Genomic DNA, 57,369 nt, shown 5'->3' with positions numbered 1-57,369 from the left:
CGCAACAACGCGATGGCATGGAAATCGCCGCCGTTTACCTGCAGCCCATCGAAATGGAGCCGGAAGGCATGATGCGCCCGGCCAAGGATTCCGACGTGCACATGGAAGCGGACATTCACGCGCTGGCCAATAACCCCAATGGCTTCGACGAGGGCGCCTGGATGCCCTACCTGACCGTCAAATACGAAATCACCCGGCAAGGGAGCACCCAGCGGCTCGACGGTGACTTCATGGCCATGGTTGCCAGCGACGGCCCGCATTACGGGGACAACGTGAAGCTCATGGGGCCGGGAAAATACCATGTGAAATTCACCATCTATCCGCCTTCGACGGCCACCCATTTCGGCCGTCATACCGACCGCCTGACAGGTGTGCGGCCCTGGTTCAAACCGTTCGTGGTGGAGAACGACTTCACCTACGTCGGCATCGGCAAGAAGGGTGGCTACTGAGCCATGGCGGCCATTCACAGGAAACCTGCGGCGATGGCCGCCGCGATGGCCGTCGCGTTGTTTGCGGCAGTGCCGGCCCACGCCGCCTCCGAGGTTGAGATGGTGAAGCTGATTCACAACCTCAACGCGCGCCTGGATCAGCTGGAAAAGCGCAACGTCGAACTGGAGCGCGAGATTCGTGCCGAACGCATTGCCGCCAAGGCGCCGGCCGGCCTCGAATCGCGCGTACAGTCTCTGGAGAAATCGCAGGCTGCGGTAACGAAGGGGCTGGAGAGCGAGGACATCAGCCAGTACGAGCCCGAGCTTACCTCTCGCCTCAAAGCCGTGGAGGTCGACGTTCTGGACATGAGGAAACCCGCAAAGACCGTCGAGGCGCTGGAAGGACTGAAGGTCGCGGCGAACCTGACCAGCGTGATCCAGACGCCCTCCGGCTTGCCTGTGGGAACAGCCGACGGCAACAGCCAGCTCAACTACCGGGCCGACGTCACCGCCGAGTTGCCGCTGGAGCCCATCGGCAATACCGATCAGAAACTTTTTGCGCATTTCCGCATGGGCCAGGGCCTGGGGTTGAACAGTCCGTTCAGCCATCTCGGCGCCTTCGCCAACACCCCCAACGCGGTGGCTTTCCGCGCCAGCGGCGCCAATCCCGACGACTCGGTGGCGATTCTGGGCGAGGCCTGGTACCAGGCGACAATTCCCCTGCCTTTCGGCGGTTTCAAGCCGCGCTCGCGCCAGTCGCTGGAGTTCACCTTCGGCAAGATGGATCTGTTCGGTTTCTTTGACCAGAACGCCGTCGCCAATGACGAAACGCACCAGTTCCTCAACTCTTCCTTCGTTCACAATCCCTTGCTGGATGCTGGCGGCCAGGTTGGAGTGGATGCCAACGGCTTCCAGCCTGGATTCGTGCTTTCCTACCTGAACGAATGGCGCAAACCGGAGTCGTGGCGGCTCTCACTGGGCGTGTTCGGCACCCATGCCGGCGCCAACTATCAGCGCTTCTTCTCCGCCCCGCTCATCATGGTCCAGGCGGAAACCTCTCTCCGACTGCTCCGCGGCCTCCCCGGCAATCTCCGCTTTTACGCCTGGCGCCAGGGCCAGGGCTCGGAACTGGACGGCAGTGCCGCCGAGCAAAACGGATGGGGCATCTCCGCCGACCAGCGCGTGGGCGACGGCATGACGCTGTTCGGACGCTACGGCCGGATGGTCAATGGCAAGGTGCGTTTCGATCGCGCGCTTACCCTCGGTGCTGAAATCAACGGGTCGTATTGGAACCGTGGCGCCGATGCCATCGGCATCGCAGGCGCGTGGCTCGGCGCAAGCGGGAATTACCGCGCGTTTGGCGGCTCGGGCGACCTGGATGGCGATGGGCTCGCCGATTTCCGGTTCACTCCCGGCGATGCGGAAAGACTGGCCGAAATCCATTACCGCTATCGCATCAGTCGGCAATTCGAGCTTTCACCCAACTTCCAGTACGTCTGGAAGATGGGCGCCAATCCCAAGGCCGGCGGCGTCTCCGTGCTGGGCCTGCGGGCGCAGCTCTCCTACTGAGGATTCCGCATGGATACCATCGCCTGGCGGCCGCGCCAGTCCAGCCTTCAGGCTGCCGGTAGCCTGCCCTCTCCCAGTCAGGCTGCGAACGGCCACCCGCATGGCATGCGCGAGGCAGTTGGCGCGTGGGCCGTGACCATCGCACTCGGGGTGGCGGCCTGCTTGTTCGCATCCACATCGGCGGCGGCGGAACTGCCCGCCTATACCTTGGTGGCCAAGGATGGCCGGCTGACACCCGCCGTCCTGGACGTGCCCGCGCAGACGCGCTTCAAGATCATCGTGCGCAACGATGGGAGCGAGCCGATCGAGTTCGAGAGCCTGCAACTGCGCAAGGAGAAGGTGCTCGCGCCGGGTGCGCAATCTTTCGTCGTGATTGCGCCGCTGCGACCCGGCGAATACGAGTTCTTCGACGACTTTCACCCCGACAGCGGTCGTGGCCGCATCGTCGCCAAATAATCGCCTGGCCACAGGAGCGAGAGCCATGGGCAATGCTGTTTTCATCGTATGGCGCGAAAGCATCGAGGCGATGCTGGTCATCGGCATCCTGCACGGATGGCTGCGCGGTCGGCCCGAAGCCCGCGCCGGGCTACCCTGGTTGTGGGGCGGCGTCGCGGCAGGATTGGGGCTGGCGGTGTTGCTGGCGCTGGTCATCACGGGCATCGGCGCATGGGCGGCGCCGGCAACGCTGGAATGGTTCCAGGCTGCCATGCCGCTGGTCGCCTGTGGCCTCGTTTTCCAGATGGTGTGGTGGATGCGCCGGCGCGGCGCGGGGTTGAAGAAGGAACTGGAAGCCGGCATGCAGCGCTCGGCCATCGGAGCCCATTGGCTGGGTATTGCCACACTGGCCGCCGTGGCGGTCGGCCGCGAGGGCGCGGAAACGGTGGTGTTCCTCTACGGCGCGCTACAAGGCGCTGCGGATGCCGACTTCGTCCTGGGTGGCGGGCTGGGCTTTCTACTGGCGCTGGCGGTCTACTGGTTGCTCTCCCGCGGCACCCGCTTCGTTTCATGGCGGGCCTTTTTCCGCGTTACGGAAATCCTGCTGTTGTTGCTTGGAGGGGCGCTGCTGGTCGACGGAGCGGAAAAACTCGTGGGCATGGAAGTGCTGCCGCCCTTGGCCGACCCGCTCTGGAACACCTCCACCCTGTTGGATGACAGCATGCGGGTCGGCGGCTTCGTCGCTGCCTTCACCGGCTACCGGGCCATGCCGTCCGGCATGGCGTATGCGTTGCTCGCCGCCTATTGGGCGCTAGCGTTGGGGTTATTGCCGAAGACCCAGCCAAGGCGCCAGCAGGCATGAACAGAGCCCCGATATCCGACGCCGCGTCCGGAGCAGGCACCGCCCGGCTCGCCCGCCTTGGCCTGGCGATGCGGCGGCACCGAAAGCTCATCCTCGGCATCCAGTGGGTCGTCGTGCTTGGCTACACCGTTCTGGTGTGCGTACCGGCGTTCCTGCCGCTGCCGCCCGAGCAAGCGCACGTCTGGAACAACCTCACCCGTTTCGCCCAGTTCGTCTTTTGGGGCATCTGGTGGCCGTTCGTCATTCTTTCCATCATGTTGCTCGGCCGCATGTGGTGCGGCGTACTGTGCCCGGAGGGCGCCCTGACGGAGTGGGCCTCCGGTTTCGGTCTGGGCCGGGGGATTCCGCGCTGGATGAAATGGAGCGGCTGGCCGTTCGTGGCCTTCGTCATGACCACGGTATTCGGCCAGATGACCAGCGTTTACGACTATCCGAAACCCGCGCTGCTGATACTTGGCGGCTCGACCGTGGCGGCGATTGCCACCGGGCTGGTCTGGGGGCGGGAAAAGCGCATATGGTGCCGCCACCTGTGCCCCGTCTCTGGCGTATTCGGCCTGCTGGCAAAAATCGCCCCGCTGCACTTCAGCGTGGATCAGGCGGCCTGGGACACCGCTCCTGCCGGCCATCGCACCAGCCGGAAACATCCGGTGAACTGCGCGCCCATGATTGACATCCGCCGCATGCAAAGTGCGTCTGCCTGCCACATGTGCGGACGCTGTGCCGGCGAGCGCGGAGCGGTCACCCTGGCAGCGCGTTCACCCAGCACCGAAATCCTCGCCGCGCGATCCGGCATGACCGATGCCGACAAGTGGCCCGTTCGCCTGCTGATCTTCGGCATGCTCGGCGTGGCGCTGGGCGCTTTCCAGTGGAGCGCGTCGCCCTGGCTGGTCGCCGCGAAACAGGCTGTGGCGGGATGGCTGATCGACCGCCAGGCTTGGTGGCCGCTCAATGACGTCGGCCATTGGTGGCTATTCACCGACTACCCCGAGGCCAACGACGCATTCACCTGGCTCGACGGCGGCTTGCTGTTGGCCTACATCGCCGCCGAGACGATCCTCGTCGGCGGCTGGATCAGGCTCTGGCTCCACCTGGCGGAACGACTGTCGGGTCTGTACTGGCGACGGTTGGCCTATACGCTCATACCGTTTGCAGGAGCCAGCCTGTTCGTTGGCCTGAGTCTGCTTACCAGCGCCCAACTGCACGGGGAGGGTATTGCCCTGCCATGGGCCAATGGCGTCCGGATGGCTTTGCTGACGATGGCTGGCGCCTGGAGCACGCGCCTGGCGTGGCGTCTGGCTCCGCGCCGCCGGCTGCCATCGATGGCAGCCATCCTGGCGGCAGTGGCTTTGCCGTACGCTGCGTGGGGCACGCAGTTCTTCCTCTGGTAGAGGGCTGTCATCGGTGTGCTTTCGCACGATGGCGTCTACGGCACCCGCAGTGGCCAGACGCGCCTTCGTGCGGGAAGCCTCAGTGACGCCTGGCGAAGGCTTCGACATCATCACGGGCCCGGTACGCCAGCGTATTTGACCCAGGTCGCGGCGCTTTGCCGCGCAGCCGCTACCATGCGTGTTTTCACCGTGCGGGGAGCACCATGACGGACAACCAGCGCGAACTCGAGGCAGGCATCGAGCGCGACCTTTCCGGGCGCATGACCTATGCGAGCTATCTGCAGCTGGAGACGCTGCTGTCCGCGCAGCGGACGGTATCCGACCCGCCTTACCACGACGAGATGCTGTTCATCGTGCAGCACCACGTGGCCGAGCTGTGGCTGAAGCTGTTGATCCACGAATTGCGCGCCGCGCTGGCGCTGCTGCGCGAGGACCATGCCGACCAGGCGCTGAAGGTGCTGGCGCGGGTGAAGCAGATCCAGCGCCAGCTGTTCGAGCAGTGGGCGGTGCTGGAGACGATGACGCCGCATGAGTACCTCGCCTTCCGCGATGCGCTGGGGCCGTCGTCGGGTTTCCAGAGCGCGCAGTACCGCACGGTGGAGTTCCTGCTGGGCAACAAGAACGCCGACATGCTGGCGGTGTTCGAGCACGACCCGGCGATCCAGCAAGGCCTGCGCGACACGCTGAACGCGCCGGGCGTCTACGACGAGACGCTGCGCTGGCTGGCGCGGCGCGGCCATGCGGTACCACAGGAGCTGCTTGCGCGCGACGTCAGCCAGCCGTGGCAGCGCAGCGAGGCGCTGCTGCCGGTGCTGCGCGCGATCTACGAGGCGCCGGAGCAGCACTGGGCCGAGTTCCACCTGTGCGAGACGCTGGTGGACATCGAGGAGAGCTTCCAGTTGTGGCGCTTCCGCCACATGAAGGCGGTGGAGCGCATCATCGGCTTCCGCCGCGGCACCGGCGGTTCCTCGGGCGTGGCCTTCCTGAAGAAGGCGCTGGATCTCACCTTCTTTCCCGAATTGATCGAGGTGCGCACGGTGCTGGGCAGCTAGCGGCACGGCGCGGCCCGTGCTGCAGCGCATTTGACGGACGCGCGATCGGCGGTTACATCTGGGCATTCGCAAGATTTTTCGATCGACCGACAGACCAGAGGCCAGGCATGGGCAACACCACACTCTCCGGCGACGCCAGGCCGGTACCCGACTACCCGCAGCTGCTGGGCCACCCGCGCCCGCTGTGGATGCTGTTCATGTCGGAGTTCTGGGAGCGCTTTGCGTTCTACGGCATGCGCTGGGCGCTCACGCTGTACATCGTGGCGCAGTTCTACGGCGGCAACGACACCGGCCAGGCGGATGCCAGCCGCACCTACGGCGCGTACCTGGCGCTGGTCTACGCCACCGCGGTGTTCGGCGGCTACGTGGCCGACAAGATCCTCGGCTACCAGCGCTCGATCCTGCTCGGCGCGGTGGTGATGGCGGCCGGCCTGTTCATGGTGATGGTGCCGAACCACGCGGTGTTCATGCTCGGCCTGGCCACCATCATCGTCGGCAACGGCCTGTTCAAGCCGAACATCTCCTCGATGGTCGGCCAGCTCTACGCGCAGGGCGACTCGCGCCGCGACCGCGGCTTCACCCTGTTCTACATGGGCATCAACGCCGGTGCGCTGATCGCACCGGTACTGACCAGCATCCTCGCCAACAAGGTATTCGGCACGCCCGGCCACCATAACTACCAGGTGGTGTTCGCCGCTTCCGGCGTGGGCATGCTGATCAGCCTGGTGTGGTTCTGGTTCGGTCGCCGCCAGCTCGGCCCGGTCGGTCGCCCGGCGCCGGAGCAGGCCAGCCGCATGCGCGTGGTGTATGTGGTGCTCGGCGTGCTGGCGGCGATCCCGCTGGTCTATCTGCTGATGGACAAGGCCGGCGCGGTGGCGATCCAGTGGCTGCTGAGCGTGCTGTTCCTGGGCGTGGGCGTGATGCTGGTGGTCGAGGCGATCCGCACCGGCCGCGTGCAGATCCAGCGGGTGATCGCGATGCTGATCATCTTCACCTTCAACGTGCTGTTCTGGATGTTCTTCGAGCAGGCCGGCAGCTCGTTCAACTTCCTCGCGCAGCATATCGTCGACCGCAACCTCGGCGGCTGGGAGTTTCCGATCGGCTGGTTCCAGTCGGTCAACCCGGTGGCGATCGTGCTGCTGGCGCCGCTGATCTCGCTGGTCTGGGGCTGGCTGGACAAGCGTGGCGCCGAGCCGTCGATCCCGCGCAAGTTCGGCCTGGGCCTGATCGGCAACGCGCTGGGCTTCGCGGTGCTGATGTATGCGCTGTCGGCGTTGGTCGGCGGCGACGGCATGATCCCGCTGTGGACGCTGGCGCTGTGCTACGTGCTGCAGACCGCCGGCGAGCTGTGCCTGTCGCCGATCGGCCTGTCGATGGTGACCAAGTTGGCGCCGGTGCGCCTGGTCGGGCTGGGCATGGGCGGCTGGTTCCTGTCCACCGCGATCGGCAACAACCTCGCCGGCCTGTTCGCCGGCCATGTCAGCGGCGAGACCGGCATGACCGTGGATTCGGCGTTGTCCGGCTACACCATGGGCTTCTGGATCCTGCTCGGCGGCGGCATCGTGCTGTTTTTGGTCGCGCCGCTGATCAACCGGCTGATGCATGGGGTTCGATAGCCGGGATTCGGGATTGGGGATTCGGGATTCGTAAAGAGCAAGGGCTGCCTCGCCCCGCTTTTGCGAATCACGAATCCCGCCCCAGCCATTGACGCGGTGCCAAGCGCCCGGTTACAGCTGGGCGCTTGCGGCTGCCTGACGCATGCCGATGGAGGACTGCATGAGCCAGACCAGCGCCGCCGGCGACGCCGTGCCGAGGCCCGACTACCCGCAGCTGCTCGGCCATCCGCGCCCGCTGTGGATGCTGTTCATGACGGAGTTCTGGGAGCGCTTTGCCTACTACAGCGTGAGCTGGGCGCTGGTGCTGTACATCGTGGCGCAGTTCTTCCACGGCGATTCGGCCGGGCAGGGCTGGGCCGCCGGCGTCTATGGTGCCTACACCGCGCTGATCTACGCCGCCTCGATCTTCGGCGGCTACGTGGCCGACCGGGTGATCGGCTACCAGCGCTCGATCCTGCTCGGCGCCGCGGTGATGGCGGCGGGCCTGTTCACCCTGCTGCTGCCGAGCAAGCCGCTGATGATGCTGGGGCTGGCGCTGGTGATCGCCGGCGACGGCCTGTTCAAGCCGAACATCTCCACCATGGTGGGCCAGCTCTACGGTCGCGACGATCCGCGCCGCGACCGCGGCTTCACCCTGTTCTACATGGGCATCAACGCCGGCGCCTTCGTGGCGCCGCTGCTCACCGGCTGGATGGCCGCCACCTTCACCGACACGCCGATGCAGCAGAACTACCGCGTGGTGTTCGCCGCCGCCGGCGTGGGCATGCTGCTGAGCTTCCTGTGGTTCTGGTTCGGTCGGCGCAACCTGAAGGATGTGGGTCGCCCGCTGCCGGGCATGGAGAATCGCGCGCGCGTGCTGTGGGTGCTGCTCGGCGCGGCGGTTGCGGTGCCGCTGATCTACGCACTGCTGGCCTATGTCGGTGCCGACGGCCTGCAGTGGCTGCTCGGTGCGTTGTTCATCGGCGTGGCGGCGGCGCTGATCGTCGAGGCGCGGCGCCACGACCGCGTGCAGCTGCACCGCGTGATCGCCATGCTGATCGTGTTCGGCTTCAGCGTGGTGTTCTGGACGTTCTACTTCCAGTTCGGCACCTCGCTGAACTTCCTGGCCGAGAACTGGGTGGATCGCGAGATGTTCGGCGGCTGGATCTTCCCGGTCGGCTGGTTCCAGTCGGTGACGCCGCTGGCGATCCTGGTGTTCGCGCCGCTGTTGACGCTGGTGTGGGGCATGTTCGCGCGCCGCCATGCCGAGCCATCGATCCCGCGCAAGTTCGGCTTCGGCCTGATCTTCAACGGGCTGGGTTTCGTGGTGCTGGTGTATGCGCTGAAGGAGCTGCTCGGTCCGACCGGACTGATCCCGTTCTGGCCGCTGGTGCTGTGCTACGTGATGCAGACGCTGGGCGAGCTGTGCCTGTCGCCGATCGGGCTGTCGATGGTGACCAAGCTGGCGCCGCCGCGCTTCGTGGGCCTGGCGATGGGCGGCTGGTTCCTCTCGCTGGCCGGCGGCGGCGACTTCTCCGGCCTGGTGGCGCGTTCGATCAGCGGCACGCACGGCATGACGGTGGCCTCGGCGCTGGCCGGCTTCAACTTCTGCCTCTGGGTGCTGCTCGGCTCAGGCGCACTGCTGCTGGCGATCTCGCCGCTGATCAACCGGCTGATGCACGGGGTGCGCTGAGCCGAGCGGTAACGGAGCCCGTTCGCCGCCGTTGCGGCTGGGTTGCATGAAACTTCGGGCGAGGGAATCTGCTCGTGCCCTGCTGCAGCCGGTGCGGGACGGTTCGAATCGTGATCACGGCGCGGGCCGCGACCGTATCGCATCCGTGCCGGGAGGCGGGTGCGCTGCAGCGTACCTTTACCAGCGTTTCACACTTTCCCTACCAGTATCCTCGCGAAGGCATCGTCGCCCAGGCTGGTTTGTGCCAGCGGCGAGTCGTCATCGATCAGGTCGATTCCCGCGCGGGAGACGCTTCTGGCACAACCCGCCGGGCCACTTCGTCGCAGTGGGGGTGCCGGTGTTGATCAAGAGCTCGAAGCAGGTCTCACGCTGGCGTAGCCCCAAACGGTTTCCGGTGTCACGCAACTCGGGTGCATCCCCCGCCTCGCGCATCGAAGCGGGCGCGACCTGGCCCGAACCGGAGGGCGCCACCCGGGTGCAGCACCTGCAGGTGTACCGCTACGAGCCCGAGTCGGGGCGCAATCCACGCATCGACACCTATGCCATCGACCGCGACAAGTGCGGGCCGATGCTGCTGGACGCGCTGATCAAGATCAAGAACGAGATCGACCCCACGCTGACGTTCCGCCGTTCGTGCCGCGAGGGCGTGTGCGGCTCGTGTGCGATGAACATCGATGGCAGCAACTGGCTGGCGTGCATCCGCTCGCTCGACGAAATCAACGAGCCGGCCACCGTGTACCCGCTCAACAACATGGACGTGGTCAAGGACCTGGTCGGCGACCAGACCCACGCCCTGGCCCAGTATCAATCGATCAAGCCGTGGTTGCGCAGCAAGACACCCGCCCCGACGCGCGAGCGCCTGCAGTCGCCGGAGGAACGCAAGCGGCTGGACGGGGATTACGAGTGCATCCTGTGTTTCTGCTGCACCTCCGGATGCCCCAGCCACTGGTGGAATGGCGACCGCTTCCTCGGACCGGCGGTGCTGCTGCAGGCCCATCGCTGGCTGGTGGACAGCCGCGACGAGGCGACCGGCGAACGGCTGGACGAGCTGGAGGATCCGTTCAAGCTGTACCGCTGCCACACCATCCTCAATTGCACGCGCACCTGCCCCAAGGGGCTCAACCCCGGCAAGAAAATTGCCGAGATCAAGCTGATGATCCAGCAGCGGCGCAGTTGAGCGATGGCCACGACCAGACCTCGTCCGCGCGCCCCGGACATCCAGATCTACAAGCCGCAGTTGACCTCGGTGCTGTCGATCCTGCACCGCATCACCGGCGTGCTGCTCAGCGTGGGCAGCGTGTTGCTGGTGGCGTGGCTGGTCGCGGTGGCGGCCGGCGGCGACAGCTATGCCATGGCCGAGCGCTGGCTGCGTTCGTGGATCGGCATGCTGTTGCTGCTGGGCTGGATCTTCGCGTTGTTCTACCACCTGTGCAACGGCATCCGGCACCTGGCCTGGGACCTGGATTTCGGCTTCGAGCTGGGCAGCATCTATCGCTCCGGCTGGACGGTGGTGGCGGTCAGCGTGATCCTGACCCTGGCTACCTGGACACTCGGCCTGGCGGGCGGGGAGTAGGCACATGTCCGAATGGCACCGGCGTGATCCGCTCAACCGCAACCCGACTGCCGCCCGGGCCTCGGCCTTGTATCGCGCCATCGGCCTGGGGTCGGCCAAGTCCGGCGCACACCACTGGTGGCTGCAGCGGGTGACCGCGGTGGCGCTGGTGCCGCTGTTGCTGTGGCTGCTGGCGTCGCTGCTTGCCCATGCCCGTGGCGGTCATCCGGCGGTGGCGCTCTGGCTGGGCCGGCCTGCGGTGGCCGTGACCATGGCCGTGCTGCTGGTGGTGCTGTTCTGGCACATGAAGCTCGGCCTGCGCGTGATCGTGGAGGACTACGTGCATGCCGACCGCGTGAAATTTGCGGCCCTGGTCGCAGTCGATCTGGCCTGCATGGCGCTGATGGCCATCGGCGTGTTCACCAGCCTGTACCTGGCGTTTCGATAAGTATTCACGTGTCGCGACGGTTCGCCGAGAGACGAGCCGCCAGCGGCAGGTTCCATGTTCGACGAGGAGAGCTTCATGAGCAGCGACAGCTTCGGCACGCGCGATCAGTTGACGGTCGATGACACCCGCTACCAGATTCACCGACTCGATCGCATCAGGACCGCGCACCGGCTGCCCTACAGCCTCAAGGTGCTGCTGGAAAACCTGTTGCGCAACGAGGATGGCCACCTGATCACCCGCGAGCAGATCCAGTCGTTGGCGGACTGGCAACCCAAGGCCACCGGGCAGCAGGAGGTGCAGTACACGCCGGCGCGCGTGCTGATGCAGGATTTCACCGGCGTGCCGTGCGTGGTGGACCTGGTGGCGATGCGCGACGCGATCATCGCGCTGGGCGGCGATCCGCAGCGGATCAATCCGCTGGTGCCCAGCGAGCTGGTGATCGATCATTCCGTCATCGTCGATGCGTTTGGCCAGGACGACGCCTTTTCCATCAACGCGCAGCTCGAGTTCGAGCGCAACGTGGAGCGCTACCAGATGCTGCGCTGGGCACAGCATGCGTTCGACAATTTCAAGGTGGTGCCGCCGGATACCGGCATCTGCCACCAGGTCAACCTGGAGTACCTGTCGCGCGTGGTGTTCACCCGCGAGGGACCGGACGGCATGCTGGCCTACCCCGATACGCTGGTCGGTACCGACTCGCACACGCCGATGGTCAACGGGCTGGGCGTGCTGGGCTGGGGCGTGGGCGGCATCGAGGCCGAGGCGGCCATGCTGGGACAGCCGATGAGCATGCTGATTCCGCAGGTGGTCGGCATCAAGCTGACCGGCGAGTTTCCGCCCGGCACCACCGCCACCGACCTGGTGCTCACCGTCGCCGAGCTGCTGCGCAAGACCGGTGTGGTCGGCAAGTTTGTCGATTTCTACGGGCCGGGCGTGGCCCGCATCCCGCTGGCCAACCGCGCCACGCTGGGCAACATGAGCCCCGAATATGGCGCCACCTGCGCGATCTTCCCGATCGACGACGAAACCCTGGCCTATCTGCGCCTGACCGGCCGCCCCGAACATCAGGTGCGTCTGGTCGAGACTTATGCCAAGACACAGGGCCTGTGGCATGACCCCGATCACGAAGCCGAATATTCGCAGACGCTCGAGCTGGATCTGGGCACGCTGGAGTCCTCCATTGCCGGACCCAAGCGCCCACAGGATCGCATTCCGGTACGGATTGCTCCCGACGCCGTCGGCGCGCTGCTCGGCGGGCAGCCCTACGAGAAGGCGATCGTGGGCCGCCTGGACGAGGCCATCGACGAATCGTTCCCCGCCAGCGACCCGGTATCGATCGTACGTGGCAGCGCCAGCGATGCGCCGCATGCCCCCGGCCATTGCGACATCGATCACGACTGGCCGCACGCGCCGGTGGAGATCGCCATGGCCAGCGGCGGCAGCGCCCGACTGGACAACGGGCACGTGGTCATCGCCGCGATCACCTCATGCACCAACACCTCCAATCCGCTGGTGATGATCGGCGCCGGCCTGCTGGCCAAACGCGCGGTCGAGAAGGGCCTGAGCCGCAGACCCTGGGTCAAGACCTCGCTGGCGCCGGGTTCGCGCGTGGTCACGGATTACTACGACCGGGCCGGACTCACGCCGTACCTGGATAAGCTCGGCTTCAACCTGGTCGGCTACGGCTGCACCACCTGCATCGGCAACTCCGGCCCGCTGATTCCCGAAGTGGCCGCGGCGGTGGCCGAGCACGACCTCAACGTGTGCGCGGTGCTCTCGGGCAATCGCAATTTCGAGGGGCGCATCCACCCGCAGTCGCAGATGAACTTCCTGGCCTCGCCGCTGCTGGTGGTGGCCTATGCGCTGGTGGGCACGATGCACACCAACCTGCTCAAGGACCCGCTGGGCATCGGCAGTGACGGCAAGCCGGTGTACCTGCGCGACATCTGGCCCTCGAACCGCGAGATCCAGGATGTCATCGCTGCCTGCGTGAAGGCCGACATGTTCGCCAAGGGATATGCCGACGTGTTCGCCGGTGACGACAACTGGCGCAGCCTGCGGGTACCCGAGGGGAACGCATTCCAGTGGGATGCGGATTCCACCTATGTGCGTCAGCCGCCGTATTTCGATGGCGTGGGGCGCGAGCCGGCGCCGTTGACCGACATCCGCGGCGCGCGCGTGCTGGCCCGGCTGGGTGATTCGGTGACCACCGACCACATCAGTCCGGCCGGCGCGATCAAGGTGGATTCGCCTGCCGGTAAATACCTCGCCGGACACGGCGTGGAGCGCAAGGATTTCAATTCCTACGGTTCGCGCCGCGGCAACCACGAGGTGATGATCCGCGGCACCTTCGCCAACATCCGTCTGCGCAACCAGCTGGCGCCGGGTACCGAAGGCGGCTTCACCCGCGACTTCACGCGGCCGGGCGGCCCGGTGAGCACGATCTTCGACGCCTCGGTCAACTACCTTGCCGCCGGCACGCCGCTGGTGATCCTGGCCGGCAAGGAATACGGCTCCGGTTCGTCGCGCGACTGGGCGGCGAAGGGCACGGCACTGCTCGGTGTGCGGGCGGTGATCGCGCAGTCCTACGAACGCATCCACCGCTCCAACCTGATCGGCATGGGCGTGCTGCCGCTGCAGTTCCAGGATGGCCAGAATGCGGACACGCTGGGCCTGTCCGGCGAGGAGACCTTCGAGATCGCCGGCCTGGCCGGCCGCGAGGCGCCGGCGCACGACGTGCGCGTGAAAGCCACCGACGCGCAGGGCAGGGAGCGCGCGTTCGATGCCATCGTGCGCATCGACACGCCCGCCGAGGCGGCCTATTACCGTCACGGCGGCATCCTGCCGTACATGCTGCGCCAGCTGCTGGGTGCCTCGCCGGCTTCCGCCACGGCGTGAGTCGTCGTATTCCGCTCGTGCCGCCGCCCGGCAGGGCGACCGGGCGGAGCGATCGGCCGGGCCGTCTCCAGGCGCCCCGGCGGCTGCCGTCTGTCAGCCGCTCCCGGCCAGCAACTTGTCCAGGATCCGGGTCAGCCATGCACGCTCTTCCGCGTCGAGTTTGGTCAGCAGTTCGCGTTCACGCATGCGGGCCATCGGGGCCACCTCATCGTGCAAGGCCCAGCCCGCGGCGCTGAGGTGGAGCACCGAGCGACGCTTGTCCTCTGCGTGGGTGGCGCGGTCCACCCGGCCTGCGGCCACCAGTCGCGCCAGCGCCCGGCTCACTGCCACCTTGTCCATCGCGGTGCGCTCGGCCACCTCGCGCGCGGACAGGCCCGCGTAGCGCCCCAGCACCGCCATCACCCGCCATTCGGTCACCGAGAGGTCGAAACGGCTCTGGTAATCGTCGGCGATCGCCTGGCTGGTCGTGTTGGACAGGATCGACAGCCGGTACGGCAGGAAGTGTTCCAGCTGCAGCGGGGCATGCTCGGCCGTGGCAGGGGCGGGCTTGTGCTTGGCGGGCATTGCGGCGGTGATCCTTGCAAATGGTTTCAAATGAAACTATAACGCAAGGCCAATCTTGCGGGTGGCACGCTTGCGTGCAGCCATCGTGCACCGACTCAGAGGAGAGCGCCATGAACGCCCAGCCCAACCCCGGCATGCAGATCACTACGTTCAAGAATCCGATGGGCATCGACGGCTTCGAGTTCGTCGAGTTCGCCGCCCCGGCCGGCCGCGCCCACGAGTTGCACGCGCTGTTCAAGCGGATGGGCTTCAGCGCCGTGCTGAAGCACAAGACCCGCGCGATCACCGTCTACCGGCAGAACGGAGTGAACCTGCTGGTCAACGAGGATCCCGATTCGTTCGCTGCCGATTTCGCCGCGAAACACGGCCCCAGCGCCTGCGGCTTCGCGATCCGCTTCCGCAAGCCGGTGGCTGAGGTCGAGGCGGCGGTGCTGGCCAACGGCGGCGAGGCGGTCACGCACAAGCCGGGCAGCCGCGCGCTCGAGGTGCCGGTGGTCAAGGGTATCGGCGACTGCATGCTGTACCTGGTGCCGCGCGCGGGCGACGCCTACGCCGCCGATTACGCGCCGATTCCCGGCGCCGAGCCGAACCCGAAGGGCTACGGCCTCACCTTCATCGACCACCTCACCCACAACCTGCATTTCGGCAACATGCAGCAGTGGTCGGACTACTACGAGAAGCTGTTCAACTTCCGCGAGATCCGCTACTTCGACATCAAGGGCGCCAAGACCGGCCTGGTGTCCAAGGCGATGACCGCGCCGGATGGCATCGTGCGCATCCCGCTCAACGAGTCGAGTGACCCGAAGAGCCAGATCAACGAATACCTGGACGCCTACCACGGCGAAGGCATCCAGCACATCGCCTGCTTCACCGACGACATCTACGCCACGGTGGAGGCGATGCGCGCGGCCGGGGTGGAGTTTCTCGACACGCCGGACACCTATTTCGACGTGATCGACCTGCGCATCCCCAACCACGGCGAGGACGTGCCGCGGCTGGCCAGGAACAAGATCCTGATCGACGCCGACCCGGAGACGAAGAAGCGCCTGCTGCTGCAGATCTTCACCCAGAACGTAATCGGTCCGATCTTCTTCGAGATCATCCAGCGCAAGGGCAACGAAGGCTTCGGCGAGGGTAACTTCCAGGCGTTGTTCGAGAGCATCGAGCGCGACCAGATGAAGCGCGGGTTCCTGTGAGGAGCGTTCCATGGCGATGATCGCGGGCAACGGCTACCAATCCGGCTTCGGCAACGAATTCGCCAGCGAGGCGATTCCCGGCGTGCTGCCGGTCGGCCAGAACTCGCCGCAGCGCGTGGCGCACGGGCTGTACGCCGAGCAGCTGTCGGGCACCGCGTTCACCGCGCCGCGGCACCTGAATCGGCGCAGCTGGCTGTACCGGATCCGTCCGGCGGCGGTGCATGAGCCGTTCGTGCCGCTGGCGCATGCCACCTTCCACAACCGCTTCGACGAGGCGCCGGCCACGCCGAACCAGCTGCGCTGGGATCCATGGCCGTCGCCGGAGCGGCCGACCGACTTCCTCGATGGCCTGGTGACGATCGCCGGCAACGGCGGCGCGGCCGAGCAGGGCGGCATCGGCATCCACCTCTACGCGGCCAACCGCTCGATGCAGGGCCGCTTCTTCTGCAACGCCGACGGCGAGCTGCTGATCGTGCCGCAGCAGGGTCGGCTGCATCTGACCACCGAGCTGGGCGTGGTCGAGATCGAGCCGCAGGAGATCGCGGTGATCCCGCGCGGCGTGCGCTTCCGCGTCGAGCTGCCCGAGGGAGCGGCCGACGCACATGGAAGTGCGAGTGTCACGGGCGCCGAAAGCGCAGGAGTGGCCCGAGGTTACGTCTGCGAGAACTTCGGCGCACTGCTGCGCCTGCCGGAGCTCGGCCCGATCGGCTCGAACGGGCTGGCCCACGCGCGCGACTTTCTCACCCCGCACGCCGCCTGGGAGGACATCGAAGGCGCGTTCGAGCTGGTGACGAAATTCCAGGGTGCATTGTGGAGCGCGTCGATCCGCCACTCGCCGCTGGACGTGGTGGCCTGGCACGGCAACTATGCGCCGTACAAGTACGACCTGCGCCGCTTCAACACCATCGGCTCGATCAGCGTCGACCATCCCGATCCGTGCATCTTCACCGTGCTGACCTCGGCCAGCGACACGCCCGGCACGGCCAACATGGATTTCGCGATCTTCCCGCCGCGCTGGCTGGTGGCGCAGCACACCTTCCGCCCGCCGTGGTTCCACCGCAACGTGGCCAGCGAGTTCATGGGCCTGATCGCCGGCGTGTACGACGCCAAGGCCGAGGGTTTCGTGCCTGGCGGCGCCTCGCTGCACAATTGCATGAGCGCTCACGGCCCGGACGCAGCCACGTTCGAGAAGGCCTCGCAGGCCGACCTGTCGAAGCCGGACGTGATCGGCGGCACCATGGCCTTCATGTTCGAGACGCGCAAGGTGATCCGCCCCACGCGGCAGGCGCTGGACGCGCCGCAGTTGCAGCACGACTACTACCGATGCTGGCAGGATATCGGCAAGCACTTCGCGCCGTGACGGCGATCCCTCCACGCAGCAGGCACAAGGCGACACGATGAAGCTCGGAACTCTCAAGGACGGCGGCCGCGACGGCACGCTGGTGGTGGTCAGCCGCGATCTTTCCTGCGCGGTGAAGGCGGCCGGTATCGCGCCGACGCTGCAGGCGGCGCTGGACGACTGGTCGAATGCGGCGCCGCGGCTCAATGCGCTGTCCGAGGAATTGAATGCCGGCGGTGCCGCCGGCGCGTTCGCGCTGGACATGGCCGCGCTGGCCTCGCCGCTGCCGCGCGCCTACGAGTTCGTCGACGGCTCGGCCTACCTGCCGCACGTCGAGCGCGTGCGTCGCGCGCGTGGCGCCGAGGTGCCGGCCTCGTTCTACACCGACCCGCTGATGTACCAGGCCACTAGCGCCGGCTTTCTCAGCCCGCGCGATCCGGTCGTTGTACCCAGCGAGGGTTACGGCATCGATCTGGAAGCCGAGGTGGTGGTGGTCACCGACGACGTGCCGATGGCAGTCACGCCGGGCGAGGCTTCCGCGCACATCCAGCTGGTCGGGCTGGTCAACGACGTCAGCCTGCGCGGGCTGATCCCCGGTGAGCTGGCCAAGGGCTTCGGCTTCCTGCAGAGCAAACCGCGCTCGGCGCTGTCGCCGGTGCTGGCGACGCCGGACGAACTGGGCGACGCGTGGGCCGGCGACAAGCTGCACCTGCCGATGCGCACCTGGCTGAACGGCGCCTGGTTCGGCGAGGCCGAATGCGGCGTGGACATGCAGTTTTCGTTCGCCGAACTGGTGGCGCATGTGGCGAAAACCCGCCCGCTCACCGCCGGCACCATCGTCGGTTCCGGCACCATCGCCAACCAGGACACCGGCAAGGGCGCTTCCTGCCTGGCCGAGCAGCGCACGGTGGAAACCCTACGCGACGGCCACCCGAGCACGCCGTTCCTGAAGTTCGGCGACCGCCTGAAGATCGACGTCACCGACGCCGCCGGCGCCTCGATCTTCGGCGCCATCGAGCAGCGGATCGAAGCGTACCGGCGCTGAGGCGCATCGCCGGTGCTGCGGCAGGTCGTCGCGACCGGCGTGTGAATTGACCCGGATCAAGGCATGCTGGCAAGCTCACCGACAGACTCCGCAACATGGCCATTCCCATCGTTCCTCCTGAATTCGACCCGGCGCTGATCGCCCGCTACGACGTGGCCGGGCCGCGCTACACCAGCTACCCGACCGCGCCGCACTTCAAGGCCGAGTTCGACGAGGCGGCCCTGCGTGCGGTGATCCGCGCTTCCAACGAGGAGCCGATCCCGCGCCCGCTGTCGGTGTACGTGCACGTGCCGTTCTGCATGAGCCCGTGCTTCTACTGCGGCTGCAACCGGGTGATCACCCGCGACGTAACCCAGGCCGACCGCTACCTGGAACGGCTGTACCGCGAGATCGAGCTGATCGCGCCGCTGTTCGACCGCGACCGCCCGGTGCGCCAGCTGCACTTCGGCGGCGGCACGCCGAACTTCCTCGACACCGCGCACATGGGCGAGCTGCTGGAGTCGCTGGCGCGGCATTTCAGCTTCAGTCACGCGGCAGACCGCGAGTACGGCATCGAAATCGACCCACGCTTCGCCGACGCCGCCTACATCCGCGCCATGGGCGAGCTGGGCTTCAACCGCATCTCGGTGGGCATCCAGGATTTCGACCCAGTGGTGCAGAAGGCGGTGAACCGGATCCAGAGCTTCGAGCAGACCCGCGAGGTGATCGAGGCGGCGCGGGCCTCGGGTTTCCGCTCGGCCAGCGTCGACCTGATCTACGGCCTGCCGTTCCAGAGCGTCGACGGCTTCAGCCGCACGCTGGACCAGGTGGTGGCGCTGAACCCGGACCGCGTGGCGGTGTACGGCTACGCTCACCTGCCGGAGATGTTCAAGGCGCAGCGGCAGATCGAGGCCGCCGACCTGCCCGACGCGACCACCCGGCTGGCGCTGTTCGGCCGTGCGCTGGAACATCTGTCGGCGGCCGGTTACGTCTACATCGGCATGGACCACTTCGCCAAGGCCAGCGACGAGCTGGTGCTGGCGCAGCGCGCCGGCACGCTGCAACGCAACTTCCAGGGCTATTCGACGCACGGCGACTGCGACATCGTCGGCCTCGGCGTCAGCGCGATCGGCCGCATCGGCGACAGCTACAGCCAGAACGCGCGTGACCTGATCGGCTACTACGCAACGCTGGACGCCGGCCGCCTGCCGCTGATGCGCGGGCTGCAGCTGGACGAGGACGACCTGATCCGGCGCGAACTGATCAACGAATTGATGTGCCACGGCAGCGTGGACAAGCAGGCGTTCGGCGCGCGCCACCGGTTGCTGTTCGACGAATACTTCGCACGCGAGCGGCAGCGCCTGGTGCCGCTGGTCGAGGATGGGCTGGTCACGGAAAATCCACGCGAGATCCGGGTCACCTCGCGGGGACGGCTGCTGTTGCGTATCATCGCCATGTGCTTCGACGCCTACCTGGACGACGCGGCACAGGCCCCACGCTACTCGCGCGTGATCTGATCCACGCAGCCCCAATCCGGCAGCCCATCACCATCATGCAATCCAAGCCCCTGGCAGGTCGTCTGCCCGAGCCGCCCAGCCCGATTGTCGACGACGGCGACGAGACGCGCTTCTGCGGCACCTGCGCGTTCTCCAGCGCGTGCATCGCGGCCGGCTACGACAAGCCGGAGCTGGCCGAGCTGCAATGCCTGGTCGAACACGTGGGCCCGTTCCGCGCCGGCGAGCACATCTTCCGCACCGGCGATCCGTTCCGCGCGATCTTCGCCGTGCGGGCGGGTACGGTGAAAACCCGCATGGTCGACAAGGAAGGCCGCGAGCAAGTGCTGGGCTTCTACCTGCCCGGCGAGGTGATCGGCCTCAACGCGATCTACCCCGAGCATTTCCCCTGCGACGCGGTGGCGCTGGATACCGCCTACTTCTGCCGCTTCTCGTTCCCCGCGATGAGCGCGCTGGCCTCGCGCATTCCTGCCGTGCAGCAGCACCTGTTCCGCATGCTGAGCAAGGAGCTGGGCACCGCCAGCCTGCTGGCCGGCGACCACAGCGCCGACGAGCGCGTCGCCGCATTCCTGATGGACCTGGCTGGCCGCTACGCCGTGCGTGGCTTCTCTGGCACGCGCTTTCATCTCAGCATGTCGCGCGGCGACATCGCCAACTACCTGCGCCTGGCCGCGGAAACCGTCAGCCGCGTGCTCAGCCGCTTCCGCAGCCAGAAGCTGATCGAGATCGAAGGGCGCGAACTGGAGCTGCTGAATCCCAAGAAGCTGCGCGAGATCGGCCAGGCGCTGCTGCCGGAGTGAGCACCGCGAGGCACTCCGGGTGGCTGACCCAGATCAGTGTCCGTGTGGGTGCTAACCTGCCACCATGGTGAATCATTCTCGTTCGAGTTGGCATCGGCATGGCTGAATCACGATCTCCCGCGGCGGAAGTGGTCGCACCGGCACAGCTGACGGCGCTGCTGGCTTCCGCGCCGCATCGGCCGCTGTTTCTGGCCGGCACCGTCGCGGTGTTGCTCAGCATGACCTGGTGGGCGGTGGAGCTGACCTGGATGCGCTTCGGCCTGGCCGGCTGGCCGCAGCCGTCGATACCGCCCGGTTGGGCGCACGCGATGCTGATCCAGTACGGCCTGTTCCCGCTGTTCATGTTCGGCTTCCTGATGACCACCTTCCCGCGCTGGCTGGGCCGGCCCGATCTGCCGTGGACGCGCTACCTGCCGGTGGCCGGCTGCGTGTTCGGCGGCTACGTGCTGGCGAACGTCGGCCTGCTCGACCTGCCGTGGCTGCTGAAGCTGGGCATCGCGGTGATGCTGGTCGGCTACCTGGTCGGCGTGTGGACGCTGGGCGGGGTGCTGCGCGCCTCGGTGGCCGAGCGCAAGGGCCATGCGCGTTCCTGCCTGATGGCGTTGAGCCTGGGTTGCGTGGGGCTGGCGGTGTTCCTGGCCTACCTGTTCGGCGCGCCGGAGGATTGCGCCTTGCTGGCGATCAAGCTGGGTACTTACGGCCTGCTGCTGCCGATCTATTTCACGGTGATGCACCGCATGCTTCCGTTCTTCACCGGCAACATGGTGAAAGGCTACGAGGTGATCCGCCCGGACTGGAGCATGCCGGTGGTGTGGGTGCTGCTGCTGGCGCACCTGTTGCTGGAATGGCGCGGCGCGCTGGGCTGGCTGTGGCTGGTCGACCTGCCGCTGGCGCTGGTGTTTGCGTGGCACTCGCTGACCTGGCGGCCATGGAAAGCCATGCACCCGGGCATCCTGGCCGTGCTGCACCTGGCGTTCGCATGGCTGCCGGTGGCGTTCGTGCTCTACGCGGTGCAGGACGTGGCGTACGCGACCAGCGGGCATCTGATCCTCGGCCGCGCGCCGCTGCATGCGCTGGGCATCGGCTTCTTCGGCTCGATGCTGGTGGCGATGGTGACCCGGGTGACCCAGGGCCATTCCGGTCGGCCACTGCAGATGGGCGCGGTGGCCTGGCTGTGCTTCGCCCTGCTGCAGGTGGTGGCGCTGCTGCGCATCCGTGCCGAGCTGGGCGGGGATGTCTACCTGTGGCTGGTGATCGCCGCCTACGGCTGGCTGCTGGCGTTCCTGCCGTGGGTGTTGCGCTCGGCATGGATCTACCTGACCCCGCGGGCGGACGGCAAGCCCGGGTAAGGGCGTGCCGCGGCAGGGTGACGCAGTGCGGTTCCGGCGAACTCCGGCTTGACCCAGGTCAGACGCCCCATTGGGCGATCGCCTAGGCTAGGATTCGCAAGAATTCACGGAGACCGCCCATGCTACGTTCACCGCTTCTCGCTGTTGCCGCGGCCGCCATGCTGGCCCTGGCCGCCTGCTCCGGCAAGCCGTCCGCGGTATCGCCGGTGGGGGAGGCTGACGCCAGCTCCAGCCCCGCCGCGATCGCCGCCACCCGCGGCGACTTCGGTCCGCCGCAGGGCGAGCCGATCCACGCCGTGCTGACCAGTCCGCCGCACGTGCCGCCGCCGGTCAACCGCAACCATCCGGCCAAGGTGATCGTCGAGCTGGAGGTGGTGGAGAAGGAGATGCCGATCTCCGAAGGCGTCAGCTACACGTTCTGGACCTTCGGCGGCACCGTGCCGGGCAGCTTCATCCGCGTGCGCCAGGGCGACACGGTGGAGTTCCACCTGAAGAACGCGCCGGACAGCAAGATGCCGCACAACATCGACCTGCACGGGGTGACCGGGCCGGGCGGTGGCGCGGCGTCCAGCTTCACTGCGCCGGGGCACGCCTCGCAGTTCACCTTCAAGGCGTTGAACCAGGGCATCTACGTGTACCACTGCGCCACCGCGCCGGTGGGCATGCACATCGCCAACGGCATGTACGGGCTGATCCTGGTCGAGCCGCCGGAAGGGTTGCCGAAGGTCGACCACGAGTACTACGTGATGCAGGGCGACTTCTACACCACCGGCAAGTACCGGCAGAAGGGCCACCAGCCGTTCGATATGGAGAAGGCGATCGACGAGCACCCGACCTACGTGCTGTTCAACGGCAAGGAAGGGGCGCTGACCGGCGACAACGCGCTGACCGCGAAAACCGACCAGACGGTGCGCCTGTTCGTGGGCAACGGCGGGCCGAACCTGGTATCGAGCTTCCACGTGATCGGCGAGATCTTCGACAAGGTGCAGCCCGAAGGCGGCACGGTGGCGCAGCACAACGTGCAGACCACGCTGATCCCGGCTGGCGGTGCGGCGATGGTGGAGTTCCACACCGATGTGCCGGGCAGCTACGTGCTGGTCGACCACTCGATCTTCCGCGCATTCAACAAGGGCGCGTTGGGCATCCTCAAGGTGGACGGCCCGGAAGACAAGACGATCTACTCGGGCAAGGAAGTCGACTCGGTGTACCTGGGCGACCGTTCGGAGCCGAACCTGCAGGCGGTGACCACGGCAGCGAAGGCGCATGCGGCCGGCACGCTGACCAAGGCGGAGCAGATCGCGGCGGGCAAGCAGCTGTTCACAGGCACCTGCTCGGTGTGCCACCAGGCGAACGGCGAAGGCCTGGCGAACGTGTTCCCGCCGCTGGCCAAGTCGGACTACCTGGCGGTCGACCCGAAGCGGGCGATGACCATCGTGACGCATGGTCTGACCGGCAAGGTCACGGTGAACGGTCACGAGTACGACTCGGTGATGCCGCCGATGGCGCAGCTGACCGACGACGAGGTGGCGAACATCCTGACCTACGTGCTGAACAGCTGGGGCAACCCGGGCGGGCAGATCAGCAAGGAAGAAGTCGCCAAGGCACGCGCCGCGGTAACCCCGGCGGCGACCGCGGAGCACTGAGATGCGCAACCGTCTGGCACTGGCCCTGCTCGGCCTGATACTGGTACTGCCGGCAGTGGCGGCGGACTACGCCGCCCTGCCGGGAGGGCGCTTCGCCAGCGTGCTGCCGGCCGACGGCAAGGCGGCGCCGGCGCAGATCGCACCGTTCCGCCTGCGCACCGAGCCGGTCACCAATGCCGAATTCCTGGCCTTCGTGAAGGCCTATCCCGAATGGCGGCGCGACCGCGTCGCCAGCATCCTCGCCGACCGGCGCTACCTCAGCCACTGGGCCGGTGCCGACACGCTGGGCAGCGAGGCGTTGCCCAGACAGCCGGTGACCAGGGTCAGCTGGTTCGCCGCCCGGGCGTACTGCGAGAGCGAAGGCGCGCGCCTGCCCAGCTGGTACGAGTGGGAGTACGCGGCGGCGGCCGACGCTACCCGCCGCGACGCGCGCAGCGACCCGGCCTGGCGCGAGAAACTGTTGTCCTGGTACTCGCGCCCGTCCAGCGCGCCGCTGTCGGACGTCGGCGGCGCGCCGAACGTCTACGGCGTGCGCGACATCACCAAGCCGGTGTGGGAGTGGGTGGACGACTTCAATGCGCTGCTGGTAGCCAGCGACAGCCGTGACCAGAACGATCCCGACGTGCTGAAGTTCTGTGGCGCCGGCGCGGTCAGCCTGCAGGAGAAGGAGAACTACGCGGTGCTGATGCGCATCGCCATGCTCTCCGCGCTGAAGGCCGCCGACACCACCAACAACATGGGCTTCCGCTGTGCGAAGCCCGAATGAGGAACGCGTCATGAAACGCCTGTTGCCCCTGTTCGCGATGCTCCTGCTGCTCGGCAGCGCCCGGGCGGCCACGCCGCTGCCCGGCGACTCCGTCTACAACCTGAAGGTGCAGCTGACCGACCAGGACGGCCGCCAGCAGACGCTGGCCGAGCGGCGCGGCCGGCCGCAGCTGGTGACGATGTTCTACACCTCGTGCCAGATGGTCTGTCCGATGATCATCGACAGCCTGCGGCTGACCCGCAACGCGCTGGATCCGGCCACCCGCGCGCGCATCGACCTGCTGGCGGTGAGCTTCGACCCGGCGCGGGACGACGTGGCCACGCTGAAGAGCTATGCGGGGAAGCGCAAGCTGGATCCGCGCATCTGGACGCTAGCGCGGGCCAAGTCGGCGCAGGTGCGCCAGCTCTCCGGCGTGCTCGGTCTGCAGTACCGGCAACTGCCCGACGGCGAATTCAACCACTCCAGTGAACTGATCCTGCTCGACGCCGACGGTCGCATCGCCGCGCGTACTGCGCGGATCGGCAAGCTCGATCCCGAGTTCGTGGAAGCGATCCGCAAGGTGGTTGCGCAGCCGCACGACTGAGGCGGTCGTCTCCCGCAGCCTGATCCAGGTCAGCGCGACCGCTGCCAGCCGCGCGCAGACTTGCACGAGAGCTTCGGGAGAATCCGCATGGCGGCGTGGTATCCGTGGATCGTGCTGGTGCACCTGGCGTGCGCCATCGTGTTCGTCGGTGCGGTGACGTTCGAGGTGCTGGTGGTCGAGTCGCTGCACCGGCATTTCGACGCGGCCACCCTGCATCGCATCGAGCAGGCAATCATGGCAAGGGTGCGCCGGTTCATGCCGGTGTTCGTGGTGCTGCTGTTCGCCAGCGGCCTCGTGCTGTTCGACATCCGCTGCGACGGCGTGGCCTGCGTGGGCAGCCGTTTCGGCAACTGGTTGCTGCTGAAGACGCTGCTGGCGTTCGGCGTGCTCGGTGTGTTCGTCAACGCGATGTGGGCGATGCGCAGCGGCAAGATGGACGCGTGCCGGTTCCGGCACACCCATCGCATCGTGCTGGGCCTGATGGTGGGCATCGTCTTCCTGGCCAAGACCATGTTCTACTTGTAGCCATCCATCCACACACGAGGTGCATGATGTCCCAGGTCACGTTCAAGGGTCAGCCGGTCAGCGTCGACGGCCAGTTTCCCGCGGTGGGTTCGACCGCGCCGGCATTCAGCCTGGTTGGCGCCGACCTGTCCGACGTGGTGCTGTCCGGCTACGCCGGCAAGCGCAAGGTGCTGAACATCTTCCCCAGCGTCGACACCAGCGTATGCGCCGCCTCGGTGCGCCGCTTCAACGAACTGGCTGCCAAGCTCGACCACACCGTGGTGCTGTGCATCTCGGCCGACCTGCCGTTCGCGCAGGCTCGCTTCTGCGGCACCGAGGGGCTGGAGCGGGTGACCAACCTGTCGCTGATGCGCGGCCGCCAGTTCCTCAACGACTATGGCGTGGCGATCGCCAGTGGCCCGCTGGCCGGGCTGGCCGCACGCGCGGTGCTGGTGCTGGACGGCCGCGACAAGGTGCTGCACGCCGAACTGGTCAGCGAGATCGGTCACGAACCGAACTACGACGCGGCGCTGAAGGCGCTGGGCTGACAGCGCTCCTACGGTCGCCCGATGCCGACGATCGGCACGCCAAACGGTTGCGCCTGCGCCTGCAGGCCCAGCCCGTACTTCAGGCTGCGGCCGATACGCTCGGCGTATTCCTGCATCTGCACGGCGCCGGCCTCGTCCAGCTCCTCGGCGGTGGTTTCGCGCCACAGAGCCAGCCAGCGGTCGAAATGTTCGGCGCGGATCGGATGCGGTCGGTGCGCACCCATCGGGTTGCCGCGGTAGCTGCCCGCGCGCAGCGCTACCGAAGCCCAGAATGAGGTCAGCAGGTGCTTGTGTTCGTCCCAGTCGTGCACCGCGGCATTGAAGATCGGGCCGATCTGCGCGTCGCGCCTGACTTTCTCGTAGAAACGGTCGACCAGTCGGGCGAGCGCTGGTTCGTCCAGTGGCGACTGCGGGTTCATGCGGAACATGATGGATCCGTGCGCGGAACAAGTTGTGAAGCCGGCACCAACAAAAAACGCACCCGGCCATGACGGCCGGATGCGTTGCTGGTCCGTGAAGCTTACTGGCCCAGGCTCAAGCTGCCCTTCATCAGCGCGGCGTGGCCGGGGAAGGTGCAGAAGAAGGCGTACTGCTCGCCGGCCTTGAGTTTGGCCACGTTGATCGTGGCGGTGTCGGACTCGCCGCCGCCGATCAGCTTGGTATGCGCGACGATGCGCGCGTCACCCGGCTTCTCGTAGCTGTTGGCGGCGCCGGCCTTCATGCCGTCGGCGATCACGCCGGTTTCGTCGGCGCTGTGCGACAGCACCCAGTTGTGGCCCATCGCGGCGATCGGCAGCTTGCCGGTGTGCTTCAGGGTCACCTTGAAGGTCTTGCAGGTCTTCGGCACGGTGATGGTCTTGGTGTTGAACTGCATGGCGTCGCTGGCCTCGACGGTGGTCGCGCACTCGGCGGCCATCAGCGGGGTGGAGAGCAGGCCGAGCAGGGCAAGGGCAATCAGTTTGCGCATGGTGTCGCTCCTTGGGGAAGTGGTGAGATGCGGGTGGATTCTGCGATGGCGGCGCGCGGCGGTCACTGATCTGGGTCATTGCTGCAGCACCTGCCGTCGTTCGACACTTTGGCAACCGCCGGCGCATGCCGGAAGGAGGCATGATGACGCACGTCGTCACCGAAAACTGCATCAACTGCAAGCACACCGACTGCGTCGAGGTGTGCCCGGTGGATTGTTTCCACGAAGGTCCGAACTTCCTGGTGATCGACCCCGATGAGTGTATCGACTGCACGCTGTGCGTGGAAGAGTGTCCGGTCGGCGCGATCTTCCCCGAGCTCGACGTGCCGGCTGGTCAGGAAGTCTTCCTCTCGATCAACGCCGAGCTGTCGAAGGAGTGGCCGGTGCTGACCAGCAAGATCCCGTCGATGGAAGACGCCGACAAGTGGGACGGCGTGCCGAACAAGCTGCCGCTGTTGCAGCGCACGTAGGAGCCCGCTCGCGGGCGATGCTCTGAAGTCCGGGATTCGGGATTCGCAAAAGCGAAAGCATCGCCCGCGAGCGGGCTCCTACACAGGGAGCGTCACACACGGAGAGGCCGGGCATTGCCCGGCCTCTCCGTGTGGCGGTCGCGGGGGCTTATTTGGCCACCACCCGCACCATTTCCAGGCACTTGTTCGAGTAGCCCCACTCGTTGTCGTACCAGCTGACCAGCTTGACGAAGCTGTCGTCCAGCGCAATGCCGGCGTCGGCGTCGAAGATCGAGGAGTGCGCGTCGCCGCGGAAGTCGGTGGCCACCACCTTGTCCTCGGTGTAGCCGAGGATGCCCTTCAGCGCGCCTTCGCTCTGCGCCTTCATCTCGGCCTTGATTTCCTCGTAGGTCGCCGGCTGCTCCAGTTCCACGGTGAGGTCGACCACCGACACGTCCGAGGTCGGCACGCGGAAGCTCATACCGGTGAGCTTCTTGTTGAGCTCGGGGATCACCTTGCCCACCGCCTTGGCTGCGCCGGTGGAGGAGGGGATGATGTTCTCCAGGATGCCGCGACCGCCGCGCCAGTCCTTGTTGCTCGGGCCGTCCACGGTCTTCTGGGTGGCGGTGGCGGCGTGCACGGTGGTCATCAGGCCGCGCTTGATGCCCCACTTGTCGTTCAGCACCTTGGCCACCGGGGCCAGGCAGTTGGTGGTGCAGCTGGCGTTGGAGATGATCGCCTCGCCGGCGTACTTCTGATCGTTGACGCCGTAGACGAACATCGGCGTGTCGTCCTTGGACGGCGCCGACAGGATCACCTTCTTCGCGCCAGCGTCCAGGTGCTTCTGCGCCGCTTCCTTGGTCAGGAACAGGCCGGTGGACTCGATCACCACGTCGGCATGCGCCTCGTTCCACTTCAGGTTGGCCGGGTCGCGTTCCTGGGTCAGGCGGATCTTCTTGCCGTTGACCAGCAGATGGCTGCCCTCGACCTTCACCTCACCCTCGAAACGGCCGTGCACGGAGTCGTGCTTCAGCATGTAGGCGAGGTAGTCCGGCTCCAGCAGGTCGTTGATCGCCACGATCTCGATGTCGTTGCCGAAGTTCTGCACGGCTGCGCGCAGCACGTTGCGACCGATGCGGCCAAAGCCGTTGATGCCGACCTTGATGGTCATGAGGGAACATCCTCCTGGAGACGGTTGGATATGACGATGGCGGATGGGCAGCCGCGGGTTGCGGCGCCGGTTTCAACCGCCGAATCTTACAATGAATGCGCCCGGATGGCCCGTGCCGGATTATCGCTGTGGCAGACTGCGGCCCTTTGGGCCGGTGGCCATCATGTCTTTGCGTCGTTGTTCGCTGGCCTTCGCGGCCATCCTGCTCGTGGTCGCGCCGGCAACCCGCGCCTGGGGACCGCTCGGTCACCGCGTGGTCGCCGAGCTGGCGCAGCGGCACCTCGGCCCCGCCGCCGGGGCCGAGCTGGAACGCCTGCTGGCGGCGGAGCACACCACGCAACTGGCCGACGTCGCCGGCTGGCCCGACCAGATCCAGAATGATCCCGCGCAGGCCACGTTGTGGCAGCAGACGCGCAAGCTCCACTACGTCAATTTCCGTGGCGGTCCGGGTTGCGACTACGAGCCGCCGCGCGACTGCCGCAATGGCGCATGCATCGTGGCAGGGCTGAGGCGCTATGTGGCGATCCTCGGCGACAAGGCGCAAAGCGACGCCGCGCGCCTGGAGGCCCTGAAGTTCGTGGTGCATTTCGCGGGCGACATCCACCAGCCGCTGCATGCCGGCTACCGCGACGACCTCGGCGGCAACCGGTACCAGGTGCAGTTCGAGGGCAAGGGCAGCAACCTGCACAGGGTCTGGGACACGGGCATGCTGGAGACGCGCGGCCTGGGCTGGCAGGCTTACGCAGCGAAGCTGGACGCCGAGGGCCTGGCACCGCTGCCGCCGCCGATTGCGCCGCTGGACGATCCCTACGCGCCGTGGGCGCGGGAATCCTGCCATGCCACCGCTGCGCCCGGCTTCTATCCGGATGGCCACAGGATCGGCCAGGCCTATGTCGACGCCGAGCTGCCGGTGGCCGAAAACCAGCTGCGCATCGGCGGGCGCCGGCTGGCCGCCGTGCTCAACCTGGCGTTGACGCCGCGATGAGCGAGGGTCGGCCAGCGTATTGCATACGAATGCAAGATGATGGCGCGCCGCGCGGCATCTGCTAGCCTCGGCGCATGAACCCGAATCCCCTGCGCCGCACCAAGATCGTCGCCACCCTTGGCCCCGCCACCGACGTGCCGGGCATGCTTGAGAAGATCATCGCCGAAGGCATCAACGTGGCCCGCCTGAACCTCTCGCACGGCCAGCCTGACGACCACCGCGCCCGCGCCAACGCGGTGCGGGCGGCATCGGTGGCCGCCGGGCGCGAAGTGAGCATCCTGGCCGACCTGCAGGGGCCGAAGATCCGCATCGAGACCTTCGCCAACGGGCCGGTGGAACTGCACGAAGGCGCCACGTTCGTGCTGGATTGCCGCCCCGACGCGCCGCCCGGCGACGCGACCCGCGTCGGCGTCAGCTACTACGGCCTGCCGCACGACGTGCGTGCCGGCGACGTGCTGCTGCTGGACGACGGGCTGATCGCGCTGACCGTGCAGGAAGTGGTCGGCGCCGAGGTGCGCTCCAGGGTGCTGATCGGCGGCAAACTGTCCAACCGCAAGGGGCTCAACCGGCAGGGCGGCGGGCTGTCGGTGACGGCGCTGTCGGACAAGGACAAGGCCGACATCAGGCTGGCCGCCGAGATCGGCGCCGATTTCCTTGCGGTGTCGTTCGTGCGTTCGGCCGAAGACATGCACCAGGCCCGCCGCCTGCTGCACGAGGCCGGCGGCAACGCGGCGCTGGTGGCGAAGATCGAGCGCGCCGACGCGATCCCGGTGCTGGGCGAGATCATCGACGCCTCCGACGTGGTGATGGTGGCGCGCGGCGACCTCGGCGTGGAGATCGGCGACGCCGAACTGCCCGGCCTGCAGAAGAAGATCATCCGCGAATCGGTGCAGCGCAACCGCGCGGTGATCACCGCCACGCAGATGCTGCAGTCGATGGTGCGCTCGCCGATCCCCACCCGCGCCGAGGTGCTGGACGTGGCCAACGCGGTGATCGACGGCACCGACGCGGTGATGTTGTCGGAGGAAACCGCGGCCGGCGCGCACCCGGACAAGGCGGTGGCGGCGATGGCGCGCATCTGCCTCGGCGCCGAGCGCCAGTTCGAGCCGAAGGAGGATCTGGCCAGCGCCAGCCACCACATGAATCGCACCGACCAGGCGATCGCGCTGGCCGCGATGGTGCTGGCCGGCCAGCTCGGCGTGCGGGCGATCGTGGCGCTGACCGAGTCCGGCGCCACCGCGCAGTGGCTGTCGCGCTACCGCAGCGCGGTGCCGATCTACGGCATGTCGCCGTCCGCCGCCGCGCGCCGGCGCATGCAGGTGCTGCGCGACGTGCAGCCGGTGGCGTTCGATCACGACGAGAAGCGGAGCATGGCCGCCTCCACCCGGGCCGCGGTGCGGCTGCTGTTCGAGCAGGGCAAGCTGGCCGAGGGCGACAGCGTGGTGATCACCTATGGCGACCGCGTCGGCCACGTCGGCGGCACCAACACGCTGAAACTGCTCGCGGTCGGTCCCGGCGGCACGGTCGAGAGCCTGCGCGACCTGTGACGGCTGACGCGCCGCTGTCCGGCCGCCCGCCGCCGGCTGATGGCGGGCCGCAATGCCGCTACACTTCATGCCGTCACCCCGGCCAGGAGAACGCCATGACATCCGTGTCCCGCCTGCTTCGCCAGGGCCTGCTGCTGGCGTTGGCGCTGGGCTTCGTCGCGCCGGCGCTGGCGCAGATGCGCCGGATCGACCCGCAGGAGCTGTATCGCTACTGGATCCTGCTCAACACGCAGGTGAAGATGGATGTGCCCAACAGCGGGCTCAACCTGGACCAGCCCAGCTGCGCGGCGGTGACCTATACGATCGGTTCGGATGGCGTGCCGATGAACGTGCAGGTGGTCAAGCTGGTGCCCAAAAGCGACCTCGGTCCGGCGGCGCGCAGTGCGGTCTCCAATTTCCGCTACGGTCCGTCGCTGACCAACCGCATCGGCGAGCCGGTCGCCACCTATTACGTGGTGCCGTTCAACGCGCCGAAGGACCCGGCCCAGCGCCAGCAGCTGACCGACCAGTGCAAGCTGCCCGGCTACGCCCCCTGAGCCGGGGCCGTCCGTCGGCGCGCTGGCGCTGGCGGACGCCATCTGGCCTATAATCCCCGTTTTGAACCGTGCCGCTTCGGCCCCGAGGCGGCTTCCACCTTGTGCGGGCGGGCATGCCCGTGCACCACGGAGTCGTCATGAGTATTGAAGATCTCGAAAGCATCGCCCTGGCGATGGTTGCGCCCGGCAAGGGCATCATCGCCATCGACGAGTCGACCAACACCATCAGGAAGCGCTTCGAGGCGGTCGGCATCGAGAACACCGAGGAAAACCGCCGCGCCTACCGCGAGCTGCTGCTGACCACGCCGGGCCTGAACGAGCACATCTCCGGCGCGATCCTGTACGACGAGACGATCCGCCAGAAGACCCGCGACGGCGTGCCGTTCACCGAGGTGATGAAGAAGAACGGCATCATCCCCGGCATCAAGGTCGACAAGGGCCCGCAGCCGCTGGCCGGCTTCCCCGGCGATGTGGTCACCGAAGGCCTCGACGGCCTGCGCGAGCGCCTGCAGGAATACGTGAAGCTGGGCGCCCAGTTCGCCAAGTGGCGCGCGGTGATCAATATTTCCGAGGAAAACCCCAGCTCCACCGCGATCGAGGCGAATTGCCACGTGCTGGCCCGCTACGCCGCACTGTGCCAGGAAGCCGGCCTGGTGCCGATGGTCGAGCCGGAGGTGATCATGGACGGCGACCACAGCATCGAGGTCAGCTACGAGGTGCATGAAGCCGTGCTGCGCAGCCTGTTCAACGCGCTGTACGAGCAGAACGTGATGCTGGAAGGCACCATCCTGAAGGTCAGCATGGTCATTCCGGGCAAGGATTGCGACGAGCAGGCCGACGTCGAGGAAGTCGCCGAGGCCACCGTGCGCGTGCTGAAGTCCACCGTGCCGGCCTCACTGCCGGGCATCGTGTTCCTCTCCGGCGGCCAGACCGACCAGCAGTCCACCGCGCACCTCAACGCGATGAACCAGATCGGCCCGCACCCGTGGCCGCTGTCGTTCTCCTACGGTCGCGCCATGCAGCAGGCGGCGCTGAAGCTGTGGTCGAAGGATATGAAGGCGAACTACGCCGAAGCGCAGAAGACCGTGCACGCCCGCGCCCGCGACAACGGCCTGGCTGCGCTGGGGCAGTGGAACGGCTGAGGGGTTAGCTCCCGCGATTATCGACGATCGCGAGAGTCAAACGGGCAGCCATCCATGGCTGCACTGCTCAGAAAAGAAACGGGCACCGTGAGGTGCCCGTTTCTTTTTCCGTGTGATCGGCTAACCGATCAGAAGCCGTAGGAGCCCGCTTGCGGGTGATGCTTCTGCTCTTCGAATTCCGGCTCTCAACAGACGAAGGTCTGGTCATCCCGGCTTCAAAAACATCGCCCGCAAGCGGGCTCCTACAGTAAAAAGGGCGCCTTGCGGCGCCCTTTTTTTGATGCATGAAACATCGAGACTCAGAAGCGGTATTCCGCGCTGACCGAGACCATGTCGGTGCTCAGGTTCACGCGGTCCTTCTTGGCGTCGTAGTAGTCGTAGTTCAGGCCGACACTGACGTTGTTGCTGAAGTCGTAGCCCACGCCCGCACCGGCGTACCAGCTGGTGTCGTCCAGGCCCTTGCGGATCGGGTTGGCGTCATTGCTGAGGCCGTGGCCCTTCCAGCCGTAGATGCCGGTACGCGCGCTGACGTACCAGTTCGGGCTGACGTTGAAGTGGCCGTTCACGCCGGCGGTCCACCCGTGCAACTGCGACTTGCCGCGGTCGACGACCGGCTGGCTGTTGAAGATGTTCTTCGGGTGGATGTTGCCCAGGTCGTTGTAGCCCACCTCGGCGCCCAGCGCGACCGACGGGTTCAGCGCCCAGCGGTAGCCGCCGTTGATGCCGTAGCCGGTGGTGCTGTCGTCGTACGGGCCATGGTTCAGCGAGGCCTGGCCGACATTGCCGTTGATGAACCAGCCACCCTTGTCGGTGGACGCGCTTTGCGCGAACACGGCGGGAACGGCCAGCAGGCCGGCGGAAGCGAAGGCGAGGGCAAGCAGGGTCTTGTTCGTTTTCATGGAGCTTCTCCAATTTGTTGTCGTGGCAGTCGGCCCTGAGGGGGAATGGCCGCTGCTGGCGGTGCGCCGTCCGTTCGGCCGGCGACACCTGATTCCTTAGATGGGTCGTGCCCTGGAAGATTCAATACCGATTAGTTCAGTATTAAGCTCGAGTTAATTCGGCGCCGGGCTCAAAAGCGGTACTCCGCGGTCAGCGACGCCGTATCGGAACTCAACTTGATCTGATCTTTGTTCGCGCGGTAGTAGTCGTACGACAGGCCCAGGCCGAAGTGCTCACTGAAGTCGTAGCCGGTACCCACGCCGGCGTACCAGTCGACCTTGTCCAGCTTGTGCCGGTTGATGTCCTGGTTGGCGTAGCCGTGACCCCGCCAGCCGTACACGCCGGTGCGGCCACTGACGTACAGGCCCTGCCACACGTTGATCTTGCCGTTGACGCCCGCGGTCCAGCCGCGCAGGGCCTGACGCTGCGAGGTCAGGTTGACGTCGTTGCTGTTGAACACGTTCTTCAACCTGAAGTTGCCCAGGTCGTTGTAGCCGGCTTCCACGCCGAGGCCCAGATCCTGGCCCACCTTCCAGCGGTAGCCGCCATTGAGCGCGTAGGTGGTCGGGTGGTCGTCGTACGGGCCCACGCGCATGTGGGCCTGGCCGACGCTGCCGTTGACGAACCAGTTGCCGCTGCCGATCGGCTGCGATGGCTGGAAGTTGCCACCGGCGACCGGCGTGGTGTCTTGAGCAAAGGCCGGCAGGGCGCACAGCGTGGCGGAGGCGAGGGCAAGGGCGATCAGATTCTTTTTCATGGGGATACTCCTCGTTTTTGGACCGGGCCGGCGCTGTGGACCAGGCGCGCGGCCGGGCAGCACCTGGGGATGGCGCTGCGGGGCGCAGTGATAGTGGGTCGTGGCTGAAGCTCGCCGAACCGTATGGTGGGGAATTAAGCGGCGATTAATTCCGTGGCCGCGGGCGACAGCTGGCGGCCGGATCGGCGACAATGGCGCTTTTGCACCCTCCGGAGACCGCCCGATGACCACCCGCCGCGAACTCGCCAATGCCGTGCGCGCCCTTGCCATGGACGCCGTGGAGGCGGCCAGGTCCGGTCATCCGGGCATGCCGATGGGCATGGCCGACCTCGCCGAGGTGCTCTGGAACGACTTCCTGAAGTTCAACCCGGCCAACCCGAAGTGGTTCAACCGCGACCGCTTCGTGCTCTCCAACGGCCACGGCTCGATGTTGCAGTACGCGCTGCTGCACCTGACCGGCTTCGACCTGCCGATGGACCAGCTGAAGCGTTTCCGTCAGCTGCACTCGAAGACCGCCGGCCACCCGGAGGCCAGCGAAACGCCGGGAGTGGAAACCACCACCGGCCCACTCGGCCAGGGCCTGGCCAACGCGGTCGGCTTCGCGCTGGCCGAGAAGGTGCTGGCGGCGCACTTCAACCGTCCGGGTCACGACGTGGTCGACCACCACACTTACGTGTTCCTCGGCGACGGCTGCCTGATGGAAGGCATCTCGCACGAGGTCGCCTCGCTGGCCGGCACCTGGCAGCTGGGCAAGCTGGTGGCGATCTACGACGACAATGGCATCTCGATCGACGGCGAAGTGCACGGCTGGTTCACCGACGACACCCCGGCGCGCTTCGAGGCGTACGGCTGGAACGTGATCCGCGGCGTGGACGGGCACGATGCGGGGGCGATCAAGCAGGCGATCGCCAGCGCCACTGCCCAGCACGACAAGCCCACCCTGATCTGCGCGAAGACCGTCATTGGCTTCGGCGCACCGCACAAGCAGGGCAAGGAGGAAAGCCACGGCGCGCCGCTGGGCAAGGACGAGATCGCCGCCGCGCGCGAGCAGCTGGGCTGGCATCACGCGCCGTTCGAGATCCCGGCCGAGATCTACGCCGGCTGGGATCACAAGGCCAGGGGCGCCACTGCCGAACAGGCCTGGAACGACGCGTTTGCGAAATACGCCGCCGCCCATCCACAGCTGGCCGCCGAGTTCAGCCGTCGCATGAGCGGCGAGCTGCCGGCGGACTGGGCCGCGAAGTCGCAGGCGTTCATCGACAAGCTGCAGGCCGACGGCCCCGAAGTGGCTTCGCGCAAGGCCTCCCAGATGAGCATCGAGGCGTTCGCGCCGCTGCTGCCGGAGCTGATCGGCGGCTCGGCCGACCTGGCCGGCTCCAACCTCACCAAGTGGAAGGGCAGCCTCGACGCCGCCACCGGCGACAGCGCCGGCGGCAAGGGCAACTACGTCCACTACGGGGTGCGCGAGTTCGGCATGACCGCGATCGCCAACGGCCTGGCCCTGCACGGCGGCTTCATTCCGTACGATGCGACGTTCCTGGTGTTCTCCGACTACGCGCGCAACGCGGTGCGCATGAGCGCGCTGATCCCGGCGCACGCGATCCACGTCTACACGCACGACTCGATCGGCCTGGGCGAGGACGGCCCGACCCACCAGCCGGTCGAGCACATGGCGTCCCTGCGCTACATCCCGGACAACCAGCTGTGGCGCCCGTGCGATGCGGTGGAGTCGGCCGCATCGTGGAAGGCGGCGATCGAGCGCAACGGCCACCCGGCCTGCCTGGTGTTCTCGCGGCAGAACCTGAAGCACCAGCAGCGCAGCGCACAGCAGGTGGCCGACATCATGCGCGGCGGCTACGTGCTGTCCGATCCGCTGGATACGAAGTTCCAGGCGATTCTGATCGCCACCGGTTCGGAAGTGGAACTGGCAATGGAGGCCGCGCGTGCGCTGGCGCAGCAGGGCGTGGCCGTGCGCGTGGTATCGATGCCGTGCACCGAGGTGTTCGATGCGCAGCCACTGGAATACCGCGAAGGTGTGCTGCCGGGTTGGTGCCGCGCACGCGTCGCCGTGGAAGCCGGCACCGCCGACTTCTGGCGCAAGTACGTGGGCCTGGACGGCGAGGTGATCGGCATGACCACGTTCGGCGCCTCGGCGCCCGCACCGCAACTGTTCGAGCACTTCGGTTTCACCGTGGCCCATGTGGTCGATGCGGTGAAGCGCACCCTTCGCTGAGACTCATCAGCTCTTGTAGGAGCCCGCTGGCGGGCGATGCTTTTTTTCGCCTTGATGTCCCCTACGTTGCACCAGGGCAGGAGTATCGCCCGCCAGCGGGCTCCTACAATCACGTCTCCGATATACCGGATAGTCGTCATGAGCAAGCAAACCCCTGTCATTGCCCCGTCCATTCTCGCTGCCGATTTCGCCCGGCTCGGCGAGGACACCGCCGCCGCACTGGCCGCGGGCGCCGACTGGGTACATTTCGACGTGATGGACAACCATTACGTGCCAAACCTCACGATCGGCCCGATGGTGCTGCAGTCGCTGCGCAAGTACGGCATCATCGCGCCGGTCGATGTGCACCTGATGGTCAAGCCGGTCGACCGCATCGTGCCGGATTTCGCCAAGGCCGGCGCCAGCCTGATCAGCTTCCACCCGGAGGCGAGCGAGCACGTCGACCGTACGCTGGGCCTGATCAGGGAATCGGGCTGCCAGGCCGGACTGGTGTTCAACCCGGCCACGCCACTGGACTACCTCGACTATGTGATGGACAAGCTCGACCTGATCCTGATCATGTCGGTCAACCCCGGTTTTGGCGGGCAGAAGTTCATCCCCGGCGCGCTGGACAAGTTGCGCCAGGCGCGTGCGCGCATCGAGGCCAGCGGCCGCGCGATCAGGCTGGAAGTCGACGGCGGCGTCACCGCGCAGAATATCGGCGCGATCGCCGGCGCCGGTGCCGACACCTTCGTCGCCGGCTCGGCGATCTTCCACGCTCCGGATTACGTGGCCGAGATCGCCGCGATGCGCAAGGCGATCGCTTGAGCGTGCCCGCCGCGGGGCGCGATGCGATCGGCTAAGCACGATCGCGCGAACCTGCCGCGCATAAAAATCCCGACGCAGTGAACGGCTGCGCCGGGACAAAACGTCATCGATGACGTGAGAGGAAACACCATTGATTGGTGTGCCGGCACGACTGCTTCACAGGGAGGGTGTCTGCCGTCGTGCCGGCACGTTCCATGGCAAGGGGAACGGTACCAATCAGTACTATTGACCGGGGTGATCCGGTTTGGTTCCCGCAGATTCCTGAACGGAGCCGATGCCACGACGTGGCGCGGTCCCCGGCCGAAAAAATCCCCTCGCAAGGAGGGGAAACCGACCACCCTGCGGGACGGGCGCGGTGGTCGCGCTACAGCGGGCGCCAGTCGGGATCGGGTTGCGCTTGCCCCGCATCCGGCGCGACTCCCTTCGCGCCGGATGCACCGCCGTCTTCCACGGAGAGGAGATCGAACGGGTACGGGTCGAAACAGGATGTGTCCATGGCACTCGCCTCAGAGGCTGAGCAGCAGCCCGAGCAGCAACGCGCCGATCGCCAGTGCGGCGCGCAATGGCTCGAAGCCGTGCAGTTCGGCGTTGGGATCTCGGTCGGGGGATTCGGGCTGCGGCATCGTTGAACGTCCTGCGGATGGCTTGATGCACATCAAACCGTCGCCGCGGGCGCTGGCGCCGGCGGAATCGGGCCTAGCGGCTGTCGCCGTGTGGCAAAACGGGGACAGCTGCGTCACGCGGCTTGCGTACGCGCGATTCGCATAGCACGCTGCGCGCACCACTACAGGGAGCGCGCCATGGGCCGCAGCATTGCCATCGTCGAGGACGAACCGTTGATCCGCGCCAACTACGTCGAGGCGCTGAACCGTTTCGGCTACGACGCGCGCGGCTACGGCTCGCGCCGGGAGGCCTCCGGCGCCTTCGCGATGCGCCTGCCGGAGCTGGTGATCATCGACATCGGCCTGGGCGACGAGCCGGAGGGCGGCTTCGACCTGTGCCGCGAGCTGCGCGCGAAGTCGGCCACGCTGCCGATCATCTTCCTCACCGCGCGCGACTCGGATTTCGACGTGATCTCCGGCCTGCGCCTGGGCGCCGACGATTACCTTTCCAAGGACACCAGCCTGCACCAGCTGGCTGCGCGCATCGCCGCGCTGTTCCGCCGCATCGAGTCGCTGAAGGTGCCGGCCAGCAGCGAGACGGTGATCGAGCACGGCCCGCTGAAGCTGGAATCCGAGCGCATGCGCATCACCTGGAACGGCGAGGAGATTCCGCTCACCGTCACCGAATTCTGGATGGTGCACACGCTGATCCGCTTTCCCGGCCATGTGAAGAACCGCGACCAGCTGATGCGCGAGGCGGAGCTGGTGGTGGACGACGCCACCATCACCTCGCACATCAAGCGTATCCGCAAGAAGTTCATCGCGGTGGCGCCGGAGTTCGACGCGATCGAGACGGTGCACGGCGTGGGCTACCGGTGGAAGCCGTGAGGCGACGCCTGCTGCCGGCGTTGGCGTGCTTGCTGTTCGCCGTCGCGGCGCCGGCCGCCGGCCAGGACGACGGCGTGCTGGCGCGTGGCGCCCGCGACGGCGACGCGCCGGCCTGGGCGATCAGCGTGGCCACGCCGCCCGGCTGGACGCGCGACTGCTGCACCTACGCGCGCGCGATCGGCGTCAATGCCGTGCTTTACCAGGGCGAGTGGAGCGGCAAGCCGCAGCGGGTGATGGTGCTCAACGTGTGGCCGCGCCAGCTGGCCACGCTGGCCGACGAGGTGCAGGCTGATCGCAAGCGCTACCTGCAGCACGACCCCGCCGGCAAGGTGTCCGCCTTCGTCGTGCGGCATCCGGCCATGCCGTGCGAGGCTTCGGTCTACCAGGGCAGCGATCGCATCGACGACGTGCTGGTGTTCTGCGACCCCGGCACGGCCAGCGGGGTGCGGCTGAGCTGGTCGATGGCATTCGACGACGCCGACCCGTCGCGCCACGCACTGCTCGACGACTTCATGCGCGTGGTGGTGGCCACGCGCTGGGCGAAGGACGCGGCGCCCGCGCATGGCCGCTGATCGCCGGCGCCGATGACGCTGCGCCGCAAGCTGCTGCTGGTCGCACTGTGCACGCTGGCGCTGCCGGTGGCCGGCTGGCTGTACGTGCGGCAGATGGAAACGCTGCTGCGCGAAGGCCAGGCGCAGGCGCTGCTGGCGTCGGCGAATGCGGTGGCGCGCAGCCTGGTGGTGACCGGCGCGGTGGCGCCGGCATCGGGCCGGGGCTGGTACGTGCAACAGGCAGCCAATCCGATCACCGTGGACGGCTACGGCGACGACTGGGCGCCGCTGACGCCGTGGAGCCAGCCGCTTGGCACGAACGGCAAGCTGTTGCTGGCCGTAGACGACGACGGGCTGTACCTCTACGCCGACGTGCGCGACACCCGCCGCACGCGTGCCGACGCCGGCGATGCGAATGCGCTGGCGGCTGATCACCTGATCCTCGTGCTGGGCAACGCGGAAGGCCGGCGCCGCTACCTGCTGGCCAGCGCGGCGCCCGGTCCGCTCACCGCGCAGCCGCTCGATCCTCCGGTGGAGGGCCTGCCCGAGCTGATCGCCGCGCAGTGGCAGGAAGACGGCAGCGGTTACCGGGTCGAGTTGCGCCTGCCGCGTGATCTCAAGCTGCGCACGCTCGGCATCGGCGTGTACGACACGGCCGCGGGCGGCGACCGGCTGGCCGCCGATACGCGGCCACTGCTCAGCTATTCGGGCAAGCTTGCCGGCGAGCTGGCGCAGCTGGTGCCCGACCGCGTGCAGGCGCGCGTGCTGGCGCCGCAGGGCTGGCTGCTGGCACGCAGCGGCCGCCTGAACACGATGCCCGGCAGCGACGGCCAGCCAGGCTGGTTCGCCGCGCTGGTCTACCGCTCGCTACTGGCGACGCGGCTGGAAGATGCAAACCTGTGGGCGCAGGACGTGCCGCGGCTGGACACCCGCGAAGTGGCCGAGGCGGGTGCCGGTCAGCCGGTATCGGTGTGGCGCAGCGGCGAGGAGCGCGGCAGCGTGGTGCTGGCCGCCGCGGTGCCGATCGGACATGCCGGCCGGGTCGGTGGCGTGCTGCTGCTGGAGCAGGCCAGCCGCAGCGTGCCGCTGCTCGCCAACCGTGCGTTGTTTGGTCTGCTGCTGACCAGCTTCGGCGTGCTGCTGGTCGCCGGCGGCATCCTGCTGCTGTTCGCCACCAAGCTCAGCCTGCGGCTGGGCCGCCTGCGCAACGCGGCCGAGCGCGCCCAGCTCAACGATGGACGTCTGGACGGCCTGTTCGAACGCGGCAAGTTCCCGATGACCGACGCGCCCGACGAGATCGGCGACCTGGCGCGCAGCTTCGAGCGGCTGTTCGAGGTGGTCGGCAGCTACACCGATTACCTGCGCACGCTGGCCTCGAAGCTTTCGCACGAACTCAACACGCCGCTGGCGATCGTGAAATCGTCGCTGGACAACCTCGAGCATGCCGCCTTGCCGGCCGAGGCGCAGCCGTACCTGGCGCGCGCCCGCGACGGCGTGGCGCGGCTGGGCGCACTGGTGCGCGCGATGAGCGAGTCGAGCCGGATGGAACGCTCGATCCTTGCCGCCGAACCTGAGGACGTCGACCTGCGTGACGTGGTGCGCGGCTGTGCCGATGCCTACCGGCCACTGATCGGGGCGCGCCGGCTCGACTGCACACTGCCTGATGCGCTGCTGCCGTTGCACTGCGCGCCCGAGCTGATCGCGCAGGCGCTGGACAAGCTGCTCGACAACGCATTGTCGTTCACGCCGCCGGATGGCTGGCTGCGTCTCGCGCTGCGCGCCACACCCGATGGCGCCGAGATCGAGCTGGCCAACCAGGGCCCGCCGCTGCCTGCGGCGATGCAGGGCCGGCTATTCGACTCGCTGGTCAGCCTGCGCGACAAGGCCACCCCCGGCGGGGTCCCGCACCTGGGTCTGGGCCTGTACGTGGTGCGGCTGGTCGCCGAACGCCACGGCGGCATCGCCAGCGCACGCAACCTCGACGACGGCAGCGGCGTGGCGTTCACCCTGCGCTTGCGCGGTATGCCGCGACAACGGCTGAGTGGCTGAGGGCGCGCTTCGCCTACAATGGCCGCTTCCTCGTTTGGCCATCCGGATCTCCCCTACGTGATCTCCCGAGACGAATACGACGCGCTGGTGGCCCAGGGCCACACCCGCATCCCGCTGGTGCGCGAGGTGTTCTCCGACCTCGACACGCCGCTGTCGGTGTACCTGAAGCTGGCCGATGGCCCGTACACCTTCCTGTTCGAGTCGGTCGAGGGCGGCGCCACCTGGGGGCGCTATTCGATCATCGGCCTGCCGGCGAAGCGGGTGTTTCGCCTGCATGGGCATGAGCTCGAAGTGGAAGACTCCGGCGAAGTCAGCGAGCGCCGGCACCTGGATGATCCGCTGGCGGAAATCGAGAAGCTGCGCGCGCAGTACGACGTGCCGCGGCTGCCGCAGCTGCCCGCGTTCTCGGGCGGCCTGGTCGGCTACTTCGGCTTCGAGACGATCGGCTACATCGAGCCGCGCCTCGCGCAGTGGGATCGCGCCGACGAATTGCGCACGCCCGACGTGCTCCTGATGCTGGCCGAGGAAGTGGCCGTATTCGACAACCTCAAGGGCCGGCTGTACCTGATCGTGCATGCGGACCCCGCGCAGCCGCAGGCGTATGCCGCCGCGCAGCGCCGGCTCGATGCGCTGGTCTACCGGCTGCGCCAGGGCGGCGCGTCATATCCGCAGCTCACGCAGTCGATCGCGCTGGACGAGGGCGACTTCAAGTCCTCGTTTACCAGGGACGAGTTCGAGGCGATGGTGGAGAAGGCGAAGGAGTACATCCGCGCCGGCGACATCTTCCAGGTGGTGCCGTCGCAGCGTCTCAGCGTCGGCTTCAACGCGCGGCCGGTGGACGTGTACCGCGCGCTGCGCGCACTGAACCCGTCGCCGTACATGTACTTCGTCGACCTCGGCGAAACGCAGATCGTGGGCTCCTCGCCGGAGATCCTGGCGCGGCTGAAGGACGGCAAGGTGGTGGTGCGCCCGCTCGCCGGCACGCGCAGGCGCGGTGCCACGGAAGCGGAAGACCAGGCGCTGGAAGCCGAGCTGCTGGCCGACCCGAAGGAGCGCGCCGAGCACGTGATGCTGATCGACCTCGGCCGCAACGACCTGGGCCGGATCAGCGAGACCGGCAGCGTGGAGGTGAGCGGCTCGTTTGCGATCGAGCGCTACTCGCACGTGATGCACATCGTGTCGCAGGTGCAGGGCACGGTGCGCAAAGGCTTGAGCTATATGGACGTGCTGAAGGCCACCTTCCCGGCCGGCACGCTCTCGGGCGCGCCGAAGGTGCGCGCGCTGGAGATCATCCAGGAACTGGAACCGTACAAGCGCAACATCTACGGCGGCGCGATCGGCTGGATCGGCTGGTGGGGCGACGCCGACACCGCCATCGCGATCCGCACCGCGGTGATCCATGGCGGCCGCCTGCACGTGCAGGCCGGCGCCGGCATCGTGTTCGACTCCGATCCCGCCGCCGAGTGGGAGGAGACGATGAACAAGGGCCGCGCGCTGTTCCGCGCGGTGGCGCAGGCGGCGAAGGGGCTGTAGGCGCGGCTGTCGCCGGCTGCTTCGTCCAGCCTGCGACTCGTTCGGGCGGTGTGCCCGTACGCGGCTGTTCCGACGTTCGAGGTGCGACTCGACGAGCAGGCCTGCGCGTCGGACCCCGTGGTTGCCAGCACATCGTTGAACGCAATTTCTTGCAGGGTTTTGCGGCGAATTGGTACGTTATATCGTTGCGTCTCCGATCTTCTCGCCAAGACGCGCCCGCATGAACGACCCGTGGTTCGAGTGCTTGCCGGCACCGTCGACATGATGGCTGCGATGATCGGGCGAGCGCGCTCATTGCGATCCACGGCGTGGTTGCCGTTGTGGCGTCTGCTTGCGGCTGTCGTCGTGCTGGGTCTCGCCGGGTGCGCGGTGGGGCCGGATTTTCAGCGGCCGGCCGCACCCGCAGTCGGCCGCCTGACCGCCGCCCCGCTGCCGACCACCACCGCCGGTGCGGATGTCGCGGGCGGGCAGCCGCAGCGCTTCGTCCTGGACGCCGACATTCCCGCGCAGTGGTGGACACTGTTCCATTCCGCCGAGCTCAATGCGCTGATCGAACAATCGCTGGCGCACAACTCCGATCTGAAGGCCGCGCAGGCAGCGTTGGCGGTGGCGCACGAGAATGCCCGGGCGCAGCGCGGTGCCTACTACCCCGCGGTCAACGCCGGCTTCTCGGCTACCCGCCAGAAGCAATCACAGCAGGTTGCGCCCGGGCCGAACTATCCGGTGGTACCCCAGGAGTATCTGTACAGCTTCTTCACTCCGCAGCTCAGCATTTCGTATGCGCCGGACCTGTTCGGCCTGAACCGGCGCACGGTGGAGTCGCTGCAGGCGCAGGAGCAGTCCGTGCGTTTCCAGATGATCGCCGCCCGCATCACGCTGAGTACCAACGTGGTGGCGGCGGCCGTGCAGCAGGCCTCGTTGCGGGAGCAGATCGCCGCGAGCCGCGAGCTGATCGCGATCGACTCGAAAATGGTGGACATCCTGCGCTACCAGCTGGCCAAGGGGTATGCCGGCCGGCTCGATCTCGCCGCGCAGGAATCGCAGCTGGCCCAGCTGCAGGCCACGCTGCCGCCGTTGCTGACCCGGCTGGATCAGCAGAACGATTTGCTGGCGGTGCTGGCCGGGCGGTTGCCCAGTGGGGCGCCGGCGCCGGCATTCGATCTGGCCAGCCTGCACTTGCCGCAGCAACTGCCGCTGAGCCTGCCATCCAGGCTGGTGGCACAGCGTCCGGACGTGCGCCAGGCCGAGGCGAACATGCATGCGGCCAGCGCCAATATCGGCGTGGCGATCGCGAATCGGTTGCCGAATGTTTCATTGACCGCGAACGCGGGCAGCACCGCGGTGGCGATCGGCCAGGTGTTCAAGAGCGGTACGGGCTTCTGGGGCATCGGTGCCGATATCGCCGCGCCGATTTTTCACGGCGGCAGCCTGCTGCACCAGGAACGCGCCGCCAAGGCGGCCTACGTGCAGGCGTCCGAGCAATACCGCAGCACGGTGCTGACGGCGTTCCAGAATGTGGCCGATACGCTGGCCGCATTGCAGCACGACGCCGAAGGCCTGCAGGCGGCGAGCAGCGCCGCACAGGCGGCGAAGCTCACCCTGGATCTGTCGCAGCGGCAGTACAAGGACGGCTATGCCGGCTACCTGTCGCTGCTCGGTGCCGAGCAGGGCTACCAGCAGGCGCGCATCGCGCTGGTGCAGGCGCAGGCCAGCCGCTACGCCGACACCGCGGCGCTGTTCCAGGCGCTGGGCGGTGGCTGGTGGAACGCCGCGGACGGCGCGCAGGCCCATTCCGCAGCGACGCAGCCACGCCCCTCCGATTCGGATCACGCCAAGGCAGACCGGGACAGCGATGAAAAGTAGATCATCTTCGGCGTCGTGCCGGATACCGTGGCGTCCTGTGGCATTCGCGCTCGCGCTGGGCGCGGTGCTTGCTGCGGCCGGCTGTTCCTCCAGGTCCGAAGCGCAACACGCTGCGGCATCCGACACGCCGCAGAACGTGACGATGACGCCGGCGCAGCGCCAGCGCATCCATCTGTTCACCGTCGCGCCGGCCAGCTTCCATCGCGCGATCGAGACCACCGGCGTGGTGGATTTCGACAACGACCAGGCGACCGGCGTGCTCGCGCCGTTCTCCGGACCGGTGTTGCGCGTGCTGGTGGCGCCGGGCGACCAGGTGCACCAGGGCCAGCCGCTGGCGCTGGTGGACTCGCCGGACTTCGCCGCCGCGATCGGCGCCTATCGCAAGGCACTGGCCAGTGCGCGCAACGCCCGCAAATTGGCCGACACCGACCAGGACCTGCTGCAGCACCAAGGCGTATCGCGGCGCGAGGCCGAGCAGGCGCAGACCGACGCCGCCAGCGCCGAAGCCGACCGCGATGCAGCGTTGCAGGCGCTGGTGGCGCTGCATGTCGACGCCGGCACGATCGAGGCGATCCAGTCCGGCCGCACGGTGGCGCGCACGCAGGGCATCATCCGCGCACCGGTCGCCGGTACCGTGGTGGAAAAGCTGATCAGCCCCGGGCAGCTGTTGCAGGCGGGCACGACGCCGTGCTTCACCGTGGCCGACCTGTCCAAGGTGTGGGTGATGGCGCAGGTGACGGCAGCGGAGCTTGCCGGAATCCGGGTCGGCGACCCGGCGCAGGCCGAGGCTGCAGCGGGTGGCGAGCTGGCGGGCACGCTGGACAACATCGCCGCGGTGGTGAACCCGAACACTCGTGCGATTGCCGCGCGCATCGTGGTGCCGAACCCGCAGGGCGCGCTGCGCAAACAGATGTACGTGCGCGTGCGGATCCAGTCGCGCCAGGCCAGCAAGGGCCTGCTGGTTCCGGCGTCGGCGCTGCTGCGCGACGACGACAACCTGCCGTTCGTCTATCTCGCCCAGGCCGACGGCAGCTTCGCGCGGCGGCACGTCACGACGGGTTCGCGCACGGGTGACGACTACCTGGTCAGCGACGGCCTCAGGCCGGGCGACCGAATCGTGGTCGACGGCGGCATCTTCGTGCAGTTCATGCAGAACCAATGAGCGACCCGCTGCCGCCCATGCCGTCGCGTGCGGCCTCGCTGATGAATCGCATCGTCGGTGCCTCGCTGGCGCAACGCTTCCTGGTCGCCTTGCTGGTGCTGGTGCTGATCGGCGCCGGTGTGCATGCGCTGCACCGCCTGCCGGTGGATGCCTACCCCGACCTGTCGCCGCCCAGCGTGGAGATCGTCACGCAGTGGCCGGGGCATACCGCCGAGGAAGTGGAGCGGCTGATCACGGTGCCGGCCGAGCGCGGCATGACCGGTATCCCGAAGACCGCCAACGTCCGCTCGATCTCGCTGTACGGCCTGTCGGTGGTCACGCTGACCTTCGACATCGGCACCGGCAACTATTTCGCGCGGCAGCAGGTGTTCAATCGGCTCGGTGGTCTCGAGCTTCCTGACGGCGTGAAGCCGTCGGTGTCGCCGCTGTCGTCGCCGTCGGGGCTGATCTACCGCTACGTGCTGCAGAGCTCCGACCGTTCGCCGATGGAGCTGAAGACGTTCGAGGACTGGGTGGTCGAGCCGCAGTACCGCGCGGTCGCCGGCGTGGCGGACGACTCCGGCTTCGGCGGCGGCACGATGCAGTACCAGGTGCTGCTCGACCCGGCCAAACTCGCCGGCGTCGGCCTGAGCGCAACGCAGGTGCAGGCCGCGCTGGCCGCCAACAACGCCAACGCCGGCGGCGGCTTCTATTCGCAGGGTGGCCAGTTCTACTACGTGCGCGGCGTGGGCCGGCTGCGCACGCTGGAGGACATCGGCAATGTGGTGCTGGCGGTGCACGACGGCAATCCGGTGCTGGTCAAGGACGTCGGCCGCGTGGTCATCGGCATCGCGCCGCGGCTGGGCCTGTTCGGTTACGAGAAGCAGAACGACGCGGTCGAGGGGGTGATCTCGCTGCGCACCGGCGAGAAGACCCAGGACGTGCTGCAGCGGGTCGAGGCGAAGACGCAGGAGCTCAACGAGCAGATCCTGCCGAAGGACATCAAGGTCCACCCGTTCTACGACCGCAGCGACCTGGTGACGATCACCACCCAGGTGGTCAGGGACAACCTGCTGCGCGGCATGCTGCTGGTCGTGGTGGTGCTGATCTTCTTCCTGTACGACGTGCGTACCGGGCTGATCGTGGCGGTCACCATCCCGCTGTCCCTGCTGGTCGCCTTCATCGGGCTGGACCTGCAGGGCGCCTCGGCCAACCTGCTGTCGATCGGCGCGATCGACTTCGGCATCCTGGTCGACGCGGCGGTGGTGATGGTGGAGAACATCCATCGCCAGCTCGCCGATCGCGCGGGCACGAAGTTCAACGTCGTCGAGGTGATCCGCGACGCGGCGGCGGAGGTCGACCGCCCGCTGTTCTACGCGGTGGCGGTGATCGTGGTCAGCTTCCTGCCGATCTACGTGCTGTCCGGGCCGTCCGGCACGCTGTTCAAGCCGATGGCGGACACCATGGTGTTCGCGCTGGTCGGCTCGCTCGCCGTTACGCTGACGCTGCTGCCGGTGCTGTGTTCGTGGCTGATGCGCAAGGGCGTACGCGAGCGGCGCAACCGCATGTTCGAGGCGATCAGGTCGGTCTATGCCAAGGGTCTGGATTTCTGCCTCGCCCGGGCATGGCTGACCACGGCGGTCTCGGCGTTGCTGCTGGGCTTGTCGCTGCTGCTGGTGCCGCGCATCGGCGCGGAGTTCATGCCGCACCTGGACGAGGGCGCGCTGTGGGTGCGCGCGACCATGCCGTACACCATCTCGTTCGACGAGTCGGCGAAAATCGCGCCACAGATCCGCGCCATCCTGCGCTCGTTCCCCGAGGTCACCACGGTTGCCTCGGAGCTGGGCCGGCCCGACGATGGCACCGATCACACCGGCTTCTTCAACGTCGAGTTCTACGTCGGCCTGAAGCCGTACGCGCAGTGGAAGGGCGCGTACCACGACAAGGCCGAACTGATCGCAGCGATCAACCGCAAGCTGCAAGTCTTCCCCGGCATCAGCTTCAACTACACCCAGCCGGCCGAGGACGCGGTGGACGAGGCCGAGACCGGCCTGAAGAGCGCGCTGGCGGTGAAGGTGTTCGGCACCGATCTGAACACGCTGCAGGCGAAGGGCAAGGCGATCAAACACGTGCTGGAACAGGTGCGCGGCATCCGTGACGTGACGCTGGTGCAGGAGCTCGGCCAGCCCAGCCTCAGCATCACCATCAACCGCGCGGTGATCGCCCGCTACGGCCTGAACGTGGACGACATCAACGGTCTGATCCAGACCGCGATCGGCGGCGACGTGGCCACCCAGGTGATCCAGGGCGAGAAGCAGTTCGATCTGGTCGTGCGGCTGGACCAGCCGTTCCGCGACAACGCCGAGGCGATCGGCAACATCCTGGTGGCCACGCCCGGCGGCCAGCAGCTGCCGCTGAAGGAATTCGCCGATATCCGGGTGACCAGCGGCGCCTCCTTCATCTACCGGCAGGACAACTCGCGCTACATCGGCGTGCAGTTCTCGGTGGAAGGCCGCGACCTGGCCGGCGCGGTGGAGGATGCGATCGCCCAGGTCGACGCGAAGGTGAAGCTGCAACAGGGCTACCGGCTGGACTGGGGCGGCGAGTACAAGGAATACACCGCTTCGCGCGCGCAGCTGAACCTGATCGTGCCGCTCACCGTGGGTTTGATCTTCCTGCTGCTGTTCGCGCTGTACAGCAACTTCAAGTTCCCCTTCATCACCGTGCTCGGCGTGGTGCTGTCCGCGCCGGCCGGCGGCATCATCGCGCTGTGGCTGACCGGCACGCCGTTCTCGGTGTCCTCGGGCATCGGCTTCCTCGCGCTGTTCGGCGTCTCGGTGCAGACCGCGGTGGTGTACATCTCCTACGTCAACGAGCTGCGCCGCAACGGCGTCGGCGTGGCCGAGGCGATCCGCGAAGGCGCGATCCTGCGCCTGCGTCCGATCATGATGACCGCGCTGGTGGCCGCGCTCGGCCTGCTGCCGGCGGCGCTGGCCACCGGCGTCGGCACCGACACGCAGCGGCCGTTCGCGCTGGTCATCGTCAGCGGCCTGTTCACCCGCCTGCTGATCAGCGTGTTCCTGATGCCGGCGCTGTACGCGATCGTGGCGCGGCCGGACGACCGCCTGGAGGTGTAGCCGGGGTGGCTCAGTTCCCGCTGCCGCCCACGATCCGCTGCGCCAGGTTGTACAGGATGCGCAGGTCTTCGTCGTCCAGCGTGTCGCCCTGCATGCCGCGGAAGTGGTGGTGGAACGCGCGCACCGCAGCGGGGCGGTCGTCCAGCGGGTAGCCGACCAGGCCCAGCGCCATCCACGGGTCGAAGCCGGCGGGCGGCTCGACCAGTTCGCCCTGTGGCCAGCGGCCGTAGCCGGCGGCGGCGAGCTGCTGCCACGGGAACAGCGGGCCGGGGTCGTCCTTGCGGCCGGGGGCGAGGTCCTCATGACCGATGATCTGGGTGGGCGGGATGCGCAGCCGCGTGGTGAGGTCGGCGAGCAGGCGCAGCAGGCCGTCGATCTGCGGCTGGGCGAACGGCGTGGCACCGTCGTTGTCCAGCTCGATGCCGATCGAGGCGGAGTTGAGGTCGGTGATGGTGCCCCAGCGGCCCGGACCGGCCTGCCAGGCGCGCCACTGGTCGGGCACCAGCTGGTAGATGTGGCCGTCGGCGCCGATCAGGTAATGCGCGCTGACCGGGCCCATGCTGTTGCTCGAGCGCAGGGTGTCCAGGCTCTGCTGCACCGACTGCTGCTGTGTGTAGTGCAGCACGATCAGCACCGGCCGACGGATGTCGTGGTTCGGCGATGGCACCCAGGTCGCCAGCGGGTTGCGCGGCGGCAGCGGGGCGCAGGCGGCGAGCAGGGCGAGCGGGATCAGCAGGCCAACGATGTGCAGAAGGCGGAATGCAGGGAGTGTCGGGCACATGGCGTTGGGCTTGATGGCTCGTCATTCCGGCGAACGCCGGAATCCAGTCGGGTGACTCGTGCGAAGTACTCAAAATCCATTTCGTGTGCTTCGCACGCATATATCACTGGATGACCAGCCTACGACTGTTGAAATGCGTCTCCGGCTTTCGCTGGAATGACGGTGAAGGTGGGCGAAAGTGATGGCAGCGGTCAATGCAGATAGGGCTCGGCGATCGCCAGTGCGGTGCGGTAAGGCTCCGGGTCGTTGCGGTTGCTGAGCAGGATCACCGTGAGGCGCTGCTGCGGCCAGCGCACGATCACGTTGCGGAAGCCGATGCTTTCGCCGGAGTGCCACAGTGTGTCGCCGGTGATGCGCCAGCCGTAGCCGTAGCTGGCCTGGTACGGTTCGCCGGTGACCTTCACGTGCGGGCTGAAGGCCAGCCGCCGCGAGGCGGCGCTGAGCAGGCGGTCGTCGTACAGGGCGGCGTCCCACTTGGCCAGGTCGTCGATCGAGGAGTAGATGCCGCCGTCGCCGCGGGTGGCGCTGGTGATGCTCTGGTCGGTGCGCGTCCAGTGGCCGTGCTCCTCGCTGTAGCCGTAGGCGCGGTCCGCCACTTCCGGCCCCTTGCCGTGCTCGTAGAGCAGGGTGTGGTCCATGTGCAGCGGCCGGAAGATGCGCTGCTTGAGGTACAGCGGCAGGCTCATGCCGGAGGCGCGTTCCACCACCAGGCCGAGCAGCACGTAGCCGGAGTTGCTGTAGCGGTAGGCACTGCCCGGCGCGAAGTAGGTCCTCGGCGTGGCGGAGAGCAGGCGCAGCACGTCGTCGTCGCTGACCTGGGCGGTGGTGCCGGGCGGGATCAGGTCCTCGTAGTCGACCAGGCCGCCGGTGTGGTCGAGCAGCTGGCGCAGCGTGACCGCGGCCGTCGTCTGCGGCAGCGTGGGCAGCCAGCGCTGCACCGGGTCGTCCAGGTGGAGGTGGCCGTCCTCGACCAGCAGCAGGATCGCCGCGGCGGTGAACTGCTTGCTCACCGAGGCGAGCCGGTAGTTGGTGGCCGGCGTGGCGCGCTCGCGGTCTTCGAGATTGGCCAGGCCGTAGCCGCGGCGCACGATCGGCTTGCCATCCTTGAGCACCAGCAGCGAGGCGCCGGGCACGTCGCCGGCGTACTTCTGCATCAACTGATCGGCGTGGCGGATGGCATCGGCGGTCGATGCGCCAGCGCTGCCGGCGCAGAACAGCATCGAGACGAAGATCGTGGCGAGACGCATGGCAAGGCTCCGTGCCTTTGGTTTGAGCCCCTCTCCCGTCGGGAGAGGGGTTGGGGTGAGGGTGCGGGATCGCCGCGGTGCTCGGCTCCGCCCGGACCCTCTCCCCCGACCCCTCTCCCACGGGGAGAGGGGAGTTTCGATGGGTACGGCGTCATTGCACCGGCACGTCGTACAGCGTGTGCGGCGTGGGTTCCGGCGTTAGCGTGTAATGCCACCACTCCAGCGCATAGTTGCGGAAACCCTCGCGCTCCATTGCATCGCGCAGCAGCAGACGGTTCGCATGCTGCGCGGCAGTGATGCCGGGCGCATCGGTGTGCGCGCGCACGTCGAAGAAGTCGAAATCGGTGCCCATGTCCAGCGGCGTGCAGTGCGTGCCGTCGGCGGCGCAGCGCTGCAGGGTGAGGTCGGCGGTGGCGCCGCGGCTGTGGCCGGAGACCGGTGCGATGTAATCGCCGAGCAGTTTCGACTTGTCCAGCGTGGGATAGTGCTGCGGCTTGGTACGCTGGTCGTTGAGGTCGTGCGCCCAGCGCACGAAATGCGCCACGGCGCGGGCCGGGCGATAGCAGTCCCAGATCTTCAGGCGCAGCTGCTGCGTGCGCAGCTCGCGCTCGACCCGCGCCAGCGCTTCGGCGACCGGGCGCAGCAGCAGGCACTTCGGTGCCAGGTAGCCATCGACCGGCGCACCCACGAAGTTGTTGTGGCCAGCGTACTTGATGTCTTCGGCGATGTCCGGCACCAGCATGCGGATGTCGACGAGGTTCGCCGCAGCGGCCGTCCTGACGGGCGACAGGGTGGGTGGCTGCTCCGCGCGGGCGATGCCACCGGAGGCGACGAGCCAGGCGAGCACGAACAGACACCAAGCTGTCGTAGGAGCCCGCTTGCGGGCGATGCTCTTGGGGTCGGGATTTGGGATATGGGATTCGGGATTCGTGAGAGCAAAAGCATCGCCCGCGAGCGGGCTCCTACGGGGCGTCACTAGTGAGTGGGTGATCATGGGCAGCGTCCTACGCGGCGGAAGTCGAGGTCTTCATAATCGGAGCTGAAGTCGCCCAGCGGGTCGAGCTTGGCCATGCGCAGGGCGATCGGCTGGTCGTTGCTGACGGCGCGAAAATCCAGCCAGGCGTCGAGGTTGGCCGAATCGTCCCAGTGCACCAGGTAGCGATCGCCCAGGCGCATCACCGTGCCGGCCAGTGTCGGCGACTTCGCGGCGGCGAAATGCATCTTCCCCTCGCGCGGGCATAGCGTGACGTCGCCGAACCACGCGTCGCGATACTGCCCGCTCCAGTGCGCCAGTTCGGCCGGCGAGGCTGGCCGCTGCGCCGAGGTATCCGGCGCGGACGACGACGGCGCCCGCTGCTTCGCCCGCTGCGCCAGCGCATCGGCGTACCAGTCCACGCCGCGATCGTCGCCGGGCGCGGTGAAGTGCTTCATCAATACTTCGCCAAGCACGGTGCGCGCTTCGTCCGCGTCGCCGTTGATCATGAACACGAAGCCGTCGTCGCGGTCGGGCAGCAGGGCCAGCATCGAGTACATGCCGTTCAGCGTGCCGGTGTGCCACACGCTCCACTGGCCGTCGACGTCGGCCATGCGCCAGCCGTAGCCGTAGGCCATCACGTGCGTGTTATCCCAGGCGCGGCGCTGTTCGGAAATCGGGATCAGCATGTGCGGCGCCTGCAGCACTTCGCGCTGCACCGGCGACAGCCATTGCAGCTGCGCGTGGGTGGGTGTCAGCCAGTTGCGCGCCCAGCTCAGCATGTCGGTGAGGCCGCAGCGGATGCCGCCGGCCGCCGCGGAGGTGATCGCGGGGATTGCCGTGGCCTCGGGCATCGCCACATTGCGGTTGCCGTCGCGACGGTGCGGCGCGGCCACGTCGCCGACCGCGTCGCGGTTCCATGCGCCGACCTGGCAGCGGTCCAGCCCCAGCGGCGCGAACACCTCGCGGCGCATCAGCGTCTCGTACGGCGCACCGCCTGCGGCGGCGGCCACTTCGCCGGCCACCACGTAGAGCAGGTTGTCGTACTGGTACTGCGCACGGAAGCTGTAGCTGGGCTTGATGAAGGCCAGGCCGTGGATGATGTCGGCGCGGGTGAACGCATTCGGCTCCGGCCACAGCATCAGGTCGCCGCCGCCCTCGGGCAGGCCGCTGGAATGGGTGAGCAGGTCGGCCACGCGCATGTTCGTGGTGACCCACGGGTCGTGCATGCGGAACTGCGGCAGGTACTTCGTCACCGGATCGTCCCAGCGCAGCTTGCCCTGGTCGACCAGCCGGCCGAGCAGGGCGGTGGTCATCGCCTTGCTGTTGGAGGCGATCTTGAACAGCGTGCGCGGGGTGACCGGCTGGCCAGAGCCGGCGACGGTCTCGCCGGCGGTGCGCATATAGACGACCTGCCCGTTCTCGATCACGCCGACGGCGATGCCGGGCAGATGATAGCGGGCGACGACGGCGTCGACGATGGGGTCATAGATGCGGTTGGCGGATCGGGCGTTGGTGCCAAACGGTGCGAGTAGGAGCAGAAGGGCAAGAGCACCCCACCCCAGCCCTCCCCTGCAATGCAGGGGAGGGAGCGAATGCTTCTGGCTCCTCCCCCTGCCTGCAGGGGGAGGTTGGGAGGGGGTGGCTCGGGCGTGCGGGAGAGCACCCCACCCCAACCCTCCCCTGCAATGCAGGGGAGGGAGCAGAGCGTCGGCGCTGCGCTTCTGACTCCTCCCCCTGCTTGCAGGGGGAGGCAGGGAAGGGGTGGCCCGGGCGTGCGGGAGAGCACCCCATCCCAACCCTCCCCTGCAATGCAGGGGAGGGAGCAGAAAGTGCGCGGCGTCAATGTTGCGCATGCCGCTCGACCTCGCCCCACACGCGCAGCAGGTTGCCGCCCCACAGTTTGGCGATGTCGGCGTCGCTGAAGCCGGCCTTGCGCAGCGCAGCGGTGACGTTGCGGGTTTCGCTGGCGTCCTTCCAGCTGGTGATGCCACCACCGCCGTCGAAGTCAGAGGCGAGGCCGACGTGGTCGATGCCAGCCACTTTCACCATGTGCCGGATCTGCTTCACGTAGTCGTCCAGCGTGGCCAGCGGGTAGGTCTTCTGGATCTCGGCCATGCCTGCTTCCATCTCGGGCCGGTAGTCGTCGTTGTCGCTGTCGTATGCCTTCTCGCCGGCCTGTTTGGCCACGGCCTCCTGCAATTTCTTCTCGGCAGCCTCGCGGCCGGGGTCGTGCTTCAGGAATTCCTTGTACGCCACTGCCTGCACCACGCCGCCCTTCGCGGCGATCGCGCGCAGCAGCTCGTCGGGCAGGTTGCGCGGGTGGTCGAGCACGGCGCGGGCACCGGAGTGGGTGGCGATGATCGGGGCGGCGGATGCCTGGAGCGCATCGCGCACGCACTTGTCCGAGGCGTGCGAGATGTCGACCAGCATGCCGAGCTGGTTGGCGCGCTTCACCACGGCGCGGCCGAACGCGCTCATGCCCTGGTCGCCGGCGCTGTTCATCGCCGGCTCGCTGTGTTCGGTGTCGGGCAGCGAGCTGGTGCACAGGTCGTTGTTGCCGACATGGACCAGGCCGACCGAACGGGCGCCACGATCGAACGCGGCGTCGAGGCGGCGGAGGTCGTGGCCGAGCGAGTAGGCGTTCTCGATCTCGATGGTGGCCGAGAGCAGGCCGGCCTTGTGGTTGGCGACGAGCTGCTCCGGTGTGGTGGCCAGGCGGATGCGGTCGGGATACATCATCAGCATGCGGCCGATGCCGTCGTACTTCTGGCTGGCCTGCTGCACCGCCTTGGCGTAGCCGGCGGCGTCGAGTGCGTGCTGCGGCACCCACACCACGAAGAACACCGCGTTGAGGCCGCCGCGCTCCATCTTGCCGAGGTCGACCAGCAGGCGGGTGTCCTTGCCGACGTCGAAGCGCGGCTCGGCCATGTAGTTGAACGGAATGTCGACGTGGGTGTCGATGGTGACCGGTGGGTCCTGCGCGGCCTGCGCCGGCGAAGCGGCGGGCCAGGCCAGGGCGGCGAGAAGGGCGAGGCGGACGGTCAGGTTCATGCGGTTTCCCAGTTCCGCGCCGGCTGCTCGCCGGCGATCATTTCCTCGAAGTGCTGGCGACGGCGCACCACGGCATAGCGGCCCTGGTCGAGCAGGACCTCGGCCGCCAGCGTCCGCGAGTTGTAGCTGGACGCCATCGACGCACCGTACGCGCCGGTGGCCCTGATCAGCAAGAGGTCGCCCGCCGAGCACTCGGGCAGCTCGCGCGCCCGAGCGAAAGTATCGCCGGTTTCGCAGACCGGGCCGACGATGTCGTAGGTAGCCGGCGGGCGCGGTTCGTCCGCGACCGGCACGATGTCGTGCCAGGCGTCGTACAGGCTGGGCCGCTGCAGATCGTTCATCGCCGCGTCCAGCACCAGGAAGCGCCGCTCGGCGCCTTGCTTGATGCGCAGCACGCGGGTCAGCAGCACGCCAGCCTCGGCCACCAGCCAGCGGCCCGGCTCCAGCAGCAGGCGGCCGCGGAAGCCGGCCAGCGCGGCGCGGATCACGCCGACGTAATCGGTGGCAGCGAGTGGCCGGTCCACGCCGGCGCGGTAGCACACGCCGAGACCGCCGCCCACGTCGATGCTGTTGACCGGATGGCCGGCCTGTTCGAGTTCGCGCCAGAACGCGGCGACCCGCTGCAGCGCGAGGCGGAACGGGTCGAGGCTGAGGATCTGCGAGCCAATGTGCACGTGCAGGCCGTCGAGCTGCACGTGGGTCAGCGCCTTGCGGCCGGCGAACCAGCGGCGTGCCTCGTCGATGCTGACGCCGAACTTGTTTTCCGATTTGCCGGTGGAGATCCTCGCGTGGGTCTGCGCGTCCACGTCGGGGTTGATGCGCATTGCGGCACGCGCGGTCACCTCTTGCGCTTTCGCGAGGCGCTGCAGGGTGTGCAGCTCGTCCAGCGATTCGACGTTGAAGTGCATGATGCCGACGTTCAACGCGCCGGCGATCTCGTCGGCGCTCTTGCCGACGCCGGAAAACACGATGCGCTCGGCCGGGATGCCGGCGTTGAGCGCGCGGCGCAGTTCGCCGACCGAGACGATGTCGGCGCCGACGCCGGCGTTCGCCATCAATTGCAGGATGGCGAGGTTCGGGTTGGCCTTGACCGCGAAGCAGATGGCGGCGTCGAGGCCGGCCAGCGCGGCCTGGAGTTCGTCGATGCGCTGGCGGATCGCGCTGGCGGAGTAGGCATGAAAGGGGGTGGCGATGCGTTCGGCCAGTTGCCGCAGGTCGACGCCGTCGAACATGCCGGGGGCACCGTCCGTTTCCCGGGCGGTTTCCTGCGCTGCCGGGCGGTTCGTCGTCTGCGTGGGCATGGGTTCGCTATCGGTGGCTGGTGCGGTGGCGCCGGAAAAAAAGCGGCCCGCCAATTGCGCGGGCCACGGCCGGGGGAGGCCGATCAGAAGTTGACGGACATCGTCAGCTGGGTGAACCGCGGCGACTGGAAGCCCAGCGGCTGGCGGAACGTGTCGCTGGTGGAGTTGGAGATGGACGTCTGCAGATCCTGGTCCACCGCGGTGGTGTGCTTCTGGTTGAGCAGGTTGTAGACGGCCAGCTTGACCCGGAACTCGCCGCCTTCGAACGGCAGGATGTAGCTGATGCCGGCGTTGAGCGTGAAGGTCCACGGCAGGCGGCCGTACTTGCCGCGCGGCGAGCGCTGGTAGACGCGGTTCTCGGATACCGGCGAGTCGCAGTTCTGCACGCAGATGAAGTAGCTGTGGTAGTTGGTGGCGTCGTAGGGGTTGCCTACGCCGAAGCCGGTGATCGGGCCGCCGGAGGCGGCGTTCACATCGGCGCCCAGCTGCCAGTGCGGGGTGAGCGCATAGGTGCCGCGCAGCTTGAACTGGTGGCGGCGGTCGTTCGGCAGGTAGCCGTTGCCGCCCAGGTTCACCCACGGATCGTCGAAGTTCTCGGTGCGGCCGGTGTCGTCGAAGTCGGTATCCGAGTTGACCGGGCCTTCCGCGTTGCCGCGGTTCCACGACATCGTGTACGAGGCGTTCATCGCCCATTTCTCGTCCCACGCGCGGTTCAACTGCAGCTCGACGGCGGCGTAGGTTCGCTTCGGCTTCACCCAGCCGCGCTGGCCGAGATAATTGCCGGAGGCGTCGTACATCGCCCAGCCTTGCTTGGAGGTATCGATGGTGACCCAGCCGTCGGCGGTGCCGGTGCAGTGGGTGTCGCCCCACACGGTGACGTTCTTGCCTGGGTTGGCCATCACCCAGCCGATGTAGCCGTTGCCGCCGCACTGCGGGGTGGCGGTGATCTCCATGTCGTCGATCGCG

At 67.5% G+C, this 57,369-nt stretch carries 50 protein-coding genes (2 of these 50 cut by a window edge); 37 read left to right on the top strand and 13 right to left on the bottom strand.

Going from position 1 to position 57,369, the window contains the following annotated elements:
* The 12 genes from LRK53_RS17280 to acnA all read left to right on the top strand — a co-directional run.
* Positions 1-449: the 3' portion of an iron transporter gene (locus LRK53_RS17280; protein ID WP_235642407.1), read on the top strand. It extends 94 nt beyond the left edge of the window; only the last 449 of its 543 coding nucleotides appear in the window; its start codon lies off the left edge, out of view; the stop codon is at positions 447-449.
* Positions 450-482: 33 nt separating this feature from the next.
* Positions 483-1,997 carry a carbohydrate porin gene (locus LRK53_RS17275; RefSeq protein WP_221174167.1) on the top strand — a complete coding sequence of 505 codons (1,515 nt, stop codon included), beginning with the start codon at positions 483-485 and terminating at the stop codon, positions 1,995-1,997.
* A gap of 9 nt (positions 1,998-2,006) precedes the next feature.
* Positions 2,007-2,453, top strand: coding sequence for a cupredoxin domain-containing protein (locus LRK53_RS17270; protein WP_221174166.1), 447 nt, complete (start codon positions 2,007-2,009; stop codon positions 2,451-2,453).
* Between the two features lie 25 nt (positions 2,454-2,478).
* Positions 2,479-3,294 carry an FTR1 family iron permease gene (locus LRK53_RS17265; RefSeq protein ID WP_027491549.1) on the top strand — a complete coding sequence of 272 codons (816 nt, stop codon included), beginning with the start codon at positions 2,479-2,481 and terminating at the stop codon, positions 3,292-3,294.
* On the top strand, positions 3,291-4,682 hold the full coding sequence (locus tag LRK53_RS17260; RefSeq protein ID WP_027491548.1) for a 4Fe-4S binding protein: 1,392 nt from the start codon (positions 3,291-3,293) through the stop codon (positions 4,680-4,682). The genes LRK53_RS17265 and LRK53_RS17260 overlap by 4 nt, the downstream gene beginning before the upstream one ends.
* Positions 4,683-4,885: 203 nt before the next feature.
* The gene (locus tag LRK53_RS17255) at positions 4,886-5,734 is read left to right on the top strand and encodes a tryptophan 2,3-dioxygenase (protein WP_027491547.1); all 849 of its coding nucleotides are present in this window, start codon (positions 4,886-4,888) and stop codon (positions 5,732-5,734) included.
* A gap of 107 nt (positions 5,735-5,841) precedes the next feature.
* Positions 5,842-7,350, top strand: coding sequence for a peptide MFS transporter (locus LRK53_RS17250; protein WP_027491546.1), 1,509 nt, complete (start codon positions 5,842-5,844; stop codon positions 7,348-7,350).
* Positions 7,351-7,510: 160 nt separating this feature from the next.
* Positions 7,511-9,022 carry a peptide MFS transporter gene (locus LRK53_RS17245; protein WP_027491545.1) on the top strand — a complete coding sequence of 504 codons (1,512 nt, stop codon included), beginning with the start codon at positions 7,511-7,513 and terminating at the stop codon, positions 9,020-9,022.
* 394 nt (positions 9,023-9,416) lie between these two features.
* Entirely contained in the window at positions 9,417-10,199 is a 783-nt protein-coding gene (locus tag LRK53_RS17240; protein ID WP_027491544.1) for a succinate dehydrogenase iron-sulfur subunit, read from the top strand.
* A gap of 3 nt (positions 10,200-10,202) precedes the next feature.
* On the top strand, positions 10,203-10,595 hold the full coding sequence (gene sdhC, locus LRK53_RS17235) for a succinate dehydrogenase, cytochrome b556 subunit (RefSeq protein ID WP_027491543.1): 393 nt from the start codon (positions 10,203-10,205) through the stop codon (positions 10,593-10,595).
* 4 nt (positions 10,596-10,599) lie between these two features.
* The gene (gene sdhD / locus LRK53_RS17230; protein ID WP_027491542.1) at positions 10,600-11,022 is read left to right on the top strand and encodes a succinate dehydrogenase, hydrophobic membrane anchor protein; all 423 of its coding nucleotides are present in this window, start codon (positions 10,600-10,602) and stop codon (positions 11,020-11,022) included.
* A 75-nt stretch (positions 11,023-11,097) separates the two neighbouring features.
* Positions 11,098-13,920 (top strand): aconitate hydratase, encoded by a 2,823-nt coding sequence (gene acnA / locus LRK53_RS17225; RefSeq protein ID WP_235642406.1) that lies wholly within the window; start codon positions 11,098-11,100, stop codon positions 13,918-13,920.
* Between the two features lie 93 nt (positions 13,921-14,013).
* Here acnA and LRK53_RS17220 read toward each other — a convergent pair whose 3' ends face one another.
* The gene (locus LRK53_RS17220; RefSeq protein WP_027491635.1) at positions 14,014-14,484 is read right to left on the bottom strand and encodes a MarR family winged helix-turn-helix transcriptional regulator; all 471 of its coding nucleotides are present in this window, start codon (positions 14,482-14,484) and stop codon (positions 14,014-14,016) included.
* A 110-nt stretch (positions 14,485-14,594) separates the two neighbouring features.
* On the opposite strand from LRK53_RS17220, the gene hppD reads away from it, so the two are divergent.
* From hppD to tpx, 11 genes are all read left to right on the top strand, one after another.
* Positions 14,595-15,680, top strand: a complete 1,086-nt coding sequence (gene hppD / locus LRK53_RS17215; protein WP_027491634.1) for a 4-hydroxyphenylpyruvate dioxygenase — start codon at positions 14,595-14,597, stop codon at positions 15,678-15,680.
* 10 nt (positions 15,681-15,690) lie between these two features.
* Positions 15,691-17,040 carry a homogentisate 1,2-dioxygenase gene (hmgA, locus tag LRK53_RS17210; RefSeq protein WP_027491633.1) on the top strand — a complete coding sequence of 450 codons (1,350 nt, stop codon included), beginning with the start codon at positions 15,691-15,693 and terminating at the stop codon, positions 17,038-17,040.
* Between the two features lie 37 nt (positions 17,041-17,077).
* Positions 17,078-18,064 carry a fumarylacetoacetate hydrolase family protein gene (locus LRK53_RS17205; protein WP_027491632.1) on the top strand — a complete coding sequence of 329 codons (987 nt, stop codon included), beginning with the start codon at positions 17,078-17,080 and terminating at the stop codon, positions 18,062-18,064.
* Between the two features lie 95 nt (positions 18,065-18,159).
* A complete protein-coding gene (gene hemN, locus LRK53_RS17200; RefSeq protein ID WP_027491631.1) occupies positions 18,160-19,560 on the top strand; it encodes an oxygen-independent coproporphyrinogen III oxidase in 1,401 nt (466 codons plus the stop codon).
* A 35-nt stretch (positions 19,561-19,595) separates the two neighbouring features.
* On the top strand, positions 19,596-20,357 hold the full coding sequence (locus LRK53_RS17195; protein ID WP_027491630.1) for a helix-turn-helix domain-containing protein: 762 nt from the start codon (positions 19,596-19,598) through the stop codon (positions 20,355-20,357).
* 98 nt (positions 20,358-20,455) lie between these two features.
* A complete protein-coding gene (locus LRK53_RS17190) occupies positions 20,456-21,706 on the top strand; it encodes an NnrS family protein (RefSeq protein WP_027491629.1) in 1,251 nt (416 codons plus the stop codon).
* A gap of 119 nt (positions 21,707-21,825) precedes the next feature.
* Positions 21,826-23,349, top strand: a complete 1,524-nt coding sequence (nirK, locus tag LRK53_RS17185) for a copper-containing nitrite reductase (RefSeq protein WP_235642405.1) — start codon at positions 21,826-21,828, stop codon at positions 23,347-23,349.
* Between the two features lies 1 nt (position 23,350).
* Positions 23,351-24,115, top strand: a complete 765-nt coding sequence (locus tag LRK53_RS17180; protein WP_027492303.1) for a formylglycine-generating enzyme family protein — start codon at positions 23,351-23,353, stop codon at positions 24,113-24,115.
* A 10-nt stretch (positions 24,116-24,125) separates the two neighbouring features.
* A complete protein-coding gene (locus LRK53_RS17175; RefSeq protein WP_027492302.1) occupies positions 24,126-24,698 on the top strand; it encodes an SCO family protein in 573 nt (190 codons plus the stop codon).
* Positions 24,699-24,785: 87 nt separating this feature from the next.
* Positions 24,786-25,223 carry a CopD family copper resistance protein gene (locus LRK53_RS17170; protein ID WP_027492301.1) on the top strand — a complete coding sequence of 146 codons (438 nt, stop codon included), beginning with the start codon at positions 24,786-24,788 and terminating at the stop codon, positions 25,221-25,223.
* 26 nt (positions 25,224-25,249) lie between these two features.
* On the top strand, positions 25,250-25,750 hold the full coding sequence (tpx, locus tag LRK53_RS17165) for a thiol peroxidase (RefSeq protein ID WP_027492300.1): 501 nt from the start codon (positions 25,250-25,252) through the stop codon (positions 25,748-25,750).
* 8 nt (positions 25,751-25,758) lie between these two features.
* On the opposite strand, the gene LRK53_RS17160 is transcribed toward tpx, so the two are convergent.
* Both LRK53_RS17160 and azu read right to left on the bottom strand, forming a co-directional pair.
* Positions 25,759-26,169 carry a group III truncated hemoglobin gene (locus tag LRK53_RS17160; RefSeq protein WP_027492299.1) on the bottom strand — a complete coding sequence of 137 codons (411 nt, stop codon included), beginning with the start codon at positions 26,167-26,169 and terminating at the stop codon, positions 25,759-25,761.
* Between the two features lie 101 nt (positions 26,170-26,270).
* Positions 26,271-26,717, bottom strand: coding sequence for an azurin (gene azu / locus LRK53_RS17155; protein WP_027492298.1), 447 nt, complete (start codon positions 26,715-26,717; stop codon positions 26,271-26,273).
* Between the two features lie 143 nt (positions 26,718-26,860).
* Between azu and fdxA the strand changes: the two genes are divergently transcribed.
* Positions 26,861-27,187, top strand: a complete 327-nt coding sequence (fdxA, locus tag LRK53_RS17150) for a ferredoxin FdxA (RefSeq protein ID WP_027492297.1) — start codon at positions 26,861-26,863, stop codon at positions 27,185-27,187.
* Positions 27,188-27,335: 148 nt separating this feature from the next.
* On the opposite strand, the gene gap is transcribed toward fdxA, so the two are convergent.
* Entirely contained in the window at positions 27,336-28,337 is a 1,002-nt protein-coding gene (gene gap, locus LRK53_RS17145) for a type I glyceraldehyde-3-phosphate dehydrogenase (RefSeq protein ID WP_027492296.1), read from the bottom strand.
* A gap of 163 nt (positions 28,338-28,500) precedes the next feature.
* On the opposite strand from gap, the gene LRK53_RS17140 reads away from it, so the two are divergent.
* The 4 genes from LRK53_RS17140 (at position 28,501) to LRK53_RS17125 (ending at position 32,547) form a co-directional block, all read left to right on the top strand.
* Positions 28,501-29,322, top strand: a complete 822-nt coding sequence (locus LRK53_RS17140; RefSeq protein WP_027492295.1) for a S1/P1 nuclease — start codon at positions 28,501-28,503, stop codon at positions 29,320-29,322.
* Positions 29,323-29,396: 74 nt separating this feature from the next.
* Positions 29,397-30,869: a pyruvate kinase gene (gene pyk / locus LRK53_RS17135; RefSeq protein WP_027492294.1), complete on the top strand. Its 1,473-nt coding sequence runs from the start codon at positions 29,397-29,399 to the stop codon at positions 30,867-30,869.
* Between the two features lie 95 nt (positions 30,870-30,964).
* Positions 30,965-31,405 carry an energy transducer TonB gene (locus tag LRK53_RS17130; protein ID WP_027492293.1) on the top strand — a complete coding sequence of 147 codons (441 nt, stop codon included), beginning with the start codon at positions 30,965-30,967 and terminating at the stop codon, positions 31,403-31,405.
* A 137-nt stretch (positions 31,406-31,542) separates the two neighbouring features.
* Positions 31,543-32,547, top strand: coding sequence for a class I fructose-bisphosphate aldolase (locus LRK53_RS17125; protein ID WP_027492292.1), 1,005 nt, complete (start codon positions 31,543-31,545; stop codon positions 32,545-32,547).
* 299 nt (positions 32,548-32,846) lie between these two features.
* Here LRK53_RS17125 and LRK53_RS17120 read toward each other — a convergent pair whose 3' ends face one another.
* Both LRK53_RS17120 and LRK53_RS17115 read right to left on the bottom strand, forming a co-directional pair.
* Entirely contained in the window at positions 32,847-33,446 is a 600-nt protein-coding gene (locus LRK53_RS17120; RefSeq protein ID WP_027492291.1) for a porin family protein, read from the bottom strand.
* A 170-nt stretch (positions 33,447-33,616) separates the two neighbouring features.
* A complete protein-coding gene (locus tag LRK53_RS17115; protein ID WP_027492290.1) occupies positions 33,617-34,243 on the bottom strand; it encodes an outer membrane beta-barrel protein in 627 nt (208 codons plus the stop codon).
* A gap of 223 nt (positions 34,244-34,466) precedes the next feature.
* On the opposite strand from LRK53_RS17115, the gene tkt reads away from it, so the two are divergent.
* The 9 genes from tkt (at position 34,467) to LRK53_RS17070 (ending at position 49,047) form a co-directional block, all read left to right on the top strand.
* Positions 34,467-36,476: a transketolase gene (gene tkt / locus LRK53_RS17110; protein ID WP_027492289.1), complete on the top strand. Its 2,010-nt coding sequence runs from the start codon at positions 34,467-34,469 to the stop codon at positions 36,474-36,476.
* Between the two features lie 138 nt (positions 36,477-36,614).
* Entirely contained in the window at positions 36,615-37,283 is a 669-nt protein-coding gene (rpe, locus tag LRK53_RS17105) for a ribulose-phosphate 3-epimerase (RefSeq protein ID WP_027492288.1), read from the top strand.
* Positions 37,284-38,083: 800 nt separating this feature from the next.
* Positions 38,084-38,773 carry a proteobacterial dedicated sortase system response regulator gene (gene pdsR, locus LRK53_RS17100; protein ID WP_027492287.1) on the top strand — a complete coding sequence of 230 codons (690 nt, stop codon included), beginning with the start codon at positions 38,084-38,086 and terminating at the stop codon, positions 38,771-38,773.
* Positions 38,761-39,345 (top strand): hypothetical protein, encoded by a 585-nt coding sequence (locus tag LRK53_RS17095; RefSeq protein WP_425504523.1) that lies wholly within the window; start codon positions 38,761-38,763, stop codon positions 39,343-39,345. Before pdsR ends, LRK53_RS17095 begins: the two co-directional genes overlap by 13 nt.
* Positions 39,346-39,357: 12 nt before the next feature.
* Positions 39,358-41,373, top strand: a complete 2,016-nt coding sequence (locus LRK53_RS17090; RefSeq protein WP_027492285.1) for an ATP-binding protein — start codon at positions 39,358-39,360, stop codon at positions 41,371-41,373.
* 57 nt (positions 41,374-41,430) lie between these two features.
* Complete coding sequence (gene trpE, locus LRK53_RS17085; RefSeq protein WP_027492284.1) at positions 41,431-42,906, top strand: anthranilate synthase component I; 1,476 nt, start codon at positions 41,431-41,433, stop codon at positions 42,904-42,906.
* 81 nt (positions 42,907-42,987) lie between these two features.
* Entirely contained in the window at positions 42,988-44,769 is a 1,782-nt protein-coding gene (locus LRK53_RS17080) for an efflux transporter outer membrane subunit (RefSeq protein WP_235642404.1), read from the top strand.
* A gap of 37 nt (positions 44,770-44,806) precedes the next feature.
* The gene (locus LRK53_RS17075) at positions 44,807-45,931 is read left to right on the top strand and encodes an efflux RND transporter periplasmic adaptor subunit (RefSeq protein ID WP_235642403.1); all 1,125 of its coding nucleotides are present in this window, start codon (positions 44,807-44,809) and stop codon (positions 45,929-45,931) included.
* Positions 45,928-49,047: an efflux RND transporter permease subunit gene (locus LRK53_RS17070; RefSeq protein ID WP_037089345.1), complete on the top strand. Its 3,120-nt coding sequence runs from the start codon at positions 45,928-45,930 to the stop codon at positions 49,045-49,047. Before LRK53_RS17075 ends, LRK53_RS17070 begins: the two co-directional genes overlap by 4 nt.
* A 10-nt stretch (positions 49,048-49,057) precedes the next feature.
* Here the strand turns inward: LRK53_RS17070 and LRK53_RS17065 are convergent, their stop codons facing one another.
* From LRK53_RS17065 to LRK53_RS17035, 7 genes are all read right to left on the bottom strand, one after another.
* On the bottom strand, positions 49,058-49,828 hold the full coding sequence (locus tag LRK53_RS17065; protein ID WP_235642402.1) for an N-acetylmuramoyl-L-alanine amidase: 771 nt from the start codon (positions 49,826-49,828) through the stop codon (positions 49,058-49,060).
* A gap of 191 nt (positions 49,829-50,019) precedes the next feature.
* A complete protein-coding gene (locus tag LRK53_RS17060; protein ID WP_235642668.1) occupies positions 50,020-51,048 on the bottom strand; it encodes a serine hydrolase domain-containing protein in 1,029 nt (342 codons plus the stop codon).
* A 178-nt stretch (positions 51,049-51,226) separates the two neighbouring features.
* A complete protein-coding gene (locus LRK53_RS17055) occupies positions 51,227-51,922 on the bottom strand; it encodes a M15 family metallopeptidase (RefSeq protein WP_027492279.1) in 696 nt (231 codons plus the stop codon).
* Positions 51,923-52,065: 143 nt separating this feature from the next.
* Positions 52,066-53,613, bottom strand: coding sequence for a serine hydrolase (locus tag LRK53_RS17050; protein ID WP_051257541.1), 1,548 nt, complete (start codon positions 53,611-53,613; stop codon positions 52,066-52,068).
* A gap of 277 nt (positions 53,614-53,890) precedes the next feature.
* Entirely contained in the window at positions 53,891-55,102 is a 1,212-nt protein-coding gene (locus LRK53_RS17045; RefSeq protein WP_027492277.1) for a dipeptidase, read from the bottom strand.
* Complete coding sequence (gene lysA, locus LRK53_RS17040; RefSeq protein WP_027492276.1) at positions 55,099-56,403, bottom strand: diaminopimelate decarboxylase; 1,305 nt, start codon at positions 56,401-56,403, stop codon at positions 55,099-55,101. The genes LRK53_RS17045 and lysA overlap by 4 nt, the downstream gene beginning before the upstream one ends.
* Before the next feature lie 83 nt (positions 56,404-56,486).
* Positions 56,487-57,369, bottom strand: partial view of a TonB-dependent receptor gene (locus LRK53_RS17035; RefSeq protein ID WP_027492275.1) — the final stretch only. The gene runs 2,114 nt beyond the window's last position; 883 of the gene's 2,997 nt are visible here — the last part of the coding sequence; the start codon falls outside the window, past its right edge; it ends in the stop codon at positions 56,487-56,489.

The sequence above is a fragment of the Rhodanobacter thiooxydans genome, from assembly GCF_021545845.1.
In the GTDB taxonomy this organism is placed as follows: domain Bacteria; phylum Pseudomonadota; class Gammaproteobacteria; order Xanthomonadales; family Rhodanobacteraceae; genus Rhodanobacter.
The sequence above is the reverse complement of the archived record's forward strand: the minus strand, read 5'-3'. Positions and strand labels throughout refer to the sequence as shown.

Excerpts from the sequence above, each read along its gene's own strand:
- LRK53_RS17275 (WP_221174167.1), top strand. The coding sequence starts at position 483 with ATGGCCGCCGCGATGGCCGTCGCGTTGTTTGCGGCAGTGCCGGCCCAC.
- LRK53_RS17270 (WP_221174166.1), top strand. The coding sequence starts at position 2,007 with ATGGATACCATCGCCTGGCGGCCGCGCCAGTCCAGCCTTCAGGCTGCC.
- LRK53_RS17265 (WP_027491549.1), top strand. The coding sequence starts at position 2,479 with ATGGGCAATGCTGTTTTCATCGTATGGCGCGAAAGCATCGAGGCGATG.
- LRK53_RS17260 (WP_027491548.1), top strand. The coding sequence starts at position 3,291 with ATGAACAGAGCCCCGATATCCGACGCCGCGTCCGGAGCAGGCACCGCC.
- LRK53_RS17255 (WP_027491547.1), top strand. The coding sequence starts at position 4,886 with ATGACGGACAACCAGCGCGAACTCGAGGCAGGCATCGAGCGCGACCTT.
- LRK53_RS17250 (WP_027491546.1), top strand. The coding sequence starts at position 5,842 with ATGGGCAACACCACACTCTCCGGCGACGCCAGGCCGGTACCCGACTAC.
- LRK53_RS17245 (WP_027491545.1), top strand. The coding sequence starts at position 7,511 with ATGAGCCAGACCAGCGCCGCCGGCGACGCCGTGCCGAGGCCCGACTAC.
- sdhC (WP_027491543.1), top strand. The coding sequence starts at position 10,203 with ATGGCCACGACCAGACCTCGTCCGCGCGCCCCGGACATCCAGATCTAC.
- sdhD (WP_027491542.1), top strand. The coding sequence starts at position 10,600 with ATGTCCGAATGGCACCGGCGTGATCCGCTCAACCGCAACCCGACTGCC.
- acnA (WP_235642406.1), top strand. The coding sequence starts at position 11,098 with ATGAGCAGCGACAGCTTCGGCACGCGCGATCAGTTGACGGTCGATGAC.
- LRK53_RS17220 (WP_027491635.1), bottom strand. The coding sequence starts at position 14,484 with ATGCCCGCCAAGCACAAGCCCGCCCCTGCCACGGCCGAGCATGCCCCG.
- hppD (WP_027491634.1), top strand. The coding sequence starts at position 14,595 with ATGAACGCCCAGCCCAACCCCGGCATGCAGATCACTACGTTCAAGAAT.
- hmgA (WP_027491633.1), top strand. The coding sequence starts at position 15,691 with ATGGCGATGATCGCGGGCAACGGCTACCAATCCGGCTTCGGCAACGAA.
- LRK53_RS17205 (WP_027491632.1), top strand. The coding sequence starts at position 17,078 with ATGAAGCTCGGAACTCTCAAGGACGGCGGCCGCGACGGCACGCTGGTG.
- hemN (WP_027491631.1), top strand. The coding sequence starts at position 18,160 with ATGGCCATTCCCATCGTTCCTCCTGAATTCGACCCGGCGCTGATCGCC.
- LRK53_RS17195 (WP_027491630.1), top strand. The coding sequence starts at position 19,596 with ATGCAATCCAAGCCCCTGGCAGGTCGTCTGCCCGAGCCGCCCAGCCCG.
- LRK53_RS17190 (WP_027491629.1), top strand. The coding sequence starts at position 20,456 with ATGGCTGAATCACGATCTCCCGCGGCGGAAGTGGTCGCACCGGCACAG.
- nirK (WP_235642405.1), top strand. The coding sequence starts at position 21,826 with ATGCTACGTTCACCGCTTCTCGCTGTTGCCGCGGCCGCCATGCTGGCC.
- LRK53_RS17180 (WP_027492303.1), top strand. The coding sequence starts at position 23,351 with ATGCGCAACCGTCTGGCACTGGCCCTGCTCGGCCTGATACTGGTACTG.
- LRK53_RS17175 (WP_027492302.1), top strand. The coding sequence starts at position 24,126 with ATGAAACGCCTGTTGCCCCTGTTCGCGATGCTCCTGCTGCTCGGCAGC.
- LRK53_RS17170 (WP_027492301.1), top strand. The coding sequence starts at position 24,786 with ATGGCGGCGTGGTATCCGTGGATCGTGCTGGTGCACCTGGCGTGCGCC.
- tpx (WP_027492300.1), top strand. The coding sequence starts at position 25,250 with ATGTCCCAGGTCACGTTCAAGGGTCAGCCGGTCAGCGTCGACGGCCAG.
- LRK53_RS17160 (WP_027492299.1), bottom strand. The coding sequence starts at position 26,169 with ATGAACCCGCAGTCGCCACTGGACGAACCAGCGCTCGCCCGACTGGTC.
- azu (WP_027492298.1), bottom strand. The coding sequence starts at position 26,717 with ATGCGCAAACTGATTGCCCTTGCCCTGCTCGGCCTGCTCTCCACCCCG.
- fdxA (WP_027492297.1), top strand. The coding sequence starts at position 26,861 with ATGACGCACGTCGTCACCGAAAACTGCATCAACTGCAAGCACACCGAC.
- gap (WP_027492296.1), bottom strand. The coding sequence starts at position 28,337 with ATGACCATCAAGGTCGGCATCAACGGCTTTGGCCGCATCGGTCGCAAC.
- LRK53_RS17140 (WP_027492295.1), top strand. The coding sequence starts at position 28,501 with ATGTCTTTGCGTCGTTGTTCGCTGGCCTTCGCGGCCATCCTGCTCGTG.
- pyk (WP_027492294.1), top strand. The coding sequence starts at position 29,397 with ATGAACCCGAATCCCCTGCGCCGCACCAAGATCGTCGCCACCCTTGGC.
- LRK53_RS17130 (WP_027492293.1), top strand. The coding sequence starts at position 30,965 with ATGACATCCGTGTCCCGCCTGCTTCGCCAGGGCCTGCTGCTGGCGTTG.
- LRK53_RS17125 (WP_027492292.1), top strand. The coding sequence starts at position 31,543 with ATGAGTATTGAAGATCTCGAAAGCATCGCCCTGGCGATGGTTGCGCCC.
- LRK53_RS17120 (WP_027492291.1), bottom strand. The coding sequence starts at position 33,446 with ATGAAAACGAACAAGACCCTGCTTGCCCTCGCCTTCGCTTCCGCCGGC.
- LRK53_RS17115 (WP_027492290.1), bottom strand. The coding sequence starts at position 34,243 with ATGAAAAAGAATCTGATCGCCCTTGCCCTCGCCTCCGCCACGCTGTGC.
- tkt (WP_027492289.1), top strand. The coding sequence starts at position 34,467 with ATGACCACCCGCCGCGAACTCGCCAATGCCGTGCGCGCCCTTGCCATG.
- rpe (WP_027492288.1), top strand. The coding sequence starts at position 36,615 with ATGAGCAAGCAAACCCCTGTCATTGCCCCGTCCATTCTCGCTGCCGAT.
- pdsR (WP_027492287.1), top strand. The coding sequence starts at position 38,084 with ATGGGCCGCAGCATTGCCATCGTCGAGGACGAACCGTTGATCCGCGCC.
- LRK53_RS17090 (WP_027492285.1), top strand. The coding sequence starts at position 39,358 with ATGACGCTGCGCCGCAAGCTGCTGCTGGTCGCACTGTGCACGCTGGCG.
- LRK53_RS17070 (WP_037089345.1), top strand. The coding sequence starts at position 45,928 with ATGAGCGACCCGCTGCCGCCCATGCCGTCGCGTGCGGCCTCGCTGATG.
- LRK53_RS17065 (WP_235642402.1), bottom strand. The coding sequence starts at position 49,828 with ATGTGCCCGACACTCCCTGCATTCCGCCTTCTGCACATCGTTGGCCTG.
- LRK53_RS17060 (WP_235642668.1), bottom strand. The coding sequence starts at position 51,048 with ATGCTGTTCTGCGCCGGCAGCGCTGGCGCATCGACCGCCGATGCCATC.
- LRK53_RS17045 (WP_027492277.1), bottom strand. The coding sequence starts at position 55,102 with ATGAACCTGACCGTCCGCCTCGCCCTTCTCGCCGCCCTGGCCTGGCCC.
- lysA (WP_027492276.1), bottom strand. The coding sequence starts at position 56,403 with ATGCCCACGCAGACGACGAACCGCCCGGCAGCGCAGGAAACCGCCCGG.